General features: G+C 57.7%; 60 protein-coding genes, 1 tRNA gene and 1 other RNA gene (1 of these 62 cut by a window edge). 54 read left to right on the plus strand and 8 right to left on the minus strand.

The genetic code is table 11. From position 1 onward, the window contains the following. Window positions 1–161: 161 nt before the first annotated feature. The 4 genes from EPN96_10385 to EPN96_10400 all read left to right on the plus strand — a co-directional run bounded on the left by EPN96_10385 (window position 162) and on the right by EPN96_10400 (window position 2,575). Window positions 162–350, plus strand: coding sequence for a hypothetical protein (locus tag EPN96_10385; protein ID TAL16018.1), 189 nt, complete (start codon window positions 162–164; stop codon window positions 348–350). Further along, entirely contained in the window at window positions 283–1,860 is a 1,578-nt protein-coding gene (locus EPN96_10390; protein TAL16019.1) for a response regulator, read from the plus strand. Before EPN96_10385 ends, EPN96_10390 begins: the two co-directional genes overlap by 68 nt. Window positions 1,861–1,937: 77 nt before the next feature. Further along, window positions 1,938–2,435, plus strand: coding sequence for a lytic transglycosylase domain-containing protein (locus EPN96_10395; GenBank protein TAL16125.1), 498 nt, complete (start codon window positions 1,938–1,940; stop codon window positions 2,433–2,435). A 65-nt stretch (window positions 2,436–2,500) separates the two neighbouring features. Next, window positions 2,501–2,575 (plus strand) — tRNA-Gly (locus EPN96_10400). Window positions 2,576–2,760: 185 nt separating this feature from the next. Here EPN96_10400 and EPN96_10405 read toward each other — a convergent pair. Continuing rightward, the gene (locus tag EPN96_10405; GenBank protein ID TAL16020.1) at window positions 2,761–3,162 is read right to left on the minus strand and encodes a hypothetical protein; all 402 of its coding nucleotides are present in this window, start codon (window positions 3,160–3,162) and stop codon (window positions 2,761–2,763) included. 2 nt (window positions 3,163–3,164) lie between these two features. Further along, entirely contained in the window at window positions 3,165–4,112 is a 948-nt protein-coding gene (locus tag EPN96_10410; GenBank protein ID TAL16021.1) for a hypothetical protein, read from the minus strand. A gap of 188 nt (window positions 4,113–4,300) precedes the next feature. Here EPN96_10410 and EPN96_10415 point away from each other — a divergent pair, with 188 nt between their 5' ends. From EPN96_10415 to EPN96_10530, 24 genes are all read left to right on the plus strand, one after another. Continuing rightward, window positions 4,301–4,627, plus strand: a complete 327-nt coding sequence (locus EPN96_10415; GenBank protein ID TAL16022.1) for a hypothetical protein — start codon at window positions 4,301–4,303, stop codon at window positions 4,625–4,627. A gap of 209 nt (window positions 4,628–4,836) precedes the next feature. Beyond that, window positions 4,837–5,151 carry a PilZ domain-containing protein gene (locus EPN96_10420; GenBank protein TAL16023.1) on the plus strand — a complete coding sequence of 105 codons (315 nt, stop codon included), beginning with the start codon at window positions 4,837–4,839 and terminating at the stop codon, window positions 5,149–5,151. Between the two features lie 99 nt (window positions 5,152–5,250). Beyond that, window positions 5,251–6,024, plus strand: a complete 774-nt coding sequence (kdsB, locus tag EPN96_10425; GenBank protein TAL16024.1) for a 3-deoxy-manno-octulosonate cytidylyltransferase — start codon at window positions 5,251–5,253, stop codon at window positions 6,022–6,024. A gap of 43 nt (window positions 6,025–6,067) precedes the next feature. Then, window positions 6,068–7,684, plus strand: coding sequence for a CTP synthase (locus EPN96_10430; GenBank protein ID TAL16025.1), 1,617 nt, complete (start codon window positions 6,068–6,070; stop codon window positions 7,682–7,684). A 2-nt stretch (window positions 7,685–7,686) separates the two neighbouring features. After that, a complete protein-coding gene (locus EPN96_10435) occupies window positions 7,687–8,514 on the plus strand; it encodes a 3-deoxy-8-phosphooctulonate synthase (protein ID TAL16026.1) in 828 nt (275 codons plus the stop codon). Beyond that, window positions 8,511–9,470 (plus strand): KpsF/GutQ family sugar-phosphate isomerase, encoded by a 960-nt coding sequence (locus EPN96_10440; protein TAL16027.1) that lies wholly within the window; start codon window positions 8,511–8,513, stop codon window positions 9,468–9,470. The genes EPN96_10435 and EPN96_10440 overlap by 4 nt, the downstream gene beginning before the upstream one ends. Beyond that, on the plus strand, window positions 9,470–10,003 hold the full coding sequence (locus EPN96_10445) for a phenylphosphate carboxylase subunit delta (GenBank protein TAL16028.1): 534 nt from the start codon (window positions 9,470–9,472) through the stop codon (window positions 10,001–10,003). Before EPN96_10440 ends, EPN96_10445 begins: the two co-directional genes overlap by 1 nt. Then, window positions 9,958–10,527, plus strand: a complete 570-nt coding sequence (locus EPN96_10450; protein TAL16029.1) for a hypothetical protein — start codon at window positions 9,958–9,960, stop codon at window positions 10,525–10,527. The genes EPN96_10445 and EPN96_10450 overlap by 46 nt, the downstream gene beginning before the upstream one ends. A 1-nt stretch (window position 10,528) precedes the next feature. Continuing rightward, window positions 10,529–11,020: a lipopolysaccharide transport periplasmic protein LptA gene (lptA, locus tag EPN96_10455; GenBank protein TAL16030.1), complete on the plus strand. Its 492-nt coding sequence runs from the start codon at window positions 10,529–10,531 to the stop codon at window positions 11,018–11,020. Next, window positions 11,017–11,751 (plus strand): LPS export ABC transporter ATP-binding protein, encoded by a 735-nt coding sequence (lptB, locus tag EPN96_10460; protein TAL16031.1) that lies wholly within the window; start codon window positions 11,017–11,019, stop codon window positions 11,749–11,751. The genes lptA and lptB overlap by 4 nt, the downstream gene beginning before the upstream one ends. A 6-nt stretch (window positions 11,752–11,757) precedes the next feature. Further along, on the plus strand, window positions 11,758–13,200 hold the full coding sequence (gene rpoN / locus EPN96_10465; GenBank protein ID TAL16032.1) for an RNA polymerase sigma-54 factor: 1,443 nt from the start codon (window positions 11,758–11,760) through the stop codon (window positions 13,198–13,200). A gap of 103 nt (window positions 13,201–13,303) precedes the next feature. Then, window positions 13,304–13,840, plus strand: coding sequence for a ribosome-associated translation inhibitor RaiA (raiA, locus tag EPN96_10470; GenBank protein TAL16033.1), 537 nt, complete (start codon window positions 13,304–13,306; stop codon window positions 13,838–13,840). A 21-nt stretch (window positions 13,841–13,861) separates the two neighbouring features. Beyond that, entirely contained in the window at window positions 13,862–14,323 is a 462-nt protein-coding gene (locus EPN96_10475; GenBank protein ID TAL16034.1) for a PTS sugar transporter subunit IIA, read from the plus strand. 13 nt (window positions 14,324–14,336) lie between these two features. After that, window positions 14,337–15,278 carry an HPr(Ser) kinase/phosphatase gene (gene hprK / locus EPN96_10480; protein TAL16035.1) on the plus strand — a complete coding sequence of 314 codons (942 nt, stop codon included), beginning with the start codon at window positions 14,337–14,339 and terminating at the stop codon, window positions 15,276–15,278. After that, window positions 15,275–16,147 (plus strand): RNase adapter RapZ, encoded by an 873-nt coding sequence (gene rapZ / locus EPN96_10485; protein TAL16036.1) that lies wholly within the window; start codon window positions 15,275–15,277, stop codon window positions 16,145–16,147. The genes hprK and rapZ overlap by 4 nt, the downstream gene beginning before the upstream one ends. After that, window positions 16,134–16,568 (plus strand): PTS sugar transporter subunit IIA, encoded by a 435-nt coding sequence (locus EPN96_10490; protein ID TAL16037.1) that lies wholly within the window; start codon window positions 16,134–16,136, stop codon window positions 16,566–16,568. The genes rapZ and EPN96_10490 overlap by 14 nt, the downstream gene beginning before the upstream one ends. Window positions 16,569–16,601: 33 nt before the next feature. Continuing rightward, complete coding sequence (locus EPN96_10495; protein TAL16038.1) at window positions 16,602–17,099, plus strand: PTS mannose/fructose/sorbose transporter subunit IIB; 498 nt, start codon at window positions 16,602–16,604, stop codon at window positions 17,097–17,099. Then, window positions 17,087–17,794, plus strand: a complete 708-nt coding sequence (locus EPN96_10500; GenBank protein TAL16039.1) for a hypothetical protein — start codon at window positions 17,087–17,089, stop codon at window positions 17,792–17,794. The genes EPN96_10495 and EPN96_10500 overlap by 13 nt, the downstream gene beginning before the upstream one ends. Continuing rightward, window positions 17,593–18,522 carry a hypothetical protein gene (locus EPN96_10505; GenBank protein ID TAL16040.1) on the plus strand — a complete coding sequence of 310 codons (930 nt, stop codon included), beginning with the start codon at window positions 17,593–17,595 and terminating at the stop codon, window positions 18,520–18,522. The genes EPN96_10500 and EPN96_10505 overlap by 202 nt, the downstream gene beginning before the upstream one ends. An 11-nt stretch (window positions 18,523–18,533) precedes the next feature. Continuing rightward, window positions 18,534–18,803 carry an HPr family phosphocarrier protein gene (locus tag EPN96_10510; GenBank protein ID TAL16126.1) on the plus strand — a complete coding sequence of 90 codons (270 nt, stop codon included), beginning with the start codon at window positions 18,534–18,536 and terminating at the stop codon, window positions 18,801–18,803. Then, entirely contained in the window at window positions 18,796–20,598 is a 1,803-nt protein-coding gene (gene ptsP, locus EPN96_10515; protein ID TAL16041.1) for a phosphoenolpyruvate--protein phosphotransferase, read from the plus strand. Before EPN96_10510 ends, ptsP begins: the two co-directional genes overlap by 8 nt. A gap of 73 nt (window positions 20,599–20,671) precedes the next feature. After that, a complete protein-coding gene (locus tag EPN96_10520; protein ID TAL16042.1) occupies window positions 20,672–21,838 on the plus strand; it encodes a methionine adenosyltransferase in 1,167 nt (388 codons plus the stop codon). Window positions 21,839–21,920: 82 nt separating this feature from the next. Then, window positions 21,921–23,171, plus strand: a complete 1,251-nt coding sequence (icd, locus tag EPN96_10525; GenBank protein TAL16043.1) for an isocitrate dehydrogenase (NADP(+)) — start codon at window positions 21,921–21,923, stop codon at window positions 23,169–23,171. Window positions 23,172–23,316: 145 nt separating this feature from the next. Beyond that, on the plus strand, window positions 23,317–24,588 hold the full coding sequence (locus EPN96_10530) for a TlpA family protein disulfide reductase (protein TAL16044.1): 1,272 nt from the start codon (window positions 23,317–23,319) through the stop codon (window positions 24,586–24,588). A 53-nt stretch (window positions 24,589–24,641) separates the two neighbouring features. Here the strand turns inward: EPN96_10530 and EPN96_10535 are convergent, their stop codons facing one another. The 3 genes from EPN96_10535 to EPN96_10545 are packed head-to-tail and all read right to left on the minus strand — an operon-like array spanning window position 24,642 to window position 27,200. After that, window positions 24,642–25,319, minus strand: a complete 678-nt coding sequence (locus EPN96_10535) for a CPBP family intramembrane metalloprotease (GenBank protein ID TAL16045.1) — start codon at window positions 25,317–25,319, stop codon at window positions 24,642–24,644. A gap of 4 nt (window positions 25,320–25,323) precedes the next feature. Next, on the minus strand, window positions 25,324–26,649 hold the full coding sequence (locus tag EPN96_10540) for a HEAT repeat domain-containing protein (protein ID TAL16046.1): 1,326 nt from the start codon (window positions 26,647–26,649) through the stop codon (window positions 25,324–25,326). Beyond that, window positions 26,646–27,200, minus strand: coding sequence for a flavodoxin family protein (locus tag EPN96_10545; protein ID TAL16047.1), 555 nt, complete (start codon window positions 27,198–27,200; stop codon window positions 26,646–26,648). Before EPN96_10545 ends, EPN96_10540 begins: the two co-directional genes overlap by 4 nt. A 122-nt stretch (window positions 27,201–27,322) precedes the next feature. Here EPN96_10545 and EPN96_10550 point away from each other — a divergent pair, with 122 nt between their 5' ends. The 4 genes from EPN96_10550 to EPN96_10565 all read left to right on the plus strand — a co-directional run bounded on the left by EPN96_10550 (window position 27,323) and on the right by EPN96_10565 (window position 30,649). Next, on the plus strand, window positions 27,323–28,366 hold the full coding sequence (locus EPN96_10550; GenBank protein ID TAL16048.1) for a tRNA pseudouridine(13) synthase TruD: 1,044 nt from the start codon (window positions 27,323–27,325) through the stop codon (window positions 28,364–28,366). 125 nt (window positions 28,367–28,491) lie between these two features. After that, window positions 28,492–28,716: a PspC domain-containing protein gene (locus EPN96_10555; GenBank protein ID TAL16049.1), complete on the plus strand. Its 225-nt coding sequence runs from the start codon at window positions 28,492–28,494 to the stop codon at window positions 28,714–28,716. 89 nt (window positions 28,717–28,805) lie between these two features. Continuing rightward, the gene (locus EPN96_10560; GenBank protein ID TAL16050.1) at window positions 28,806–29,003 is read left to right on the plus strand and encodes a hypothetical protein; all 198 of its coding nucleotides are present in this window, start codon (window positions 28,806–28,808) and stop codon (window positions 29,001–29,003) included. Continuing rightward, complete coding sequence (locus tag EPN96_10565; protein TAL16051.1) at window positions 29,000–30,649, plus strand: SAM-dependent methyltransferase; 1,650 nt, start codon at window positions 29,000–29,002, stop codon at window positions 30,647–30,649. Before EPN96_10560 ends, EPN96_10565 begins: the two co-directional genes overlap by 4 nt. Here the strand turns inward: EPN96_10565 and EPN96_10570 are convergent, their stop codons facing one another. Beyond that, on the minus strand, window positions 30,650–31,822 hold the full coding sequence (locus EPN96_10570) for a hypothetical protein (GenBank protein TAL16052.1): 1,173 nt from the start codon (window positions 31,820–31,822) through the stop codon (window positions 30,650–30,652). It abuts the gene before it with no gap. A 20-nt stretch (window positions 31,823–31,842) separates the two neighbouring features. Then, complete coding sequence (locus EPN96_10575; protein TAL16053.1) at window positions 31,843–33,828, minus strand: ATP-dependent metallopeptidase FtsH/Yme1/Tma family protein; 1,986 nt, start codon at window positions 33,826–33,828, stop codon at window positions 31,843–31,845. A gap of 168 nt (window positions 33,829–33,996) precedes the next feature. On the opposite strand from EPN96_10575, the gene EPN96_10580 reads away from it, so the two are divergent. The 7 genes from EPN96_10580 to EPN96_10610 all read left to right on the plus strand — a co-directional run bounded on the left by EPN96_10580 (window position 33,997) and on the right by EPN96_10610 (window position 39,949). Next, complete coding sequence (locus EPN96_10580; protein TAL16054.1) at window positions 33,997–35,193, plus strand: aminotransferase class I/II-fold pyridoxal phosphate-dependent enzyme; 1,197 nt, start codon at window positions 33,997–33,999, stop codon at window positions 35,191–35,193. A gap of 34 nt (window positions 35,194–35,227) precedes the next feature. After that, window positions 35,228–36,529, plus strand: coding sequence for a homoserine dehydrogenase (locus EPN96_10585; GenBank protein TAL16055.1), 1,302 nt, complete (start codon window positions 35,228–35,230; stop codon window positions 36,527–36,529). Between the two features lie 3 nt (window positions 36,530–36,532). Further along, window positions 36,533–37,744, plus strand: coding sequence for a cofactor-independent phosphoglycerate mutase (locus EPN96_10590; GenBank protein TAL16056.1), 1,212 nt, complete (start codon window positions 36,533–36,535; stop codon window positions 37,742–37,744). A 41-nt stretch (window positions 37,745–37,785) separates the two neighbouring features. After that, on the plus strand, window positions 37,786–38,139 hold the full coding sequence (locus tag EPN96_10595; GenBank protein ID TAL16127.1) for an acyl-CoA thioesterase: 354 nt from the start codon (window positions 37,786–37,788) through the stop codon (window positions 38,137–38,139). Then, the gene (locus tag EPN96_10600) at window positions 38,136–38,534 is read left to right on the plus strand and encodes a hypothetical protein (protein ID TAL16057.1); all 399 of its coding nucleotides are present in this window, start codon (window positions 38,136–38,138) and stop codon (window positions 38,532–38,534) included. Before EPN96_10595 ends, EPN96_10600 begins: the two co-directional genes overlap by 4 nt. Next, window positions 38,531–38,974 carry a DNA-binding protein gene (locus tag EPN96_10605; protein TAL16058.1) on the plus strand — a complete coding sequence of 148 codons (444 nt, stop codon included), beginning with the start codon at window positions 38,531–38,533 and terminating at the stop codon, window positions 38,972–38,974. The genes EPN96_10600 and EPN96_10605 overlap by 4 nt, the downstream gene beginning before the upstream one ends. A 72-nt stretch (window positions 38,975–39,046) precedes the next feature. After that, window positions 39,047–39,949 carry a GGDEF domain-containing response regulator gene (locus tag EPN96_10610; GenBank protein ID TAL16059.1) on the plus strand — a complete coding sequence of 301 codons (903 nt, stop codon included), beginning with the start codon at window positions 39,047–39,049 and terminating at the stop codon, window positions 39,947–39,949. A gap of 272 nt (window positions 39,950–40,221) precedes the next feature. Here EPN96_10610 and EPN96_10615 read toward each other — a convergent pair whose 3' ends face one another. Further along, window positions 40,222–41,472, minus strand: coding sequence for a redoxin domain-containing protein (locus EPN96_10615; protein TAL16060.1), 1,251 nt, complete (start codon window positions 41,470–41,472; stop codon window positions 40,222–40,224). 387 nt (window positions 41,473–41,859) lie between these two features. Between EPN96_10615 and hemG the strand changes: the two genes are divergently transcribed. From hemG to EPN96_10690, 15 genes are all read left to right on the plus strand, one after another. Beyond that, window positions 41,860–43,260, plus strand: coding sequence for a protoporphyrinogen oxidase (gene hemG, locus EPN96_10620; protein TAL16061.1), 1,401 nt, complete (start codon window positions 41,860–41,862; stop codon window positions 43,258–43,260). Window positions 43,261–43,262: 2 nt separating this feature from the next. Beyond that, a complete protein-coding gene (locus EPN96_10625; protein ID TAL16062.1) occupies window positions 43,263–44,633 on the plus strand; it encodes an FAD-binding protein in 1,371 nt (456 codons plus the stop codon). 29 nt (window positions 44,634–44,662) lie between these two features. Beyond that, window positions 44,663–44,959, plus strand: a complete 297-nt coding sequence (locus EPN96_10630) for a 4Fe-4S dicluster domain-containing protein (protein TAL16063.1) — start codon at window positions 44,663–44,665, stop codon at window positions 44,957–44,959. A gap of 169 nt (window positions 44,960–45,128) precedes the next feature. Continuing rightward, entirely contained in the window at window positions 45,129–46,103 is a 975-nt protein-coding gene (hemB, locus tag EPN96_10635) for a porphobilinogen synthase (protein TAL16064.1), read from the plus strand. A gap of 3 nt (window positions 46,104–46,106) precedes the next feature. Next, entirely contained in the window at window positions 46,107–46,316 is a 210-nt protein-coding gene (locus tag EPN96_10640) for a DUF4177 domain-containing protein (protein ID TAL16065.1), read from the plus strand. Beyond that, the gene (locus tag EPN96_10645; protein ID TAL16066.1) at window positions 46,313–46,693 is read left to right on the plus strand and encodes a DUF2914 domain-containing protein; all 381 of its coding nucleotides are present in this window, start codon (window positions 46,313–46,315) and stop codon (window positions 46,691–46,693) included. The genes EPN96_10640 and EPN96_10645 overlap by 4 nt, the downstream gene beginning before the upstream one ends. Window positions 46,694–46,696: 3 nt before the next feature. Next, complete coding sequence (locus EPN96_10650; GenBank protein TAL16067.1) at window positions 46,697–49,174, plus strand: DNA polymerase I; 2,478 nt, start codon at window positions 46,697–46,699, stop codon at window positions 49,172–49,174. Window positions 49,175–49,306: 132 nt separating this feature from the next. Continuing rightward, window positions 49,307–49,555, plus strand: a complete 249-nt coding sequence (locus tag EPN96_10655) for a hypothetical protein (protein ID TAL16068.1) — start codon at window positions 49,307–49,309, stop codon at window positions 49,553–49,555. Further along, complete coding sequence (locus EPN96_10660) at window positions 49,552–49,866, plus strand: cell division protein ZapA (GenBank protein ID TAL16069.1); 315 nt, start codon at window positions 49,552–49,554, stop codon at window positions 49,864–49,866. The genes EPN96_10655 and EPN96_10660 overlap by 4 nt, the downstream gene beginning before the upstream one ends. A 9-nt stretch (window positions 49,867–49,875) precedes the next feature. Continuing rightward, window positions 49,876–50,057, plus strand: a non-coding RNA gene (ssrS, locus tag EPN96_10665) — 6S RNA. Window positions 50,058–50,200: 143 nt separating this feature from the next. Next, window positions 50,201–51,754 (plus strand): ribonuclease Y, encoded by a 1,554-nt coding sequence (rny, locus tag EPN96_10670; protein ID TAL16070.1) that lies wholly within the window; start codon window positions 50,201–50,203, stop codon window positions 51,752–51,754. Continuing rightward, on the plus strand, window positions 51,754–52,530 hold the full coding sequence (locus tag EPN96_10675) for a TIGR00282 family metallophosphoesterase (GenBank protein TAL16071.1): 777 nt from the start codon (window positions 51,754–51,756) through the stop codon (window positions 52,528–52,530). The genes rny and EPN96_10675 overlap by 1 nt, the downstream gene beginning before the upstream one ends. 41 nt (window positions 52,531–52,571) lie before the next feature. After that, the gene (lysS, locus tag EPN96_10680) at window positions 52,572–54,059 is read left to right on the plus strand and encodes a lysine--tRNA ligase (protein TAL16072.1); all 1,488 of its coding nucleotides are present in this window, start codon (window positions 52,572–52,574) and stop codon (window positions 54,057–54,059) included. Next, window positions 54,060–55,295 (plus strand): lipoprotein-releasing ABC transporter permease subunit, encoded by a 1,236-nt coding sequence (locus tag EPN96_10685; protein TAL16073.1) that lies wholly within the window; start codon window positions 54,060–54,062, stop codon window positions 55,293–55,295. Between the two features lie 19 nt (window positions 55,296–55,314). Beyond that, on the plus strand, window positions 55,315–55,804 hold the 5' portion of the coding sequence (locus EPN96_10690) for a cyclic nucleotide-binding domain-containing protein (protein ID TAL16074.1). 188 nt of this gene lie beyond the right edge of the window; the window shows 490 of its 678 coding nt (coding positions 1–490); its start codon is at window positions 55,315–55,317; its stop codon lies off the right edge, out of view.

The following is a 55,804-nucleotide window of genomic DNA, read 5'->3' on the forward strand; positions in this document are numbered from 1 at the left end:
ATTTTGAGAGCGATTTTGTCGCGAAGATTGAGTAAAACCGCAGGCGTAGTTGTTCTACGTCGAGGTTTTGCGATTGATGAGCGGCAAAAGCGGGCCAAAAGCCGGATGCGAGAACGAAGGATTTATTTACGGACAAGCCCTAATATCCCAAGGAGGAACAAATGAGCCAGAAAGACCACTTCAAGCCCGAGGATTCAAGCACTCTCAAGCGCGGGTGCCAGACCACCGACGAAACCATCGATCTTTGCCCGTGCGGTTCCGGCAAGCTCTTCGTGAAGTGTCATGGTCTGCCCTGCGCCTGCGGTTCCGGCAAGCCTGCCTACAAGTGCTGCCGCACCGGCGACTTCTGATCGGAATGAGGCCTTGGAAGAGGCGTTGAAGCGTCCAAGGCCTCTCGTTCTGATTATCGAGGACGCTTCGGAATCGGTCGAAGCTTTTGAAAGGGCCTTGAGAGAGGATGGGTTTGACTGCCTCAAGGCCTTCGACGGAGTGACCGGCAAGGAGTATTACGACCGTTACCTGCCCGACGCGGTGGTAATGGACATAAAGCCCGCCCGCATTCCGGGTCTTACGGTTCTTCGCCATATAAAATCCAAAGATCCCTTCGCCGTGGTCGTCATCCTCGAAACCAGGGGGACCGAGCGCCACGTCCTCGAAGCCTTCCGGCAGGGGATAAGCGACAGCCTCAAAAAGCCGGTCGATCCCGCCCTCCTCTCAAAAACCGTCAGCTCGGCGATAAACAGGGCCAAGACAAGCCGCACCATCGAGACCATTTCAATATTGCCGAACTGGAAGGGCGGCGACGTGGCGAAAAACATTCTCTTCGACGCACCCGTAGCCCTGCTCCACGTTTCCCCCGAAGCGAAGGTGCTCTTCGCGAATCGCAGGGCGTCGGCGGTTCTGGGCGTCAGGCCCGCAACTCTCTCGGGTTACGACATAGGCGATTTCGTTGCCCCCCATATAAGCGAAAACTGGCTCAACGCCGTTTTCGCCGGTTCGCTGACCCCCCTGGGCTACGAGGGGGAGGTGAATCTGAAGAGGGGAGACAACGGGTGGTTTACGGCGAGGGTCAACGCCGTGGACGGGCCGGGGAAAGGGGAGATGATTATCGCGGTGAGAGACCTGACCAGGGAGAAGTTCCTCGAAAGAGAGCTTTTGTCTTCCAAGAGGCTTGCCGGTCTGGGCAGGGTGGTCGAGGGCGTGGCCCACGAAGTCAGAAACCCGCTCATTTCGATAGGCGGCTTCGCGAGGAAGGTCGAAAAGGCAGTCCCTGGAGGCACCGCTGAAAAGGAGTTTATGAGCATTGTCCTTAGCGAGGTGGAACGCCTCGAAAGGATGGTGGAGGATATCGAGGGTTTCGTCGAATTCACCAACGCCGCTCATCCTTGCAACGCCAGCGTAGACATGGGGCAGGTGCTGGGCGCTTCTCTCGAAAAAGTGGCGAAATCCCACACGGCTTCGCAAAAAATCAAGACTGAATTCAAATTGGGCCCGGAAATAATGGTTTTCGGCAGCAAGGAGCTTCTGGAAGAACTTTTTACGCTTATTATTGAAAATGCTTACGATGCTATGGCGGATGAAGGCGGCGAACTCGATCTTAAGCTCGACGAAACGGGCGGATGGGCGAGAGTTGTTGTCAGCGATACCGGAATCGGCATACCGGAATCGGATCTCGACTCTATTTTCGATCCGTTTTTTACTTCAAAAACCAGAGGCGTTGGATTAGGTCTTGCCAAAGCTCATCTAATAGTAGAAGATCACTTCGGTCAGATTAAGTACAAGAGCAAGGTTGACGAGGGTACTGTTTGTACGATTCTCATTCCCGTCGACCGGAGAAAAGTGGTCAGGAAATCTCATTGAAGACAGCCTGCTTGACATTGACCGCCTTGGCCTTTTTCGCGGTATCTCCCGCGTCGGCGGATATCTACATCAAGCGAATGCCTGACGGGCAGGTGATGTTCACCGACACTCCCACCTCGGAAGACTTCACGGTTCTGATTAAGACCGACCCCCAGCCCCAGACTCAGAGCCAGCCCGATCCTTCCCCCGGCGGCAGCTGGATGGAATACACCGATTCGATAGCAAACTATAACGCTCTCGACCCCGATCTGGTCCACGCCGTCATCTCCGTGGAATCCGGCGGCAACCCCGACGCGGTCTCCCCGAAGGGCGCAATGGGGCTCATGCAGCTCATGCCGGGAACCGCCGACGAACTTGGCGTCGTCGACCCGATGGAGCCCACCGACAATATCCGCGGCGGAGTAAAATACCTTGCCGGTCTCATTGACCGTTTCGATGGGAATCTGGAGCACGCTCTGGCCGCTTACAACGCAGGACCCGGGGCCGTACAGAAATACGCCGGAATACCCCCCTACCTCGAAACCCGCCAGTTTGTTAAAAAAGTCCTCGCCAACTACAGAAATCGCCAAAAATGATTTTAGAGGAAAATGCCTCTTGACTTGGTAGGTCAGATTAGGCAAAATCCGCTTCACTTTTTCAGGCGGGAATAACTCAGTGGTAGAGTGCGACCTTGCCAAGGTCGAAGTCGCGGGTTCGAATCCCGTTTCCCGCTCCATAAAGAAATTAACGGCCCGAAGGCCGAAAGATTTAAGCCGGTATATCCGGCGCTATATGAATGGACGGCGATAGCCGTCCTTTTTTTTTATGGAATTGGCGATTAATTCAATAAGATTACCGTTTGAGAAATAAAAAAGACCGTCTTTAAGGCGGTCTTTTTTATTATAACTGCAAAGTCAGGCTTTATTGTTCTTTTGGTTTTGGCAGGGCGGGCCTGGGGGGCTCGCCCGTTGAGATCGTGCAGGAGCCCACCAGGTGGCCTCCCTCGGCTACGCGCACGGAACCGGCCTTTACGTCGCCCTTGACGCCTCCGCCGTTGCCTACCTCGACCGTCTCGCTTGCGGTAACGTCTCCGACCACCTCGCCGTGGATAATCACGTTTACGGCGGTTATCTGCGCCTCGACCTTCACGCCTTTGTTTATCACGACGTTGCCGGAGCTTTTTATGGCACCCTTGAACTCACCGCCGATGAAGATGTCGCCCTTCGAGGTAATCGAACCCTCGGCCGAGGTGCCCGAGCCGAGGATGGTTTCAGGGCCGGAAGAGACAGGTATCCTAAGGTCTTTTTTTGCTTTCTGGAACATGGTTACCTGCTTGCCAGGGGGCTGTCGAAACCGTCCCAGATGTAATCCATCGGGTTAACCGAACGGCCGCTTTTGTAGACGGAGTAGTGGAGGTGGGTTCCCGTGGAGCGCCCGGTGTTGCCCATTAGCCCTATCACGTCGCCCCGCTTGACCTTCTGTCCGACCTTGACCTTGCTCGTGGAGAGGTGGGCGTAGAGGGTCTTTATGGATTCCGCGTGGAGTATCCTTATGCAGTTTCCGTATTCGGCGTCAAAACCGCTCTCGATGACGGTTCCGTCGGCGGGCGCGACGATGGGGGTCTTGAAGGGGCCGCAGATATCGAGGCCGGAGTGGAATTCCTTGGTGTTTCCCGTAATAGGGTCGGTGCGCCAGCCGTATTTGCCGGAGATGTAGAGATCTCTTTTGCTTCCCTTTACCGGCAGCATCGTGGGAACGGCGCTGAGGGTCTTGAGCTGATCCTCCACCTGAGCGACCACGTCGGCAAGGCCGATGGACTCGGGCCGGGCGGTTCCGATCTTTCCGGAAGAGTCCTTTTCGATATCAAGAACGGATGGGGTTTCGACGGGAGCGGACTTGCCGCCCTGGTTCGGGTATTTGCCGAGCTCGCTCGCCTTGATGCCGAAGAAACTGCGAAGGCGGTTTTCGAGGGAGTGCATGCGGTCTATCTGGTCGCGCTTTTCGGAGTTCTCCCGCTCAAGGACGGAGGTCTTCTGGGTCAACTCGTCGATGATTCCGCGCTGCTGCTCGATGGTGGTGGAGAGGGTTGTGCTTTGTTCAAGCTGGGATGAAACCTGGTAGTGGTAGACGGCCATCGTGATGCATAGCAGCACCGAACTCAGGACAAAGAAACCGAAAACGCCCAGTATGGCGTATATCGCACGCATTGAAAGCGTGATCGTCCGGTAGGGCTTGTCGTAGCCGGAGAACCATATAAGTGTAGCTTTACGCAAAGTTACGCCTCTTTACCACTGGTTGCCCAAATTGCAACAAGTTTTTTTCACACTTCCCTATCCATTTATCTCATTTATGTCCCGGTTGACAAGAAGAAACGACCGGAAAAAAATTCATTACATTGCGTTTCTGCCGTTTGGTGCGGTAGATTGGTAATAGTAAAGGAAAAACCATTTAAGGGGGAACGATGAGCTACGAGCATCCCTTCAGGAAATTCCCGAGAGTACCTTCGGAAAACGCCGTTCTGATAAAGAAACTGGGCCAGCGCGAGGTCGAGGGGTTTACAAAAACCAGGACGGTTGGTCTCGGGGGGTGCATGTTCATTTCCGATGAAAGTTTCGGAATCGGCTCGTATTTTGAAATTTTTATCTCGACCGGGCCCCACGTCGTAAAGGCCAAAGGGAAGGTCGTCTACGAAATACCCGACGAATCCGGCGTTTTAAACGTCGGAGCGGAGTTCGTGGATATAAACGACGAGGACAGAAAACTGCTGGAGACGCTCTGGCTCAAGTGATAAATAAGGTATGCGGCTTTTGCCCCCTGAAACCCCGGAAAGGGGTTTTTGTTTTTGCTCCAAGAGACTTGACCCGCTTAAAACTCCTAAGTACCATGTTGTACGGCGACCGGGGCCGGTGTGAAATTTTACGGCAACCGGTTACGGGATGGATATGACCAGCGCGGGTGACACCGCCTCGTGGTTGGCTGAAAGGAAAGCACCGGATAATGGATATCAGGAGACGGTTTCCAAGAATCCCGTCTGAAAACACCATACTTCTGAAAAAGCTCGGACCCGCCGAGATGGAATCCTTCGCCAAGACCCAGGTTGTGGGGCTTGGCGGTTGCATGTTCGTTTCCGATGAAAAGTACGGCATCGGCACCTATTTCGATATTCTGATTTCAGTCAAGAACACCGTCGTAAAAGCCATGGGCAAGGTCGTTTACGAGGTTCCTGACCCGGAAGGAAAGTTCCAGGTCGGCTGCGAATTCATCCATATCTCGGATTCGGACAGGCAAATCCTCGAAGTTCTCTGGAAATAGGAAATTTTCCGATACCGGCAAGGCCTGGAGGGCAGACCCTCAGTCCGCCCTTTCCGGACGGCGGGGTTTGTCCGGTTTCATCGAGCGGGAGACACAAGAGTGCGGGCAGTAGCCATAATTCCGGCCAGATACGCTTCCTCCAGGTTTCCCGGCAAGCCTCTCTACCCCATACTCGGAAAGCCGATGATTTCCTGGGTGGTCCGCGCGGCCCTCAGCGTTAAAAGCCTTTCCGGGGTTTACGTAGCCACCGATTCCGATGAGATTGCGAAGGCGGCCGCCGGGGCCGGAGGGAAGGCAATCATGACTTCCCCCGAATGCAGAACGGGGACCGACAGGGTCGCCGAAGCCGCCCGGAAGATCGACGCCGGCATAATAATAAACCTTCAGGGCGACGAACCGGCTTTTAACCCGGTGAACGTCGAGAGGCTCGTAGGGCTCTTCGGCGGTTCCGGCGGGGTTCGCATGGCGACCCTCGCCCGTCCGGCCGAAAACGCCGGTGAACTTCTCAGCCCCGACGTTGTAAAGGTGGTATGTGACGGGACGGACGATGCGCTATACTTTTCCCGTTCGCCCATACCCTATTACCGCGACGCCTGGAGGGGAGCAAATCCGGGGGCGGCGTTCCCCCCGGGGGGCGTCCTTCCTCTGGTCCATCTGGGCGTCTACGGATTTTTGCGCGAGAGCCTCTTTGCCTTCACCGCCCTCCCGGCTGGAAAACTTGAGAAGGCGGAGGAGCTTGAACAGCTCCGCGCCCTCGAAGCCGGGTGGAAGATACGGGTCGCCCTGGCAAAAGGGCCTTTCGCCAGAGGGGTTGACAGCCCAAAGGACGTTCCCCCGGTCGAAGAGTTTCTGAAAAAAACGGCGGGAAAATGAAGACGCCTTCAATTTTTTACATTTCATCTCCGTAGGAGCGAGCATGCATACCAAATTCGTATTCGTCACCGGAGGCGTTCTCTCCAGCCTTGGCAAGGGTCTGGCTTCCGCCAGCCTCGGGGCGCTGCTGGAGGCGAGGGGGCTCAACATAACCCACCTCAAGATGGACCCGTACATCAACGTAGATCCGGGGACGATGAATCCCTATCAGCACGGAGAGGTTTTCGTAACCGACGACGGCGCCGAGACCGATCTCGACCTGGGCCATTACGAACGCTTTACCCATGCCAAGCTGAGCGTGAACAATAATTTCACCAGCGGGCAGGTTTACGACACAGTCATTTCCAAGGAGAGAAAGGGAGACTATCTGGGCGGCACGGTTCAGGTAATCCCCCACATCACCGACGAAATAAAAAGAAGAATCCACCTCGCGGCCAAGGGAACCGACGTAACCATTGTGGAAGTCGGAGGCACCGTCGGAGACATAGAGAGCCTGCCCTTTCTCGAAGCCATAAGACAGTTTCGCACCGAAGTCGGAAGCAGAAACACTATTTTCATGCACCTGACGCTGGTTCCCTACCTCGCGGCGGCGGGTGAGGTGAAGACAAAGCCCACCCAGCACTCGGTTAACGAACTGCGCCGCATCGGCATCCAGCCCGATATCCTCCTTTGCCGCTGCGAGAAGGCGCTCGCCCCCGACATCAAAAAGAAAATCGCGCTCTTTTGCAGCGTCGACAACGACGCCGTCATCTCCGCGAAGGACGTAAAAAACATCTACGAGGTTCCTCTGAACCTCCATGAGGAGGGGCTCGACCAGAAGGTGGTGGAACTGCTGAACATCTGGACCGGCAAGCCGAAACTGGAGGGGTGGGAAAAGATTCTGGAGATTGTCCGCTACCCCAAGGATACGGTCAAAATCGCCATCGTCGGCAAGTACGTGGAGCTCAAAGAGAGCTACAAGAGCCTCTCAGAGGCCCTTACCCACGGCGGCTTCGGCAACCAGTGCAAGGTGGAGCTTATCTACTTCGATTCCGAGGAATTTGAAAACGGCGAAGATCTCGGCCTCGACAAGCTTGCGGACGGGGTGCTGGTCCCCGGCGGCTTCGGCACGAGGGGGACCGAGGGGAAGATGCGGGCCATTAACTACGCCCGCGAAAAGAAAATACCCTATTTCGGCATCTGCCTCGGGATGCAGCTCGCAGTCGTGGAGTTCGCCCGCAACGTCTGCGGCCTCGATAAAGCCAACTCCTCCGAATTCGACCCCGAGACCCCGTACCCGGTCATCGACATGATGCAAGAGCAGGTGGGCATAGAAAACAAGGGCGGGACGATGAGGCTGGGGGCTTACCCCTGCAGGCTCCTCGAAAACACCCACTCCTTCGCCGCCTACGGAACGAAGGAGATCAACGAGCGCCACCGCCACCGCTACGAGGTCTCTAACGCCTTTAGGGACAAGCTTCAGGAGAAGGGGCTGATACTCTCCGGACTCTCGCCGGACGGTTCTCTGGTGGAGATGGTGGAGCTTCCCGATCATCCGTGGTTCGTGGGCTGCCAGTTTCACCCCGAGTTCAAGTCGCGCCCGATGGACCCCCACCCTCTTTTCAGGGATTTCATCAAGGCCAGCCTTGAAAACAAGAAGAAAAAGGGACCGGCGGAGTGAGTTTGAAAAGGGTAGAGATACGTTCCATCCCGATTGGCTCGGGAGCGCCCCTCGCGCTCATCGCCGGGCCCTGCGTCATCGAGAGCGAAGAGCTCGTTATGCAAACGGCGGAAAATCTCTGCAAGATAACCTCCGGCCTCGGTATCCCGTTTATCTTCAAAAGCTCTTACGACAAGGCCAACCGGACCTCCGTCGATTCCTTTCGGGGCCCCGGCCTTGAAAAGGGCCTCAGGATACTCGAAAAGGTAAGGAAAGAGCTTGGAGTCGCCATCCTCTCCGACGTGCATTCGCCGGAGGAGGCGCTTTCGGCTGGAGAGGTTCTCGACTGTATCCAGATTCCCGCCTTCTTGTGCCGTCAGACCGACCTTCTCGTCGCCGCAGGCAAGACCGGGAAGCCGGTCAACATCAAGAAGGGGCAGTTCCAGGCCCCCGAGGATATGCTGGGCGCGGCGCGCAAGGTGGAATCCGTCGCGGGCTCCGGCGGCGTGACCCTCACCGAGAGGGGGACGACCTTCGGGTACCATTACCTCGTAGTGGATTTTCAGGGGCTTCCGGCGATGGCCGAACTCGGCTATCCGGTGGTCTTCGACGCCACCCACTCGGTGCAGTACCCCGGCGGGGGCTGCGGAGTCTCCGGCGGAGATTCAAGCCGCGTTCCCGCCCTCGTCCGCGCCGCCGTGGCGGTCGGAATCGACGCCCTTTTTATCGAAACGCACCCCGACCCCTCAAAGGCGCGTTGCGACGGCCCCAATTCGGTTCCTCTGGAGAAGGTCGAAGGACTCCTGCGCTCCGCGCTGGCCATCGACGAGGCAAGGAGAAGCTTCCGGTGAGCTTCATCGAGACCGGCAAAAGAGTCCTCGCCATAGAATCCTCGGCGATACTGAGACTGAAAGAGTCGCTCGACGAATCCTTCGACAGGGCGCTCAATATTCTTTACGGCTGCAAGGGGAAGGTAATCCTGACCGGAATGGGCAAGAGCGGGATAATCTGCAAGAAGATTGCCGCCACTTTCAGTTCTACCGGCACCCCCGCCTTCTTCCTCCACCCGGCGGAGGGCGCCCACGGCGACCTCGGGATGCTGTCAAAAAACGACGTGGTCCTCGCCCTCTCTAATTCGGGGGAGACCGCCGAGATTCTAGGGCTTCTGCCGCTGATACGGCGAATGAACCTTCCTCTGGTCTGCATGACCGGCGAGGAGAAGTCCTCGCTGGCGAGGCGCGCCGACGTAACCCTCAAAGTCCCGGTGAAGGAAGACGCCTGCCCTCTCAATCTCGCTCCCATGGCCTCCACTACCGCTTCTCTGGCCCTTGGCGACGCCCTGGCTGCGGCGCTTATGGAAAAGCGCGGTGTTTCCGCCGAGGATTTCGCCCTCGTCCATCCCGCCGGTTCCCTCGGGAGGCGGCTGACCCTGACCCTCGAAGACCTGATGGTACGGGGCGAGGGGATACCCAGGGCCAAGGCGGCGGATAAAATGAGAAAGGTCATCCCCGAGATATCCGGCAAGGGGCTCGGCTTCACCGGGGTTTTCGGCGAAGACGGAGAACTTCTGGGAGTAATAACCGACGGCGACCTTCGCAGGGGCATAGAGGCGAGGGAAAACTTCCTCGACGTTACCGCCGAAGAGCTCATGCACAAAAATCCCAAGACCGTTCCCGCGACCATGCTTGCGGCGGACGCCCTCTGCCTGATGGAGAACTTCTCCATAACCAGCCTCTTCGTCACCGGCGAAGACGGAAGGGTGTGCGGCGTCACCCACATTCACCATCTCGTCCGGGCCGGGCTCTGATGGAACTTCGCGAGCGCTTCGCCTCCGTTTCTATACTCTTTCTGGACGTTGACGGCGTAATGACCGACGGAAGGGTGACCCTTGACGGCAAGGGCGGCGAGACGAAGGATTTCGACGTTACCGACGGGCTGGGCCTTCGGCTGCTGCAGGACAGCGGCGTTACAGTCGCGCTCATAACCGGAAGGGTCAGCGACGTAGTGGCCCAGAGGGCGAAGGAACTGCGGATATCCGAGCTTCATCAGGGGGTCAGGGACAAGGTCCCGGTCTTCAAGAAAATCCTCCTCGACAAGGGGCTTGCGCCCGAGAACGCCGCCTACGCGGGGGACGACCTTCTGGACCTTCCGGTTCTGACGAAAGCGGGTCTCGCGATTACAGTGCCCTCGGCGCCGGAAGAGGTGAAAGCCCGCGTTCACTACGTTACCGCTAAAAGCGGCGGACGCGGCGCGGTGCGGGAGGTCTGTGAGGAGATACTGAAGGCGAAGGGGCTTTGGGACTCCATCGTGAAAGGCTTTCTCGGCCCGGAGGAGTCTTGAGCCAAAAGGTCTCGTTAGCCGTGGCGGTTCTTCTCGCCGTTTCGCTGACAGCGTGCGGCGGCAAAGAACCGCCGAAGCAAAAACCCGCCGAGGAATCCAGACTCACGGCGCAATCCTTCAAGGCTCTCTCGATCGAGGGGGATTCGCTGGTGAAAAACGGCAGGTGGCTTCTGAAGGCGAAGAGCGCCAGCGCCGACGCTATGGGCAAGGTCGGAAAGATGGAGGGAGTAACCGCCGCGCTTACGGACGCTGACGGCGAGATAAGCGTAACCGCCGAGACCTGCAGCTTTGTAAGCGAAAGCGCCATCGACCTCGCCGGAGACGTTGAGGTCGTTTGGAAAGGGTATTCGGCGCGGGGCAGGTCGCTGACCTTCGATTTGAAGGCCGGAATCCTTACCTCCACCGAAGAAATAGAGCTTCGGGGGGATTTTATACGGGTAACCGGCAAGGGCCTCAGGGTCCTGGCGGAAGGAAGAGTAGCTTTTATCGATAAAGACGTTCACGCCGTGCTCGGAAGGATGTGACGTGAGAATATACGCGCTGGTTTTGTTGTTTGCGGTCATCGGGGCGGCCGGTTTTTGCGCCCCTCCGGTCCCGGTAATGATGGGCTCCGACGGCGGCGCTCCCATAAGCGTCGACGCCCAGTCGATGGAGCTTCAGTCCAGGGAGCGCCTCGTCATCTTCACCGGCGAGGTCACCGCAACAAAAGGCGAGATGACCATAAACGCCGACAGGCTGGAGGTGCGCTCCACCGAGGACCAGAGGATAAAGCAGGTTTCCGCGAAGGGAAACGTACGTCTCCGGAAAGGCGAAATCGCAGCCGTGGCGGGGGCGGCGGACTACAACCTCGAAACCGACGTGGCTGTCCTTTCCGGCGAGCCCAAGGTCTGGCGGGGGAGGGACGCCGTCAGCGGGGAGAAGATAAGCATAAACTTCACCGACGAACGCATAAGCGTCGAGAGGGCCAGCGCGGTCCTCTTCCCGCAGGAAACCAAACCCGGAGAAATAAAAAAGTGAATCCTCCCGCGACGCTGTCCGCGACCGGCCTTAAAAAGATCTACGGGAAAAAGGCCGTGGTGGACGGGGTGGACATAAACGTCTCCGAAGGCGAGGTGGTCGGGCTTCTGGGGCCGAACGGGGCGGGGAAGACGACCTCCTTTTACATGATAATAGGTCTGGTGCAGGCCGACGGCGGCGAGGTGTCGCTTTGCGGCGAAGACATAACCTCGCTTCCGATGTACAAGCGCGCCAGAAAGGGGCTCGGGTACCTTCCGCAGGAACCCAGCATCTTTCGCAGGCTCACCGTTCACGACAACATTTACTGCGTACTCGAAGCGCTGGACTATCCTCACGCCCGGGCCGAAGAGAGGACCGAAGAGGTGATGGAACAGCTTGCGATCCGCCACATCGCCGACCGCAAGGCCCTCCATCTCTCCGGCGGCGAGCGCAGAAGACTCGAAATAGCGCGCCTCCTTTCAACCTCGCCGAAGTTCATCCTGCTCGACGAACCCTTTGCCGGAGTGGATCCCATTGCGGTCGCCGAGATTCGGGAACGAATATTGCAATTGAAGTCCATGGGGATCGGGATTATACTTAGCGATCATAACGTTAGAGAGGCTTTGGGCGTTTGCGACCGCGCTTACATCATCAGCCGCGGCGAGGTTCTCGAAGAGGGAACCCCGAAAAAAATCGTAGAGAGTCCCAGTGCCCGTGAAGTGTATCTCGGGGAATCCTTTCGTCTGGACTGATCCTTAATGGCTTTGGAGTTTACTCAAAAAATAACGCAGGACATCCGCCTGACCCAGGAGCTGGTAATGACGCCACAGCTCCAGCAGGCGATAAAGCTCCTGCAGCTCAACCGGATGGAACTCCTCGACAGGGTTCAGGAAGAGCTCGAAGAAAATCCCCTGCTCGAAGAGGTCAAGGATTCAGAATCCGAAGAGCCCGCCGATTCGCCGACCGCTCTGCTGGAACTCACCCCCGAAACCGTAAAAGACGAGGCGCTTCCCAAAGAGATCGAGGAATGGGAACAGTATCTCGCCGCCCACGACCAGCCCCCCGTCGCCGACCACATCCCCGAGCCCGCCGAAGAGCGCACCTCCTTCGAGAATTACATCGCGCCGGAAACCACCCTTCACGATCACCTCCTGTGGCAGCTTCGCATGGGCGACGTAGAGCAAAGGGAATTCGAGATCGGCGAGGTGATAATCGGCAACATCGACGACGACGGCTACCTTCGCTCCACCGTCGAAGAGATAGCCGAAACGTTGAACGAGCCGGTAAGCAGCGTCGAAAGGGTTCTTTCCCTCATACAGGATTTCGACCCCACGGGAGTCGCGTCGAGAAGCCTCGAGGAGTGTCTGATGCGTCAGGCCGAGGACAGGGAAGCCCCGGCCTACGTCAAAAAGATTATCTCCGAGGGGATAAAATACCTTGAGTCGAAAAACTATCCCAAGATGGCCAGGGACCTTGGCATTACCCTCGAAGAAGCCAACCTCGGCGCGAAATTCATCTCGGGGCTGGAGCCCAAGCCCGGAAGGGCCTTCTTCGAGGCGAGGGTCGATTACGTCGTCCCCGACGTGTACGTCACCAAGCGCGGCGACGAGTACGTCGTCCAACTCAACAACGACGGCCTCCCGCACCTTCGCGTGTCCCCCTACTACCGCTCGATTCTGAAGAACGAGAGCGACGAGGGCAAAGCCGCCAAGGGCTACATACAGGAGAGGATTCAGGCCGCCATGTGGCTCATCCGCGCCATAGAGCAGCGCCAGCAGACCCTTCTCAAGGTCGCCAACTCCATCGTCAAATTCCAGAAAAACTTCTTCGACAACGGAGTAACCCAGCTTAGGCCCCTTATCCTCCGGGACGTGGCCGACGACATAGGGATGCACGAATCCACCGTCAGCAGGGTCACCACCGGCAAGTACATGAGCACCCCCCAGGGAACCTTCGAGCTGAAATACTTTTTCTCCAGCGCCATCTCGCGCCACGGCGGCGAGGATTTGGCGAGCCGTAGCGTTAAGGCTAGAATTAAAGAGGTGGTTTCGAGGGAAGACTCGGGCAATCCCCTGAGCGATCAAGAGATAGCAAAAATACTTGAAAAAGAGTTTTCGCTTAAAATCGCGAGGCGGACGGTAAGCAAGTATCGGGAAAGCATGGGGATTTTGCCCTCCGGCTCACGCAGGTCGTACAGTTGAGGGCGAGCAGGGCCGATTGACATTCTAAACGTTCATTTGCTAGAGTCACTTCTTTACGCGAGAGATTCTCGCGCAAGAAGGAAACCTGTCAGGAGATTTCACAATGCAAGTAAACATCACCTTCCGGCACGCGGAGCCGACCGAGGAATACAAAACCTACGTATCCGACAAGCTCAAGAAACTTAAGAAGTATTTCGACGTCGTCGTAGACAGCCACGTAATACTTACCCACGAGAAGTTCCGGTACACGGCTGAAGTGATAATGAACGCCAACGGTCTTCGCATGAACGCCAAGACCGAAGGCCCCGATTTTCACACCGCCATCGACGGAGTCTTCACCAAGCTCGACCGCCAGCTTTCCCGCTACAAGGAAAAGGTCAGGGGCCACAAGAGGATGACCACTCTCGAAGCCAACACCATCCGCGAGAGCGTGTATTCCTACGAATCCTTCGCCCAGGAAACCGAGCCGAAGATCGTCCAGACCGGCCACTACGAGACACACCCGAAGTCGGTCTCCGACGCGGTGATGGAAATAGACCTTACCGACAAGAATTTTCTCGTCTTCACGGGCGACGACGGCAAGGTGAAGGTGGTTTACAGGCGCGAGGACGGCGACTACGGACTTATCGAGCCGGAGTGATGGCGTAAAGGAGCCGCTACGATGCGGGTGGCCGATTTTCTAAGGAAAGAATGGATTATCCCCGACCTCGCTTCCCACAACAAGGAGGGAGCGCTTTCGGAGATGGTCGGCGTTCTGGAGAAGACAAAAGGCGTGCCGGACGCCGGCAAGGCCCTTACCGTTCTCCTTGAGAGAGAACAGCTCGGCTCGACCGGCATAGGCGAGGGTATAGCCATTCCCCACGGCAAGCTCTCCGAGATCGGCGATGTCGTCTCCGTATTCGCGCTCTCCAGAAACGGCGTGGACTTCGACAGCATGGACGGCGCGCCCGTCCACATACTGTTTCTCCTCATCGCTCCTGAAAACTCCGCCAGCCTCCACCTCAAGGCGCTGGCCAGGATTTCGCGGCTCCTGAAATCCCGCCAGTTCAGGGACGAGCTGATCAAGCAAAGCAGCGTCGAAGACCTCTTTGATCTTATTGTCAGCGAAGACGAGAAGTACTGACCCGGCTTCAAAAGTGAATAACGAGATAAAGTGCCGCGCGCTGCTTGAGGACAAAACCCACCGCCTGGGGCTTGAGATCCTCGGGGGCAAAGAGGGGCTCGACAACCTTCTGCGCTCTCCTCGCATCCAGAAACCGGGTCTGGCGCTTGCGGGCTACGTAAAGCAGATACGCCCTCACCGCGTACAGGTTCTCGGCGCTACCGAGCTTCGCTACCTCGAAAGCCTCAAGGCCGAAAAGCGGGAGAGGGCGATAAAAAGGATCTTCGAGCTCGACATAGCCTGCTTTATAGTCACCAAAGGCCAGCAGGTAGACGAGCTTTTCGTCAAGTACTCGGACGAAAAGAAAATCCCCCTCTTCCGGACCGCTCTTACCAGCCGCCTTCTCATCGAGAGGGTGGAAAAATTTCTTGAAGACCGCCTCGCACCCTCCACCCACATGCACGCCGTGCTCGTTGACGTCATCGGCATCGGCGTTCTGCTTCGGGGGCCCAGCGGAGTCGGCAAGAGCGAGTGTGCGATGGACCTCATACTCCGGGGACACCGCCTCGTGGCCGACGACATGGTGGAGATACGCCTCGTCCCTCCCTTCAACCTCATCGGAAGGGGAATGGGCATAATCCGCTACCACATGGAGATACGGGGCCTCGGGGTGCTGAACGTCCGCGACCTCTTCGGCGTCACCTCGATATTGCCTGAAAAAGAGATCGACCTCGTGGTAGATCTGGTGCCGTGGGATTCTTCACAGGATTACGACAGGCTGGGAATCGACGAAAAGACCTTCTCCATACTCACCGTCGAGGTGCCCTATCTCAGCATACCCGTCGCCGCCGGAAGAAACATGGCTTCCGTGATAGAGGTAGCGGCCAGAAATCACCTTTTGAAGAGAATGGGCCAGAACAGCGCGCTGTCCTTCGTCGAAAAGCTCGATGAAAAGATACGGGAGGGCAAAGACTGAACTTCGTCAGATTCGTAGTGGTCACCGGGCTCTCCGGCTCAGGAAAGACAGCCGCGCTGAAAGCCCTCGAAGACCTCGGATTTTTCTGCATAGACAACCTCCCGGTGGCGCTCCTCCCGAAGCTGGCCCAGCTCAGCCTTTTTTCGAGGGAGATGGTCACCAAGGTCGCCATAGGCATGGATTCCCGCGAGAGCGAGTTTCTGGAACGCTACATAGAGGCGTTCGAGGAGCTCGACACCCTGGGCACCAAGGTCGAACTGGTCTTTCTCGAATCCGACGACGAGGTTCTGCTAAAAAGGTTCAGCGAGACGAGGCGCCGCCACCCGCTGGCGAAGGACAGGTCCGTCTTCGAGGGTATCTGTCAGGAGAGAAAGCTCTTCGCCGGGATAAAGGAGCGGGCGGACATTTCAATAGACACCTCCAGCATGAGCGTCCACGACCTCAAGCGCACCCTCTGGGATTATTTCAAGCGCGAAACCGACGAAAAGCAGCTCCAGGTCACCCTCCTGAGCTTCGGCTTCCGGAACGGTCTTCCCCGCGAGGCAAACATAATCTTCGACGTAAGATACCTGCCCAATCCCTATTTCGTCTCCGAACTGAAGGACAAAAACGGTACCAACCCCGACGTTTTCAAGTTCGTTTTCAGCTCGGTGGAAGCCGAGGAATCCTTCCAGAAGTTCAGGGACATTCTCAAGTACCTTCTGCCCCTCTACGAAGCCGAGGGGAAGTCATACCTGACCATCGCAATAGGCTGCACCGGGGGCAAGCACCGCTCGGTGGCCTTTGTCGAGAGACTGGCAGACGCCCTCGGGGACAGCGAGCGTAAAATAAGGGTGCTTCACAGGGATCTGCGAGATGAGCGAAACTGAAGAGGTAGTCGGCCTTGTCGTAGCGGCGCACCGCGATTTCGGCAGGGAGATGGTCTTGGCCGCCGAAGGGATAGTCGGGCCGATGAGCGGGGTGACCTCGGTGTCGATCCACTACAACCACTCCCTCGACGAAGCCACCTCGATGGTTCAAAAAGCCATCGACGACACCGACCGGGGCAAGGGGGTCATAGTATTCACCGACATGTTCGGCGGCACTCCCACCAACGTAGCGCTCTCGATGCTTCGGAAAAAAACCGTCGAGGTCGTCGCCGGGGTCAACCTCCCCATGCTCATAAAGGCCCACGTCGCCAGAAGAACGATGGGGCTTGAGGAACTAGCCGCCTTCATCAAGGATTACGGCGCGAGAAACATCATCGTCGCCGGCGAGATATTCCACTGTTCCCTTAAGGAAACCACTTGAGACCGATTATCGTTGAAAGGCCGGAAGGCGGCCATGTTTAACGTAATCGGCAGGGTGGACAACCGGCTCGTTCACGGCCAGGTTCTCGAAGGATGGGTGCCGAGGCTGAAAATCGACCTCATTCTGGTGTGCGACGAGGGGCTCTGCAAGGACCCTTTCCAGAAATCGATTTTCGAGTCCCTCGGTTTCCGGGGGCCGGACATTATGGTTATAAGTCCCGCAGCCGCCCCGGCTTCGGTCGAAAAAAACAAAAACAAAAAAATACTCATACTCTTTCGCAGCACCAAAGGGGCTCTCGACGCTTTGAAAGCCGGGCTCGACCTCACCTCCCTGAACCTCGGCAACATTCACTCCTCCGACGAGTGCCAGAGGATAACCGAGAGCGTTTATCTGAATCTCGCCACGGTGGTCGAGCTTTCCGAGATAGCCGGCCTGGGAGTCGAAATAGAGGCGAGGGCTCTTCCCGGAGACAAGCCGATAAGAATCACCGGCGAAATGCTGGAGGAATATAAAAAGAATTGCCCCCGCTAATCCTCGCCTACCTTTCCCTGTTCGGGGGGTTGCTCTCTCTGGACCGCACCGCCTTTTTCCAGACGATGGTTTCAAGACCGATCGTCGCGGGTCCGGTTGCAGGGTATCTGCTTGGCGATTTCGAGGCGGGGTGCTGGTGCGCCATACTTCTTGAATTTCTGTGGCTCATGCGCCTCCCTATAGGAGGAGCGGTGCCCCCCGACGACGCTCTCGCCACCCTTGCCGCCGTCGCGGCGGCCGCCACTCTGGCTCCCCACCCCGGAATAGGCATCCCCCAGGCTTCCTCGATCGGAGTCCTCTTCGGGCTGCCGTTCGGCTATCTCGGAAGGTGGGCGGACCTGAAAATCAGAAACCAGAACGGAGTGTCCTACCTCAGAGTGCGAAAAGCTCTCGCCGAAGGCAGGATGATCCGCCTTTTTCGTCCTCATTTCGATTGCGCCGCGAGGTTTTTCTTCGCCGGATCGGCGCTGACTCTGGCGGCCACCCTTACCGGATGGATGTTCGGGCAGTTAACGGCCGATACCTTCGGCGGTCTGCTCGGGGGCTCCAACCGTTACGCGCTGGCGCTCGTAATCCTGACCGCCGGAGGAGGGGCGCTTCTGGCCGGAATCGGCGGCAGGTACGGCAAAGCGGCTTTCGGGCTCTCGGCCATCGTCGGCTTTTTTTGTTCGACCTGGTTTCTGGCTGCGCCGTGAATAAACTGACGAGGGCGCGCATTCTGCTCCGAAGCCTCTGGCTTCAGGCCTCCTGGAGCTTCGAGGGGCTCCAGGCGCTTGGTTTTTGCTGGGCGATGGAGCCCGCCCTGGACGAATTCTACGGAGCCGGGGGACCCGAAAGGGTAGAGGCGGCGAGAAGGTACACCGAAACCTTCAACACCCATCCTTTTTTCGCCCCCGCCCTTCTGGGGTGCGCCCTTAGGCTCGAAGAACGGGGCGAGGGGAGCAGGGTAAAAGACATCTGGCAGGTCGCCATGGGGCCTTTCGGAGGGCTCGGCGACAGCTTTTTCTGGGGGGGGCTGAAACCCTTTCTGGCTGCGGCTGCCGTTCTGGCGCTTTTGCTGGGAATAAAGTGGGCCCCGCTGGCTTTTTTGCTTACCTGGCTGATAATTTCCGTCTATACGAGGGTTTTGTTTTTTCAAATCGGGTATCTTAAAGGCGAGGAGGGGATTACCTCGCTTCTGAAAACGGGATTTCTTCCCGCCTCGGGACGGATGAAGCTCTACGGCTCGGCAATCCTCGGTGCGGTCGCCGGGGTGATGGCCTTTAAGGCCTCTTCGGGAGTCCTGCCGGGATCTCTTCTGGTGCTGGCGGCGACGGGAGCGGGCGCACTCGCCCTTTCCTCTCTGGCAAAAAGGGGAGTCGATCCCGTCAGAGTGCTTTTTCTTGCCACGATCATCTTTGTCTTGCTGGGACTTGTGAAATGACCGACGAAAAGGTGCTGGAGCGAAAATTCGAGATTGTAAACAAGCTCGGACTCCATGCGAGACCCGCCGCGCAACTTGTGAAGACGGCGCAAAAATTCACGGCCGAAGTGGAAGTGGCCAAGGACGGCATCAGCGTCAACGGCAAATCCATAATGGGAATACTGATGCTTGCGGCGGGCAGAGGGACGACAATAACTGTCAGGACGAGCGGGGCCGACGCCCACGAGGCCATGGAGGCTGTCGGAGGGCTCGTCAGAGGCGGATTCGGAGAACATGAGTAATCATTCAGAAAAAAAGGGAAAGGTCGTACTCCAGCGAAGCGAGTGGAGCGGCATTCCCGTAAGCCCCGGAATCGTCATCGGAAGGGCGTATCTGGTCGACCGGAAAAAGGTAAAGCCCCAGGAGCGGCTGATTACCCCGGAGATGGCCGAGCAGGAGATCCAGCGCTTCAAGGAGGCTCTCGAACTCAGCCGCGAGCAGCTCACCGCCGTCAAAAAGCATTACGAGCTGAACAAGCTCGGCGATTACGGCTACCTGGTGGACGTAAACCTCCTCATGCTCCGCGACAACATGCTGGTGAAGGACACCGAGAGGGTGATCAGCGAATCTCTGGTCAACGCGGACTTCGCCTTCTGGCAGGTTATACAAAAGGTAAAATCCGTCTTCGCGGGAATCGACGACGAGTACTTCCGCGACAGGCAAAACGACATAGACCACCTCGGCGAGCGCGTCCTTCGCAACCTCGCGGGAATACAGGTCAAGCGGCTGCAGGACATACGCGCGGACGTGGTAGTGGTGGCGCACGACCTCTCGCCGATGGACACCGCCCAGATGGACGTCCATCAGGTAAAGGCCTTCGTGACCGACCTCGGCGGACGGACCTCGCACACCGCAATTCTCGCCCGCGCCCTCGGCATACCGGCGGCGGTCGGACTCGAAAACGTTACCGACACCGCCAACGGCGGGGATCTCGTAATAGTCGACGGCATTTCCGGCAAGGTCATAGTCAACCCCTCCGAAGAGGACCTTGAAAAATATAAAAAACGCGCCGCGCGTTACAGGGAATTTCTTCTCGAACTGGATTCGCAGGCGGAGCTCCTAGCGGAAACCGCCGACGGCCACAGGGTAATGGTGCGCGGCAACGTCGAGCTTGCGGAGGAGCTTTCCACCCTCGCCAGATACCGGGCGGACGGAATCGGCCTTTACCGCACCGAATTCATGTATCTTAACCGCGATTCCCTCCCCACGGAGGAGGAGCACTACGAGACCTACGTAAAATTCGCCGAGGCCGTTTACCCCGAAGTGCTCACGATTCGGACCCTGGATCTCGGCGGCGACAAGGTCGCCCACTCCCTGCCCCTCACCGAAGAGACCAACCCGGCGCTGGGACTTCGTTCGATACGCCTCTGCATGAGGGAGCCCGAGATCTTCCAGCAGCAGCTTTGCGGCATCCTTCGCGCCTCCGTAAAGGGGAACATAAGGGTGATGTTCCCGATGATCTCCGGGGTGAAGGAACTCGAAGAGACCCTTGGGCTGCTGGAGAAGGCGAAAGCCCGGCTGCGTCAGAGGGGAGTCGCCTATTCGGAGAAGATGCAGGTCGGGGTGATGATCGAGGTCCCCTCCTCGGCGGTAATGGCCGACAAGATCGCCGGGATGGTGGATTTTCTGTCCATCGGCACAAACGACCTCATCCAGTACACCATCGCCATCGACAGGGGCAACGAACACGTGGCCTATCTTTACGAGCCGCTGAACCCGGCCGTGCTAAGACTCATAAAGATGACCGCCGAGGCGGGCAACAGGGAAGGGAAGCTTGTATCGGTCTGCGGCGAAATGGCGGGCGACGAGCTTTATACCCTTATCCTTCTGGGGCTCGGGGTTGACGAACTCTCCATGCAGGCCGCCTCCATTCCGAGGATAAAGCGGATCATCAACCGTTCCACGACCGAAGAAGCCCGCGCCCTCGCCGGCATGGTTGTAAACATGTCCACCGCCGAGGACGTGAGAAATTACCTCGAAAAATATTTCAGCGAAAAACACCCGGGCCTTCTGGACCCGCTAAGTGAAAAGCTGTAGAATGCCGAATCTGTTTTCCTAAGGGCTTGTCCGTCAAGCCCTAAGCCCTAAATTGTGATGAGGACGACAAAAAATGGGAATGACTAACTTCCTCTTTACCTCCGAAAGCGTCACCGAAGGCCACCCCGACAAGGTCGCCGACAGAATCTCCGATTCGATACTGGACGCCATAATCGCCCAGGACAAGACCTCCCGCGTGGCCTGCGAAACCCTCGTCACCACCGGAATGGCGATGATCGCGGGCGAGATAACCACCAGGGCGCAGGTGGATTTCGCCGACGTGGTCAGAAAAACCATAAAAGACATCGGCTACACCGACCCGTCGATGGGGTTTGACTGGGAAGCCTGCGCGGTGCTGGTCTCTCTCGGCAAGCAGTCGCCGGACATCGCCATGGGCGTCAACGAAACCGAAAATCACGAGCAGGGCGCGGGCGACCAGGGGCTCATGTTCGGCTACGCCTCGAACGAGACCCCCGAGCTTATGCCCATGCCCATAAGCTACGCCCACAAGCTGACCGCCCGCCTCGCGGAGGTGAGAAAAGAAGGTCTGGTGGATTTCTTCCGCCCCGACGGAAAAAGTCAGGTGACGGTACGCTACGAAGGCAACAAGCCCGTCGCCGTCGATGCGATAGTCATCTCCACCCAGCACACTCCCGACGCGACCCTGAAGCTGGTAAAGGAAGCGGTGATGGAGCTTGTCATAGCGCCCGTCATCCCCAAGGAGCTTCTCGATCCCAAGGTCCGCTACTACATCAACCCCACGGGGCGGTTCGTTATAGGCGGTCCGATGGGAGACTGCGGCCTCACCGGAAGAAAGATAATAGTCGATACCTACGGCGGCCACGGCAGCCACGGCGGCGGCGCTTTCTCCGGCAAGGATCCCTCAAAGGTTGACAGAAGCGCCTCCTACATGGCGCGCTATGTGGCCAAAAACGTGGTCGCCGCCAGGCTCGCCGACCGCTGCGAGGTGCAGATCGCCTACGCAATCGGCGTGGCCGAACCGGTGTCGCTGATGGTTGACACCTTCGGCACCGGCAAGATCAAGCCCGACAGGATCGCGGCGATAATCAAGGATGTCTTCCCGATGAAGCCCCGGCAGATAATCGAAACCCTCGACCTTCTGCGCCCGATCTACAAGTCCACCTCGGCTTACGGCCACTTCGGCAGGGAACTGACGGAGTTCACCTGGGAGCGCACCGACAGGGTAGACGCCCTCAGGAGCGCCGCCGGCCTCAAATAGAGTTAAGCCTTTTTTAAAGAAGCCGAACGCGCCCCTTAAAAAGGCGCGTTTCGCATATCGGCAAGAGAACAAGGAGTAAACGATGTCCGCCAAGATCAATTACGCCCCGCCGGTATCCGGCACGAAGATTCAGAAGGGCGCCGACGGCAAGCTAATAGTGCCGGACGACCCGATTCTTCCCTTCATCGAGGGAGACGGCACCGGTCCCGACATATGGAACGCTTCCAGAATCGTCTTCGACCACGCGGTGGAGCTGGCTTACGGCGGCAAGAAGAAGGTCTGCTGGTACGAGATCTTCGCCGGTGAAAAGGCCTTTACAAAGTACGGAGAGTGGCTGCCCAAAGCGACCCTCGACGCCATAAAAGAATACAAGGTTGCCATAAAGGGGCCGCTCACCACACCCGTGGGAGGCGGAATCAGGAGCCTCAACGTAACGCTCCGCCAGGAGCTGGATCTCTACGCCTGCGTCCGCCCTGTGCGCTACATCACCGGCGTTCCCTCGCCGGTAAAGGAGCCCGAAAAGGTCAACGTGGTCATCTACCGCGAAAACACCGAGGACGTTTACGCCGGCATAGAAAACCCGGCGGGGTCCAAAGAGGCTCTGGAGATCATCGCCTTCATCAAAGAGAAGTGGGGCAAGACGATACGGACGGACAGCGGCATAGGAATAAAGCCCATGAGCCGCGAAGGGTCCAGAAGGCTTGTGCGTCAGGCCATCCAGTACGCAATCGCCAACAAAATCGACTCGGTCACCCTCGTCCACAAGGGCAACATAATGAAATTCACCGAGGGCGCGTTCAAGGACTGGGGCTACGAGCTCGCCAAAGAGGAGTTCGGCAGCGTCACGATTACCGAAAACGAGCTTTGGGAGAAGTACGACTGCGTGCGTCCCGAAGGGAAGATAGTAATCAAGGACCGCATCGCCGACGCGATGTTCCAGCAGCTTCTCCTTCGTCCGGACGAATACGGCGTCCTCGCCACCCCCAACCTCAACGGCGATTACCTCTCCGACGCCGCGGCGGCGCAGGTGGGGGGGCTCGGCATGGCCCCCGGCGCGAACATCGGCGACGATTACGCCGTTTTTGAGGCTACCCACGGCACCGCGCCCAAATACGCAGGTCTGGACAAGGTCAATCCCGGCTCGGTGATACTCTCCGGCGTCATGATGTTCGACCACCTCGGCTGGTTCGAGGTCGGGAAGCTTATCCTCAAGGGACTTGAGACCGCCGTCGCGAGAAAAGAGGTTACCTACGACCTGGAGCGCCAGATGACGGGGGCCAAAAGCCTTAAATGCAGCGAATTCGCGAAGGCCGTCTGCTCCTACATGAAATAAATTTAATCAAGGGACGGCCAAAGGGGTGCGAAACCTTCAACACTGCTGTATCCTTAAAGCGTAGGAAAAGCCGGTGAGACGGCGGACGGCCTTTACGCAAAAACGTGCAAAAGGGGCTGAAACAGCCTTGAAAAAAGGAGTCGGCATGAGAAGGATAATTCTTCTGGTTATGGCGCTTCTGCTGACCGGGTTCGTTGCGTCGGCGCAGGACGACCTTCCGACGGGAGTACAGATCGACCAGCCCATCCCGGCGATATCGGGTGTGGATCTCGCGGGTAACGCCGTTGACGTAGCCTCGTTTACCGGAAAAAGGACCGTCGTCCTCTCCTTCTGGTCGATCTACTGCACCGATTGCGTCAAGGAGCTTGACGATCTTCGGGTGATAAGCACCGAATTTCCCGAGGACGAGGTCGCCATCATCGCGGTCAACACGGATTCGTCCGTGCCCCTTTCCCGGATAACCAGCTTCATCAGGAGATACGAAGGGGTGAGGGGGTCCACTCTGGACGTCATACACCTTCTCGACAGGGACGGCTCCGTCGTAAACAACCTGGGCGTCCGGTACATACCCCTGATGATAACGGTAGGAAAGGGCGGGGTTGTCACCAGCGTGCTGAGCGGCTACCGCCACGAGCAGGACAAGAGCAGGCTGGTGCAGGCGCTCGAAGACGGCAGAATCGCCACCGGCGCGTGGTCGGAAGGGCTTCGAGGGAGGCTCCGCACCATTTTGCGTTCCTCCGGCCCGAGCGGTCAGGTGGTGGAGTGGGGCGCTTTCAGGGTTGAGGAGGGGATGTCCCTCTTCGGCCTCTACAACAAGGACGGTTGGTCCTGCTCCCTGACGGGCCAGACCAACCGCGACGTAGAAGTGGACAGGGTTGAGTGCGTCGTCCGCGGGAGGCTCAAATTCTCCCTGATGCGGGAGGCTCTCCAGAGTCTTGGTTTCAGGGTGGCCCAGGGGTCGAAAGCTCCCTATCAGGAATACGGAATCGAGATTCCCGAGTGCGCCCTTGATATAGAGCAGGACCGCCTCGCCAAGCTCTACAAGGACCTTGAATTCGATTCGCTTTACGCGGCGAACGAACAGAAGGGGTTGTGGGTTGGGGACCGTTTCTGGAGCGGGCTTGTCGGCGACGTGGACCTTGCCGCCCTTCGCGAAAAAATGAAGGATCTCGGCCTCGCCTCCTCGCCGATGACCATCGAACTTATCACCAACAGCGATTTCGACTTCAAGCCCAGAGCGGTGCTAAAAGAGCTTACCGAGAGGTCGTACCGCGTCTCCTCAATCCGCGACGACCGCATAATCTACTACGGGAACGCGGACAAGCTTGTGGAAGAGATAATGGCCCTTAACATCAAGGGGCTTGAGGTTTTCGCCGAGAAGCTCGAAGACAGCGTGGTGAGGCTCGAATCCTTCTAGCTGTTTTAAACCTGAATCCAACAGCAAAGGGCTTCGTTTTTACGGGGCCCTTTTCATTTCAGGTGAAGATACGAGAGGGAGAAGATGGCGAGGTTCCCGAGGGAGTGGACCAGCAGAGGGGCGGCGAGGCTTCCCGATTTTTCGTAGGCGATGGAAAAGACTATCCCTCCCGCCACCTGAACGAGCGGTACGGCTCCGGCCTTGTAATGAAGAGCGCCGAAGACGAGCGCCGTGGCGAGGGTGGAGAGCATCGCCCCGTAACGGGTCCGGAAAGCCGAGTACAAAAACCCCCGGAGGGCCAGTTCCTCGAAAAGAGGGCCGAGAATCACTCCGGCGAGGACGAGGGCGAAGGGCGAGGCGGGCGGATTTCCGGCTATCAGTCCGAGAAAGCTTTTCGACAGCGTGAGGCGAAAGACAACTTCGAGAAAGAGGGCGAACCCCCCGAGCATCAGGGAAAACCGGACCCCGCTCTTTATCCCCCTCACGGCAAGGGTTCCACGAAGGCCAAGCAGCGAAAAGTTTCCGAATCTAAAGCGCCAGTAAAGCAGGAGAAGGAGAATTTCAAGGCTCCGCACCATTGCGGTGGCGTAGAAACGGAACGCCTCGGAAGGATTTTCCGGCAGGGGCAGGACCTTCGAGGCCAGAAACTCGACTGCGAAGAGAAAGACGATTACAAACGCCGCTTCAGCTATCGCCGGACGCCGCCGGGGCTCCATAAATCCCGTCCCCATCCCTCTAATTCCTCTTAAGCGCCCACCAGGCGCGGTCTTTTACGTACCATTCCCTGGGGCTCTTTAATATTTCCAGAAGCTTTTCCCTCGAACGCGCCGAGCCCGCCCCACCAAGGGCGGTGACGGCGCTGTAGCGCACGTTCAGCACCGGGTCTTCGATGGCAGTGAAAAGGTCCTCCTCAAGCTCCTTCGGATACCTGACCGCTCCGCGGGCTCCGTAGAGCCGCACAGCGGGGTCGGATGAGCCAAGAGCGGTTCTCACCTCCTCTACGGAAGCCGTTTTTTCAAGGCGGACGAACTCGGCCTCTCCTCTGGAAGAGAGAAGAAAGAGAATAATTGCGAGAACGACGAAGGATTCCCGGCGAAGTTTCGCGGACAGCAGTAAAGACAGCTTGTAAAGTCCGGTAGTCACCGCGAGAACGCCCCCGAAAAGAAGCGAGGCGAGCATGGTTTTACGAAGCGGTTTCGCGGCGTCGGTCTTGCCGGAAAATTCCTTGAAGGCGGCGGCCTGACCAGCCTGTGATTTTTCCGGCCAGAGGACGAAAACGCCCTTTCGGGAGAGATACACGGCTCCATCCTTCAAAATGAACTCGAAATCGCCTCCCTTCTCGCTCTTCACCAGCAAAATACCGAGTTTTCCGGCGCTTCTTTCGAGAACCTTGAGGGTTTGCCCCTCTATCTCAGGCGAAACCCGCCCAACCGGCTGGCTGAGGACTTCCAGAGGCTTTATGGATTCGGCGGGGTAGAGGGTCCATTCGTAGTAGAAATCCGAGACCGTCCGGAGAGCGGAATTATTCAGGAGGGCGTTTCTGACCATCGTGAAGCCGCCCGTCTCCGAGAAAAAGACCGGCAGGGCGGAGAGAAGGAGAAGGAGCGTGGCGAGAACAGGCTCCAGAGCCTCTTTGGGCCTTAGCTGTTCGCCCGAAAGCCCGCTCAAACCACAGGGTATGACGATTATAAAAAGCGCCATCGCCAGAGTGACGTCTCCACTCAGAAGGACGAGGAGGGGAGGGATAAGGGCGAAGGGAAAGAAGGCTTTGCGCCTCTGGGGGGCGAAAAACCGAAGCAGCGTCCCGAAGAGGAAGGCGAGGGCGGCGGTGCCAACACCGAGGGCCAGCGCGTAAAAGAAACCCCCGGCAAGAGCCGGTTTCAGCGAGGCCAGCGTTTCGTAGTGGCCTTCGCCGGGGAGGGGAATTAGCCCGGCGTCCCGCAGGGCGAGGTTTTTTTCGTAAAGGTGTTTAGTCGAAAAGTATGTTCTGGAAAAGCCGGTGACGAAGCCGGTGAGAAACCCCCAGAAGAGAGATCCGGCGAAGGGGTGCCTTTTGGTCATTTACTTTTCCTAAGCTCAGCGCCCAGCGCCATGGCTTTTTCAATCAACCCGGAGCTTTTGGCGGCGCTCCCCGCCTTTTCAAGCCCCGGAGCGACCAGGATTTTCGGCGCAAAGCCGTAGCCGGAGAAAATCTTTTCGAGGCTTGAGAGGGTATGAGGGTAGGCTTCAGGGTCGGGGTGCCCCTGCGAGAAGATGAAAAGCAGCGGTCTTCCCTCCGGTATCTTCAGTTTGCGCTCACCGTCGCGGAAACTGTACCAGCGGTCGAGGAAAGCCTTGAAGATTCCCGAGGTGTAGCCGTAATAGTTGGGCGAGGCAAGAAGCACCGCTCTTGCGGTAGCCACGGCGTCAAGGACTTCCGAGAGGTCATCCATGACAATGCATGACCCCGCACCCGATCTGCACGCGCCGCAGCCGGTGCACCCTTTGAAAGCGAGCTTCGACAGGTCGTAGAACGACACCGTTTCGCCGCCGCTCGCAGCCTCCAGCGCCTTCCCGAGGAGAAAGGAGGAGTTTGAGTTTATTCTGCCGCTGGAGGTGATTGCCGCTATCATCGCGAAACCTTTTAAATATTCATGAAGTTGGATTAATATCACGTCAGTTTACATACGCCGTCAAAACTTAACACAAAAAACCAATAATTTCATTTCCATCCGACATCTTTCCGAGGACCGCCATGAACCGCGCCGACCTTACCCTCCGGCCCTATGTAGATTTCGACTATCCGAGACTCCTCGAAACCCCTCTCGCCGGAGAATGGCCCGCCGGAAGCGGTTTTTTCAGGGTCGAGGAGTTGCCCCTTTACCCCTTCTCGGGCGAGGGCGAACACGCGGCGCTGACAGTGGAGAAAAGGGACGTCTCCACGAGGGAACTGGCCCTCTCGGTTGCCAAAGCGCTGGGAGTGCCCGCTTCGGCGGTCGGCTACGCGGGGATGAAGGACAAGGATTCGGTTTCCGTCCAGTGTTTCACGGTAATGAGCGTAGACGACGAGGGCGTAGCGAAGGCCTTTGAAGCACTAGGGGCGAAGGTGCTGGCTAGGTCTCGTCACAAGAACAAGCTTCGCCTCGGCCACCTCGCCGGAAACAAATTCGTCATCGGGCTTCGCGGAGGCGACGAGAAAACGGCGGACGAGGTTTTGCGGAAACTCTCCGAAAAAGGAGTTCCCAATTACTACGGCCCGCAGCGTTTCGGCTCCGGCGGCGACAACGCCGCCGAGGCGCTCCGGCTGATGAAATCAAAGAAGATCGGGAGGCTGGGAAGGTGGAAAAAGGACCTTCTCGTCTCGTCGCTCCAATCCTTCATCTTCAACGAGGTGCTCGCAAGGCGCGTGGAGCGGGGGACGCTCTTCACCGCGCTTTCGGGAGACGTGCTTCAGAAGGAGGACAGCGGCGGAATCTTTATTTGCGAGGATGTGGAGGCCGACCAGAAACGGCTGGACCTCTTCGAGATATCCCCCACGGGGCCCATGCCGGGAAAGAAGATGAAAGCGCCCGTGGGCGAAGTCGCCGAGGCCGAGGCGGAGGTTTTGGCGGAACTCGGAATAGCGCCGGAGCTTTTTTCAGGCGAAACCGGAACGAGGCGGGAGCTTCGGGCTAAAGTAATTTATCACGGAGTCGAAAAAACCCCCGTAGGCGTCGAACTTTCCTTCTCCTGCCCGCCGGGAGTCTTCGCCACCTCCGTTGTCAGGGAAATAGCAAGCTCGGGGGCGAAAAGGGTGTGAACGAATAAACCGCCCGTCACTCCCGAATGCGGAGTCCAGGGTAGGTGGGCTTTAGCCCATCGGGATTGGATCTTTAGATGGGCTAAAGCCCATTCTACGGCTGGAGTTTCTGGAGGAAATTTGAAATGATGGACCGCAGACTGCGCAAAATTAAGGAAAAGAAGTGGATAGGCGGCGTAGCCGCCGGAGTGGCCTACTGGCTGGGTTTTCCCGCCTGGCTGGTGAGGGTGGTGTGGGTTTTCGCCGTCCTTTGCTACGGCGCGGGCCTCCTTCTCTACATACTGCTCTGGATCTTCATGCCGAGCTGGGAATATACACCCGAGGATTACGACCAGGTTTCGGGGGGTTAAAAACAGCCCGTATGTGGCATCGTATGCCCACTCTAAGGCCTTTACAGAACCTATGTTTTTTATGTAATATAACATAGGAGGTAATGACTATGCCAAAAGGAGAATCTGGTCGTCTTGTCATTGAGATCGAGCCACGCCTAAAACGCGAGTTGTATAGCGCTCTGGCTACAGAGGGGTCAACACTGAAGGCATGGTTTATCGAAACGGCCACTAACTACTTGCGTAACCGCAAACAACCTGCGCTTGTTTTTGGTGGTTCAGAGAACAAATCCAGGCAACAGTCATGAACTTTGTTGAAAATGAAACTTCTCAGAAGTTGCGAGGAGGCTACTACACACCTTCCGATCTCGCTGGATTTATTGCCCGTTGGGTTGGGCAGGGGAATCCATCTAGTATTCTTGAACCTAGTTGCGGTGACGGAGCATTTCTGACAGAACTTGCGAAATGTCCAAGTACCGCGAGTGCAAATATTGTAGCATTTGAGTTAGATCGCAAAGAGGCAGGAATTGCTTCTCAGCGTGCCAAGGAACATGGACTCTCGGCATCTGTTCATGCATCAGATTTTCTCGGGTGGGCACTAGACCAGCTTGCCAGTTCCGGCACTCGATTCGATGCTGTAGTTGGCAATCCTCCATTCATTCGTTACCAATACTTGCCTGCTGAATTCCAAGATCGCTCCGAAAGAGTATTCAGCCGCCTCAATTGTAAGTTCACAAAACACACGAATGCTTGGGTACCCTTTATTCTAGCCTCCTTTGCAATGCTAAAGCGTGGCGGTCGTCTTGCTATGGTGGTTCCTTCTGAAATCATACACGTTCTTCATGCTCAATCTCTGCGCTCATACTTAGGTAAAGAGTGTCGTCGGCTTGTCATTATCGACCCCGAGCAACTATGGTTTGAAGACACCCTTCAAGGAACTGTTATCTTGCTAGCTGAGAAACGGCTATGTGATAGCGAAAAACCAGAAGGAGTGGGCATCATTCCAGTCCGAGCGCGCGAGTTTGTCTCGTGCGATCCAGCCGAAATATTCTCTACGCCAAAACCAATCAATGGAAAAACAGTGGCGGGCAAATGGACACGAGCACTTCTAGACAAGGGGTCGCGTGACCTTTTAGACGAACTGATGGAACACCCTGATGTACACTGCTTTGAGGATATAGCTGATGTCGATGTTGGCATCGTTACGGGCGCTAACAATTTCTTTCTTGTCACTGATGAGGTAGTGCAACAGTACAAACTTAAGGATCATGTTCATCCAATGTTTGGTCGTAGTGAGCACTGTCCAGGTGTCATTTACGACACTAAACAGCATCGGACGAATGCCCAAACCGGCAAGCCAACAAATTTTATCTGGTTTAAGAACTCGTCCGTAACTATAAGTAGCTCGGTAAAATCCTATATTGAAATAGGAGAACAACAGAAGTTACATACGAGATACAAATGTCGGGTTCGCTCACCGTGGTATTCAGTGCCCTCTATTTATGCAACCGAAATCGGGATGTTAAAACGATCGCACGATACCCCACGTCTTATATTTAACCGAATTGGTGCTTATACTACAGACACTGCCTACCGTATACGATCAAAAGGGGTCTCCGCCCAGAGGCTCGTAACGAGTTTTGTCAATCCCCTGACGGCACTCAGCGCTGAACTGGAAGGGAGACATTATGGTGGCGGAGTGTTGGAACTTGTTCCATCCGAAATAGAGCATTTGGCTATTCCGCTACCTGCAAAGACAAAACTCGATATCAAAAAACTTGATCATGCAGTGCGGAACGAATCAGCTGTAGATGTTCTGTCCTCACATGGTTTTCGTGTGCTCGAAGGTTTGGGTTTGTCCAAAGCCCGAAGTGACCAGTTGCTTGACAACTGGATTAAACTCCGTAATCGTCGCCATCGGATAACGAGTGGACAAGATTCCACGGCATTTTGACTAATCGATTTCAAGCACGAAGCGTGTTTGATCGTCTTCGTCGCGATACAGGGATAAAGTTCTACCGATGAGATCGCGGTGAGCAACATGCGCTTTTGCGACCCCCCAGCTTAAACGCGACATTGCATTATGCTGTTTGTACGTTTTAGTATTTGTACTGGTGGTGTGCTTTACCCGCAGATCGAACTCACCGTGATTGAGTCCTTTTACGATAAGACTAAACTTTGCAACTGCATCTACTATCGTGGGTTTTTGAGGCTGGTTCCAATTCAGCGCCTGAAAAACCTCGTCTCTAAAATAGTGACGATGATCTACCTCTTCATCTAGAAGCCCTTTGTCTAAATTTATTGAACCTGTGGAGTGAGTATTGGCTCCAGAGGGTATGTTAAGGTCTCGCTCTGTAAGAGGTTTGCTCTGCCAAACTAAAGCAAATTTTACTCCCGTAGGTGTCTGTGATCGAGTTGAAGTTGCGGCTTGTTTTGATTTATCCGGCGGCGGAGCAGAAGTGCGATTAACGGTTCGTCGCAAAATTGGAGGAACTTTCAACTTAATATTTGCTAAACCGTCAGTTTGGCTGGAGCTAGTCGTCGAGACAGCATGTGGAGGGGAGGAGGTTGTCTCATCTAGCAAACGACCCTCTATATGCAATTTTGTCAATTCTTCATGAGTAAAAATGCGTTTAACATGATCAGGGTATTCACTTGTAATACCATCGAATGCAGTTTCTATATCACTAGCTAATTCAGCGTCAGAAGTGTCTGTAAGGTCTAGATCAAGAATAATGCTTGCTTCAATATTGTTGTTGAGGCCACCTAGTGTCATATTGGCGCTACCAACAATGACACGCGCATAATGTTTTCCGCGAGCATAATATATTTTAGGGTGAAAAATTATGCGCATTCCACCCGTATCAACTACATTAACAGCCGCACCAAGATTAAGGAGATGTTCGAGTCCTTGCTTAGAAGTGATGTCGTTCCTGATTCCAGCAAAAACCTCCACTATCTGTGCAATTTGCTCGATGTTAGTTGAGATCAAACCAACGCCGCCATGATTTACAAAAGCCACACTTAAAATAACTCTCTCGATATCAGGGCATAAGAAAAGCCATTCAACTGCTGCAAAATGAGTCTGAGCTGTAAAGCCTTGCAGCAAAAAATCCTTTTTAGCCATTTCAGTACCTATCGCTCCAATTACGTTGTTTTCGGCGCTGCTTCGGGCTCGGTCTCCGTCTCTTTCTCGGGAGCGGGCTCCGGCGCGGGGGCGGGGAGTTGGGGCGGCGCTTTTACCGGCTTGGGGGGAAGTTCCTTGCCCGCGATTACGAGGTTGACCTCTTCGCCGGAGAGTTCTTCGCGTTCGAGCAGGGTTTTGGCGAGGCGCTCCATCGTATCCTTGTGTTCTTCTATGATCGAGAGGGCGTTTTTTTCGGCCTGCCTGACTATCGTTTCCACTTCCTGATCTATTATCCACCCCATCTGCTCCGACCAGGTCTTGTCCTGCGCGAGCTTCTTGCCGAGAAAGACGTGCTCTTCGCCCCTTGAGAAGGTGACGGGGCCCACGCGCTCGCTCATCCCCCACTGGCAGACCATCTTTTCGGCGAGGTCGGTAGAGGCGCGAAGGTCGCTCTGCGCTCCCGTCGAGGTCTCGTTGAAAAAGACCAGTTCGGCCGCCCGCCCGCCCATGTTCACCGCGAGCCTCCCCATCAGGTACTGCTTGGGGTAGTAGTGGCGGTCGTCCAGCGGGACGAGGTGGGTGACGCCGAGGGCCACGCCCCGCGGAAGTATCGTGACCTTGTGTACCGGGTCCATACCCTCGATCATCGTGGCGACGAGGGTGTGGCCGGCTTCGTGGAAAGCGGTTATCTTCCTCTCCGACTCGTTCTTCAGCCCCGGCCTCTCAAGCCCCATCATTATCTTGTCTTTGGCGAGGTCGAAATGCTCCGCGTTTACCGTCTGTGCGCCCGCCCTCGCGGCGAAGAGCGCCGCCTCGTTGCAGAGGTTTTCAAGGTCGGCCCCGCTCATGCCGGGGGTGGAGCGGGCTATGAGGCGAAGGTCTGCATCCGCGTCGAGGGGAATCTTCCGGGTGTGAACCTTTAATATCGCCACGCGGTCCTCCAGCGTGGGAAGGTCGATGACTACCTGCCTGTCGAACCTGCCGGGGCGAAGGAGCGCCGAGTCGAGAACGTCGGGCCGGTTGGTGGCCGCGAGCACGATCACCCTCTCATGGCCCTCGAAGCCGTCCATCTCGCTGAGGAGCTGGTTCAGGGTCTGCTCGCGCTCGTCGTGGCCTCCGCCGAGACCCGCGCCCCTGTGCCTGCCCACGGCATCTATCTCGTCTATGAATATTATCGAGGGCGCTTTGGTGCGGGCCTTGGCGAAGAGGTCCCGCACCCGCGAAGCGCCGACGCCGACGAACATCTCTATGAACTCGGAGCCGGTGGTGGAGAAGAAGGGTACTCCCGCCTCTCCCGCGACGGCCTTGGCCAGCAGCGTCTTGCCCGAGCCGGGGGGGCCCATGAGGAGCACTCCCTTGGGTACCCTGCCGCCGATGCGCTCGTATTTTTCGGGCGACTTTAAAAAGTCGACAATCTCGGTCAGTTCGAGTTTCTGGGTCTCCATCCCGGCCACGTCCTCGAATTTAACGTTGGGGACCTTCTCCTCGCCGACTTTGGTGTCAACCTTCCCGAAATTGCCGAAGGGCCCCATCTGGGCCTTCTGCGCCCTGCGGGACATCCATATCCAGAAGGCTATGATGAGGATGAAGGGGAGCATGTTGAAGAAGATCGCGCCCAGCGCGGAGCCCTCGTCCTTCGGGGTCACGCTGACGCTTACCCCCTGGCTGTTTATCAGGCTCCAGAGTTCCGGGTCCTCTACCGGCGGAAGGGAGGTGGAAAAGCGCATCGCGGTCTTTGGCGCGGCGTCCTTGCCCGCTACGGGAAGTACGTGGGGGGAGATAAAGGTTCCGGTGACCGAAGTCTCGACGAAGGTGAGGTCCTTTACGTTTCCGCCCCTCAGCTCCGTTTTGAACTCGGAGTAGGAGACGGGAACGATGGGCTGGTTTTCGACCAGAAACTTGCTCTGGTCCACCCCCGAGCCCTGTCTCGCCATTTCGCCGAGCACTACGGCAAGGACAAGCGCACCTATTACGACAATAGCTTTTTTCCAGGGAAAACTTTCCATTTCATGCTCCGCTAAGGTTCTCCGAAAGGGTACATAATACCCGGCCTTTGGTCAAATAATCCCGTTTCGGTCCTTATGGTTAAAGTAGTGATTGACCGGCAAAGTTTCATCAATTAGCATCAAAAACTTACGATTTTTTTCAACTTCACCCTTTACGGAGCATTGAAAATGCTTATCGATCCCTCGAAATTCCACAGAATTCAGCGTCTTCCGCCCTACGTTTTCAAGGAAGTAGACGAACTGAAGATGGCCGCCCGCCGCCGCGGGGAAGACATAATAGACATGGGGATGGGCAATCCCGACCTCGGGACTCCCCAGCACATAGTGGACAAGCTCCTTGAGGCAGCCGGAAAGGCCAAGAACCACCGCTACAGTGTCTCTCGCGGCATCATCAAGCTCCGCGTGGCGATGGCCAACTGGTACGAAAGGCGCTACGGCGTCCAGCTCGACCCCGAGACCGAAATCTGCGCGACGATGGGAGCGAAGGAGGGGCTCGCCCACCTCTCGATGGCGGTGCTCGCCCCCGGCGACGTAGTTTTCGTCCCCACGCCCAACTACCCGATACACGCTTACTCCGTCGTCCTCTCCGACGCCGACCTTCGCACCATTCCTCTCGGCGACGGGGGCGACGAGTTCATCGAGCGCCTCGAAAGGGCGGTGAAGACCATCTGGCCGCGCCCCAAGATGCTGGTCCTCAACTTCCCGCACAATCCGACGGCCAAGGTAACCGATCTCGCCTTTTTCGAGAAGGCGGTCGCCTTCTGCCGCGAGAACGGGATAATCCTCGTCCACGACCTCGCCTACGCCGACATCTGCTTCGACGGCTACAAGGCCCCCAGCATCATGCAGATTCCCGGCGCGAAGGATATCGCCGTGGAGTTCTACAGCCTCTCCAAGAGCTACAACATGGCGGGCTGGCGCGTCGGCTTTTGCGTCGGCAACCCCAAGCTCGTAAACGCGCTCATCAGAATCAAGTCCTATCTCGATTACGGCATGTTCCAGCCGATCCAGATAGCCTCGATCATCGCCCTCGACAGCCCCGACTCCGTAACGCAGGAGATAAGCGCCATCTATCAGGCGCGCCGCGACAAGCTGGTTTCCGGACTTGCCAAGGCCGGGTGGAACATCGACACGCCGAAGGGAACGATGTTCGCCTGGGCGAAGATTCCCGAGCCCTTCGACAAGCTCGGTTCCCTTGGGTTCGCCAAGCACCTCCTGAAAGAGGCCAGGGTAGCCGTCAGCCCCGGAACGGGGTTCGGCCACGACGGCGAGGGGTACGTGCGCTTCGCCCTCGTCGAGAACGAACACCGCATAGGGCAGGCCACGGCGGGCATCCGCGAGATGTTCCGCTGCGACGTAAAGTAGGTTTTATTAAATTCTTTAAAGCAGGAAATAAAAAATGCAGACGATTGGAGTGGGCCTCCTTGGCTTCGGAACCATCGGAGCGGGAGTCGCGGAACTTTTACAGGTCAACGCCGACGAGATAAGCCGGAGGCTGGGTGCTAGAATCGAGCTTCTGAAGATCGCGGATCTCGACATAACCACGGACAGGGGGGTCAAGGTAGATAAATCCCTCCTCACCACCGACGCGAACGAGATCTTCAACGACGAGCGGATAAAGATCGTAATCGAGCTCATCGGCGGCTACGGGGTGGCGAAGAGGTTCATAGAGCGCTCCTTCGAGACGAAAAAGAGCGTCGTTACGGCGAACAAGGCGCTGCTGGCGGTTCACGGCGCCGAACTGATGTCTCTGGCGGCGAAGAGCGGCTGCGACATAGCGTTCGAGGCGGCGGTAGGCGGCGGGATACCGATTCTGCGCGCGCTGCGCGAGGGGATGGCGGCCAACAGGATCCACACCATCTACGGGATTCTGAACGGCACCACGAACTACATCCTCACCGCGATGAAGGAAAAAGGGCAGGACTTCGAGGAGGTGCTCCGCGAGGCGCAAAAGCTCGGCTACGCCGAAGCCGACCCGACCTTCGACGTGGAGGGCATCGACGCCGCCCACAAACTCACCCTTCTCTCCACGATGGCCTTCGGACGCAGGGTGGATTTCAAGTCGGTCTATACCGAGGGGATAAGCAACATCACCCCGCAGGATATCTCCTACGCGCAGGAGTTCGGCCTCGAAGTGAAACTCCTTTGCATAGCGAAGTTCGACGGGGAAAAGGTGGAGGCGAGGGTGCATCCGACGATGATTCCCTCCGATCACCTCCTCGCCTCGGTTCGCGGAGTCTACAACGCCATTTACGTGGACGCCGATTTCCTCGGCCCGACCCTCTATTACGGGCAGGGAGCGGGGAGGAGGGCCACCGCGAGCGCGGTTGTCGGCGATCTCATCGAGCTTTCGAGAGACATAATGAACGGCGTCAAGCGCCGCGTTCCGCCGATGGCCTTTCTGGACGAGGAGATGACCGACGCCGTGGTCAAGCCGATGGGCGAAGTGGGGTGCAGGTACTATGTCCGCTTCCTCGCCCTCGACCAGCCCGGAGTGCTCTCGAAAATCTCCGGCGCTCTCGGGGACCACGGCATCTCCATCGAGTCGGTGGTGCAGAAGGGGCGCAGCCAGAACCACGGCGTGCCGCTGGTGCTAAAGACCCACGAGGCGAAAGAGGCGGATTTCATGGGCGCCCTTCTGAAGATAAAGGCCCTCGGAGTCTGCAACGGCGACCCGGTAGTAGTCCGCATCGAAGGGTAATTTATGAAGATAGCGATACTTCTGGGCGACGGCATGGCGGGAAGGCCGCTTCCCGACAGGGGAGGAAAAACCACCCTCGAAATCGCCTCCACTCCCAACATGGACAGGCTGGCGAGGGAGGGGACGCTCGGCCTGGCCTCGACGGTGCCTGAGGGGTATCCGCCCGGAAGCGACGTTGCCAACCTCTCCGTCTTCGGCTTCAACCCGGCGGATTGCTACACCGGCAGGGCTCCGATAGAGGCCGCCGCGATGGGGGTTGCGCTGGGGCCGGAGGATGTCGCCTACCGGCTTAATCTCGTTACGCTCCTCGCCGGTATGCGCGACGTATACATGAACGACTTCACCGCCGGGCACATCACCAGCGGCGAGGCCAGGCGCATCATAGAGGCCCTTAACAGAGACCTCGCCGAAGAGGGGCTGGAATTCTACCCCGGAGTCAGCTACCGGAACCTCTTCGTCTGGCGAAAGGGCGAAGCGGGAGCCAAAACCACGCCCCCTCACGACATAACCGGCAAGCCGATACAGCCCTACCTCCCGACGGGGCCGGGCAGCAAGACCCTCCTCGACCTGATGACCGGCTCGCAGCTTCTTCTGAAAGGAAGCCCGGTAAACGCAGAGAGGAAGGAGAGGGGGGAAAAGGAAGCGAACTCCATCTGGCTCTGGGGTCAGGGAAAGCCTCCTAAGCTGGAAAAGTACGCCGATAAATTCGGCCTTGCGGGTACGGTGATCTCGGCCGTGGACCTGATAAAGGGAATCGGGGCGCTCGCCGGGCTCAAAACCCCGGAGATTCCCGGCGCGACCGGCTTTATCGATACGAATTACGAAGGCAAGGTTAAGGCCGCCCTCGACGCCCTCCGGGAGGGAGATTTCGTCTTTGTCCACGTGGAAGCTCCCGACGAGACGGGCCATCAGGGTGACGCGGAGAAAAAGATAATCGCCATAGAGGATTTCGACAAAAAGGTGGTCGGCCCGGTGTGGAAGGGTCTGGAAGACTCCGGCGAGGAGTACGCCCTTCTTGTGATGCCCGACCATCCGACGCCGATAGAGCTCATGACCCACACCTCCGACCCCGTGCCCTTCGCGCTTTATATGTCAGGGAGGAAGGGCATACACGGCGAGGGCTTTACGGAGGAGCTGGCCAAAAAGACAGGGGTAGCCGTAGAGAAAGCTCACCTCCTCATGGAACACCTCACCGGGAAGGTCAGCCTTTGGTAGATACGCTGACCTATCGCGTCATCTACGCGGACACCGACCAGATGGGGGTCATGTACTACGCCAACTACCTTCGCCTCTTCGAGGCGGGCAGGGGCGAGTACATGAGGAAAAGAGGGCTGACCTACAAGGAGGTTGAGGGCAGGGGGCTCTTCCTCCCCGTCACCCACGCCCAGTGCAAGTACCGCAAGTCCGCCCGCTACGACGACCTTCTCACCCTAAGGACGAAAATACTCTCCGCCAGGGGGGCTCGCGTCGTCTTCAATTTTGAAATCCATAACGAAAAAGGCGAGCTTCTCGCCGAGGGCAGGACCGAGCACGCCTTTGTCGACGGCGAGGGAAGGATACAGAGGCTGGGAAAAGAGCTTGTCGAAGCCCTGGCCCCGGAAGAGGATTGAAGGTGGGGGTCGATATCCGCCTGGTAATCGGAGAAATCTCATTCGAGGGGCGACTTTACGACACCGCCCCCGCAAAAGCTCTCGCCAACCTTCTTCCCGCGACTCTTCACATGACCCGCTGGGGCGGCGAGTATTTCGGACCGATGCTGCCACCCCTCGGGGAATTTCCGGAAGATGATCTGGTCGAAATTCTCGAACCGGGCGCGCTCGCATATTGGGAGCCCGGAGAAGCCTTATGCCTATTTTTCGGACCCACTCCGGCAAGCGAGGGCGGCGAGATACGGGCAGCCTCCCCGGTCCATCCGGTGGGGAGGGTAAATGGCGATCTTGGCGCGCTCTTTGGCCTCGGGAACACCGTCACGGCAAAAATAGCGGCTTTGGAGGACGATTCATGAAATCGGCGGAGTGTTCGCTTGGCAGGGTCTTCCTCCTGCGCCTCGAAGACGGCGACCGCATACCGGACTGCATAGAAAACTTCGCCTCCGAAAACGGCCTCTCCAGAGGGACCGTGTTCTTTCTCGGCGGGATAGGCAAAGGAAAGCTGATCGTCGGGCCGAGTTTTACGGATGAGGGGAAAGTGGTCCCGATGGTTCATTCAATAGAGGGTGTTCACGAGGCTCTGGCGGTGGGAACCCTCTTTCCCGATGAAGGGGGAAAGGTATCTCTCCACATGCACTCCGCGCTGGGGAGGGAAGGAAAAACCTCCACCGGGTGCGTCCGGGCGGGGGTGGAGGTCTGGATGATAGGCGAAGTCGTAATCTATGAGCTTGTTGAAACCGGGGCTAAAAGGAAAAAAGACCCCGAGACCGGATTTGAACTTTTGGCTATCGAATGAAATTGCTTTAACATTTTATGCGTTATGAAGTAATTATATTCCAGTACGGTATTAATTTGATTCGGGGTGGCTATGGATATGGAGTACCACAGGGAATTACAGGCCCTGATAATAGACCCGAGTGAAGAAAATGCATCAAGGACAGCCGCTCTGATCAAAAAGGCCAGATTTTTTTCCTCCACTATAATTATCGTAGATAATTTCGCCAGGGCTATGGAAGTTGTTCAAAGTAAATCCATAGACGTGCTGCTGCTGGATATAGAAACCGAGAAGTCCGGCGGCAGGTCCGCACTATCCAACGGCGCGGTGAGGCTGCTTGACGTTCCCGTAATAGCCATGTCCCGTACCGACGACGAACAACTTGCGCTGGAAGCGGTTTTCGGAGGGGCGCAGGATTATCTTGTAACGGAGAACCTGGAGCCCTCCACCCTCGACAGGGCCATAAGGTACGCGGTCGAACGCCATTACATGCTGCGCGAACTCCGCGAACTGTCCCTGCTCGACTCGCTGACGGGGCTTTACAACCGGAGGGCCTTTTACGCCTTCGCAACCCAGCAGATGAAGCTTGCCGACCGCACCGGTTCCCGTCTCCTGCTCTTTTTCGCCGACCTGGACAATCTGAAATGGGTCAACGACAACCGGGGCCACCTCGCGGGCGACAGGGCGCTCTCCGACGCGGCCGATATTTTCCGGGCGACCTTCCGCGACAGCGATCTGATATCCAGGCTCGGGGGCGACGAATTCGCCATTATGGCGCTTGAGATGAACGACGCCAACGCCGACGTTCTTCTGGAGAGACTGCGGATAAGGATCGAGGCGTACAACCTCAATCCGAAGAATATCGATGGAATTTCGATGAGCGTGGGGGTTTCCCTCTACGACCCGAAAAATCCGAGCACTCTCGAAGAACTTCTTGAGCGCGCCGACAGGCTTATGTACAGGGAGAAGAAGCAGAAACAAAAACGGCAGCAATGAAAAACTGCTGCGAGCCCCGGCTTCCTCTTTCGGCTATGCCTGCCCCCGGAAGCATCTACCGGGGGTCGTTTCTCGGTCGCTCCCGTCGTAGTAACGCTACTGCCTTCGACCCCGCGCCCTGCGGACTCCTTGCCCTTCACCGAAATGGTCGCCGGAAGTTAAAGAAAATCTTTCGTCTCGCTTCTCGCTGCGCGTCTCCTTGAATACGGGTCTCTCGCGACGTTTTTCAACGCCTCCTTGAGTAGCCGCCTATCCTTCCACCATTAAATTCTTTACTTCGCGGGAGCCCCCGCGGCGTCTTCCATCTTTTTCCGGTTAACCTTCGGCCCCTCATGGATCGTCATAAAACCGTCCACAAGTTCAAGAAGTTCCTTTTTCGCTCCCGCGTCGTCCTTGCCGAGTTTGGCCGCGATGGACTCGACGGAGGCGAGAAGCTCTTTTTGGTTCTCCGGTTTGTCCCTTGTGCCCCAGTTGGACTGCGAAAAGGCGACGGTTAGAAGCTCGACTGCCTTTTTAAGGTCACCGGCTTCGGCCAGGAAGTTGGCCTGGCCGATCAGGGCGAGGGGGAGGGTGGGATCAAGGCCGGCCGCCTTGTCGAAAGCTTCCTTCGCCGCCTTTTTCTCCGCCTCTCCGGATTTCTTTTCCGAAAGAAGCAGAACTCCCCTGAGGGCGTGGGCGTCCGCGAATTTATCGTCTTTCTTTATTATCTCGTCAAGTTCCCCGAGGGCCTGCGACACCCTGCCGCGTTCGGCTTTTTTCTCCACCATTCCGTACTGCAGGGTAATGGCTTTATCGGCCGGGCGGTAGCGCTTGTGTTCCGCGCTCGCCGCTCCCTCTTCCTTCGGCGTAAGTCCCAGATCCGTCTTTATCGTCTCCTCGATGGTGTCTCCGTAGGAGGTGGGGGCTCCGGCGAGAGAGGAGAGAACCTTTAAATCCTTATTGAAAACGTAAGTGGTGGGCAGGGCCTTGATCTCCCAGCTCCGGTAGACGGCCAGCCCTTCGTCGATGACGACGGAAAGGGTAATCTTGTTGTCGGCGAGAAATTTTTCCAGAGCGGGCTTGAAACCGGGATCGGTTCTCTCGTTCTCGGCGTTGACGGCCAGAACGGCCACGTTGTTCTTCTCGTATTTGTCGGAAAGTTTCTGGAGCTCGGTCAGGGCCGGAACGGATTTGGGATTCCAGGTCGCGAAGAACACCACAATCGAGAGGGGATAGCTCTTCAGCGCCTCCATTTTGAACTCCGAGCCGTCGAGCCCCTTCAGGGTAAACGGGGGAAGCGTGACCTCATGCGCCGGCACCTGTGCCGGAGCCGCCGCCGTAGCTGGCGCAGGCGCTTGAGCCTTGACCTCTTCGGGCGCTTTGGCGGGCGCGGGCGTCTCGCATTTACCGGCCTGGGCGGTGAAAGCCACCAGAGCCGAAAGGAGGAGGACAAAAAAACCTTTGTGAAAAAATCCGTTGAAAGACATCTTGCGTTGCTCCTGAGAAAGTCTTTTTCCCCACAGGGGCTTACATGCCCCAGTCATAAACGATTATAAGCGCAATCCGCTACGAGTTTCCAGAGCCTTCTTGCCGTTTTAAAACAGAATATTCCACTTTAAAACCGGGAAAAGGCCGCGGGTGAGGCCGGACAACGTTAATTTACCGCCATCGTCGATTTATTAAACCCGTATACATAAAAACTCCCGGTTTGTTTCATCTGTGAAAGCAGGGATTTTGAAAACGGTTTTTTATAAGGGCTTGGGGAACTTTCCGGGGGGAACTGTTAAATTTAAAGTGAAAACAGTCTCAAAAGGGTCGCAAAAACGGACGAAATCTGTTGAAATAAGGAGCTTGGCGCTCTCGCTTCCCTTGACCCTCCGGGGGCGACCGCGTATTGTTTCATTCGGAAAATTCCCTATGGGGAGGATGATATGAAGAAAGTCGTTGTTATCGGAGGCGGTCTTTCGGGCCTCAGCGCCGCAAGGGCGGTAAAGGAAGCCGCCGCCTCGGCGCAGGTTGACGTTTCGGTCACGCTCCTCGAAAAAGAAAGCGCGGTCGGGGGGAAAATACGTTCGGCGCGGGAAGAGGGGTTCGTCTGCGAGTACGGGCCGAACGGCTTTCTCGACAACAAGCCCTCGACGATGGCCCTTACCGGCAGGATGGGCATTAAAGACAGGATTCTTAGGTCCAACGACAGCGCGAGAAAGAGATATATCTTCACCGGCAAAAGAATGCAGCAGCTCCCCGAGGACCCGATGAATTTCCTCATGTCGGAGGTGCTCTCCATCCGCGGGAAGATGCGGCTCGCTGCGGATTTTTTCCTTCCCCAGGGGGAAGTCGGCAAGGACGAGACGGTCGCCGGATTCGTCAGGAGGCGGCTCGGCGAAGAGGCGCTGGACAAACTTATCGATCCGATGAGCGCGGGCATTTACGCTGGCGACCCCTCGGTGATGTCCATCAAGAGCTGCTTTCCCAAGGTGAAAGCCATAGAGGACCAGTTCGGCGGCCTCCTTCGCGGCATGCTGGCGATGAAGCAGATGGCCAAGGCGAGGGGGCAGGAAGGGCCGCAGGGAGCGGGGCCGGGCGGGGTTCTCTGGAGCTTCGCCACCGGAACCGGCGAGCTTTGCGAGCTTCTCGCAAAGGACCTGGGCAACAGCATTTTGACCGGCGTCTCGGCAATCGCCCTCGAACGCTCCGAAAAGGACTGGAAGGTGAGGACCAGCGACGGCGGAACTATCGACGCCGAGGAAGTGGTTCTGGCGGCTCCCGCTTACGACGGCGCGAACCTCCTTCGCCCCCACTCCCTGGAAATCGCCTCGATTATGTCCAACATCCCCTATGTGCCGATGGCCGTTATCTGCCTGGGTTTCGACAAACAGGAGTTCGGAAACCCCCTCGACGGCTTCGGTTTTCTCATCCCCAAAAAAGAGGGGAAAAAGATACTCGGCTCCCTCTGGTCCAGCTCGATTTTCAAAGGGAGGGCTCCCGACGGGAAGGTTCTCATAACCGTCATGATGGGCGGCGCGAGAAACCCCGAAGTCACCCTCCTTGACGACGACGCGCTTTTGAATCTCTGCAAGGGCGAGGTGAAGGCCACGATGGGAGTTGTCTCCGAGCCCTGCTTCGTGAAGATATTCAGATGGAAGAAGGCCATTCCCCAGTACCTCGTGGGACACTCCGAGAGGGTGGAAAAGATCGAGTGCGCCCTGGCCTGTCTGCCGGGTCTCCATCTCGGCGGCAACGCCTATTACGGCATAGGAATAAACGACTGCACTGCCCGCTCCGAAATACTGGGCAAAAAGGTCCTGACCTCCCTTTGTGAGAGAGGTTGAAGATGCACGATTTTGACGCGATTGTAATCGGCGCGGGCCCCGCGGGCATCAGCGCCGCCATAAAGATGGTCAGAAAAGGCCTCACCGTTGCCGTCCTGGAGAGGGGGCCCTACCCCGGCTCGAAAAACCTGATGGGCGGCGTCCTCTACACCAACGTTCTGGCGCAGCTCTATCCTGATTTCATCGAGCGCGGCGCGCCGGTGGAGAGGCACGTTTCAAAAAAGACGATCTCCGTCCTCTCTTCCGAGGCCGAGACGGCCTTTTCCTTCCGCACCGCCAACTGGGACAACCCGCCCCACAACCACTCCTACACCGTCCTTCGCGCCCGCTTCGACAAGTGGTTCGCCGCTCAGGCGGAGTCCGAGGGGGTCGAGCTCTTCTGCGGAGTCGTCGTAGACGAGCTTTTAAAGGACGAGGCCGGAGCCGTCGTGGGTGTCGTTACGAGGATGCCGGAGGGGCAAAACCCCGAAGAGGGGTACCTGCGGGCTCCCGTGGTCATCTGCGCGGAGGGGGCGAACTCCCTCATTGCGGAGAAGGAGGGGATGAGAGAGCCCCTTGGCGGCGGCGACGTGGCGATCTCCGCCAAGGAGCTCATTAGGCTTCCCGAGGAGACGATAAAGGACAGGTTCGGCCTCGAAGGCAATCAGGGAGCGGCTTTCGAGTACATCGGCGAGGCCACCTCCGGCATTCCGGGAGCGGGCTTCATCTACACCAACCGAGACACCGTCTCCGTAGGCGTCATACTCTTTCTGGGGGAGCTGGCCGAAGAGGGGCTTTCCCCGGTGGACATCCTCGACCGCTTCAAGGCCCACCCCGCGGTGAGGCCGCTCATACGGGGAGGGGAGCTTCTCGAATACGGCGCTCACCTCCTGCCCGAAACAGGCTTCAACCGCCTTCCGCTCCTTTACAAGGACGGACTGATGCTCGCGGGCGACTCGGCGGGGCTCATCTCCACCTCTCCGCGCCACGAAGGGACGAATTTCTCGATGGCCTCGGGAATCTTCGCGGGCGAGACCGCCGCCGAAGCCAGGACGCTCGGCGATTATTCCTCGGCCGCCCTCAGCGCCTACAAAAGAAAGCTCGACGAGAGTTTCGTGATGAAGGACATGGAGAGGTTCCGCGACTGGCCCGATTTTCTGCGCGAAAGCCCGCAAATCTTCTCCTCCTGGCCCTCGGCGGTGAGCGCGATGGCCGAAAAGACCCTGGAGATAGGGAATACCACCGCGACCGAAGACGAGTTGATGGACCTTTTCAACCGCAGAATCGGGCTTTTGCCCTTCGCCATGACGGCCATAAAACTCCGTAGCGCCCTCAGAATATTCGGTTACGGAAAATCGGACAAAGTACTGGAATATTTGGCTCGCAACTGGTAAATATCAAAGAGCTTTTCAGGAAGAAAATTATGAGCCCAGAGTCCAAGAAAACAATAGAAGAGAAACTTTACGCCAACGAAACCAGGGTGGACAAAACTCCCCACCTTGAGATAGCCGACCCCTCCGTCTGCCTGGAGTGCGCCGCAAAGCCCTGCACCACTGTCTGCCCGGCGCGAACCTACACCTGGAGCGAAGAGGGGCAGAAAATCAGCGTCTCCTACGAAAACTGCCTTGAATGCGGCGGTTGCAGGGCCGTCTGCCCACGTTCGGTAATCGCTTGGCGCAATCCGATGGGCGGGATGGGAATCTGCTACCGCTATGGTTAGGAGGTCGTCGAAAAACTACTGCGAGCCTCGTTTTCTTCGTCGCGTGCTCGCTCGAAAGCTCGCCTAACAAACGGTTATGTCTCGCTTCTCGCTGCGCGTCTCCTTGAAACCGGGGCTTCTCTTAACGTTTTTCATAGACCTCCCGGAAGGATTTGAAAGGGCTGTATAAATGGAATTTCCAAGAGTAAGAATGCGCCGCATGCGCGCCAACGATACGATACGGCGGATGGTCCGCGAGACTTCGCTTTCCCCCGCCGATTTCATCTATCCCCTTTTCGTCCGCGAGGGCGAGGGGGTTCGCGTGCCCATCAACTCGATGCCGGGGCAGTGCCAGCTTTCCATCGACGAGGCGGTGAAGGAGGCTAAAAACGCCTTCTCCCTCGGCGTTCCGTCGGTGCTGCTTTTCGGGATCCCCGATACGAAAGACGCCATCGGATCCTCGGGTTTCGACCCCAACGGCATAGTCCAGCGGGCGATACGGAAGATAAAGGACGCGGTGCCGGAGATGTGCGTCATCACCGACGTATGCATGTGCGAGTACACCGACCACGGCCACTGCGGCGCGATTAAAAACGGCGACGTGGACAACGACGCTACCCTCGAACTTCTGGTCAGGGAGGCCCTCTCCCACGCCGTCGCCGGGGCGGACATGGTCGCCCCCTCCGACATGATGGACGGCAGGGTCGGCGCGATACGCGACGGCCTCGACTGCGAGGGGTTCGGCCACATTCCGGTGATGGCCTACGCCGCGAAGTACGCCTCGACCTTTTATGGGCCTTTTCGCGACGCCGCCGAGTCGCCGCCGAAGTTCGGAGACAGGCGCAGCTACCAGATGGACCCCGCCAACGCCCTCGAAGCCCTTCGCGAAGTAGAGCTCGACGTGATGGAGGGGGCGGACATAGTGATGGTGAAGCCAGCGCTCCCCTATCTCGACATAATCCGCCTGATAAAGGACCGCTTCGGCATGCCCACCGCCGCCTACAACGTAAGCGGCGAGTATTCGATGGTAAAGGCGATGGACAGGCTGGGCTGGGGCGACGGCACCGGGCTGATGATGGAGATGCTCCTTTCCATAAAGCGTTCCGGCGCGGACATGATCCTCACCTACTTCGCGCCCGAAGCCGCCAAAGTCCTGCAGGATTAGAAATTGCCCTGCTCCTCGAAATGCGTATACAGGGTCGTTGAGACCTCGTCGGTGACCGACGACAGCCTCACCCGGATGCTGAACGCCGAAGCCGCCGAGGGGTGGATTTTCGACGGCTTTCATTTCGCCATGAGGGAGGGCTCCCACAGACCCGCCATGGCCTTCGCCCTCTTCCACAAGGAAGTCAGGGAAGATCCGGAACAGCAAAGATGAAGCGCGCCGCCCTCTTTCTCATCCTGCTGCTTTTCGCGGCCTTCGCCTTCGCGGGTCCCTCGGTGACCCGCCACGCCTTCACCCGCCAGATAGTCGGCAGGGAGCCCATCGGCGACGGTTCGGCCTTCGACTCGAAGGTCGGCAACCTCTACTTCTTCATAAACGTCGTGGGCGCCGAAACTCCGCAGGACATTACCCACACCTGGCTCTACAACGGGCAGACGGTGAACGAAGTCACGCTGCACATCGAGGGGGAAAGCTGGCGCACCTGGTCCAACACCAACATCCCTCCGGAAAACCTCGGCGAATGGACCGTCGTCGTGCGCGATTCCCAAGGTGAAACGATCTACGCGGCCTCCTTTACGGTGACAAAATAAGTCATGGGCCGGGTCTACCTGGTGGACGGATCTAACCTCCTTTACCGCGCCTACCACGCGATACGGGGATTCCAGACCTCCAGGGGGCTTCCGACCCAGGCGGTCTACGGCTTCACCTCGATGGCCCTTAGGCTTGAAAAGGAAGAGAAGCCGGATTTTCTCGCCGTAGTTTTCGACCCTCCCGGCCCCACGCGAAAACACACCCTCTACTCCGAGTACAAGGCCCAGCGGGAACGGCCCCCGGAAGACCTGATAATCCAGATTCCCTACGTTCACAGAGTCCTGGAGGCGATGGGCATTCCCGTGCTCATCGTCCCCGGCATCGAGGCCGACGACCTCATCGGAACCCTTGCGAAAAAAGCGCTCGACCGGGGCGACGAGGTGACCGTAGTCACCGGCGACAAGGATTTTTACCAGCTCGTCGGCCCAAGGCTAAAGCTCCTCGACACCATGCGCGACCTCGTGACGGGTCCGGACGAGGTCTTCGAGCGAATGGGGGTGAAGCCGGAGCAGGTCGTTGACCTGCTGGCGATTACCGGCGACAAGGTGGACAACATCCCCGGCGTGCCGGGAGTCGGGCGGAAACTCGCCGCGCAGCTTCTCGGCGATTACGGCGATCTCGAAGCCCTCATCGCCCACGCCGACGAGCTTGGCGGCAAGAGGGGAGAGGCCTTCCGGGAAAATCTCGCCAGAATACGCGCCAACGTGCCTCTCGTCACCATCGAGACGGATATCGACGTAGGCGATATCGGCGATAATCTCGACAGAAAGCCGGTGGACGCCGCCGGGCTCGCCTCCCTTTTCAGGGAGCTTGAGTTTCACAAGTTCCTGCGGGACCTCGGCCTTCTTGAGGTGCCGGTAGTAAAGCCCGCCGAAAGCGAGACCGCCTCCCGAACCTGGACGGAGGAGGTGATTCCCTCAAGCTGGGTTTCGGCCGTTTTCACGCCCGAAGGCCTTTTCCTTTGCGACGGCGCGGGGCCGATTTCGCCGGAAACCCCCGTAAAGATTCCCCCCGGCTCAAGGGTCGTGGGCCACGGCCTCAAGGCTTACCGGGAAGAGTGGGAGAGAGCCGGGCTGACCTCGGGAATGATAGAGATCGATACCGAGCTTGCGGGTTACATGCTCTTCCCCGGAAGGCGCTCCTATGACCTCGTTTCCCTTGCCGAGGACAGGGAGCTTTCCCTCGACCCAAAGACGGGCGAGGGGCTTTTGGCCCTGGCCGTCCGGATGAAGGGCGAGCTGGAGGAAAAGGGGCTCTGGCCGCTCTACAGGGAGGTCGAGATTCCCCTGATCGGCGTTCTGGCGAGGATGGAGGCGGCGGGAGTCAAGGTGGACCGGGAAAAGCTCTCCGGGCTCAGCCTTGAATTCGAGGGACGGCTGAAAACGCTCGAAAGCGAGATGTTCGGCCTCGCGGGAGGGGAGTTCAATCCCCAGAGCCCCAAACAGCTCGCCGAGATTCTCTTCCAGAAGCTCGGCCTCGCCCCCGTGAGGAAGACCGCAGGCGGCAGCCACTCCACCGACGCCTCGGTGCTTGAGGAGCTTTCCGCCCAGCACAAGCTTCCGGCGGTCATCATCGAGCACAGGGGGCTTTCCAAGCTCAAATCCTCCTTCATCGACGCCCTGCCGAAGCTCGTGGCCCCAGACGGAAGAATCCACACCGTCTTTCAGCAGACGGTCGCCGCCACCGGCAGGCTGAGTTCCTCGAATCCGAACCTCCAGAACATCCCGATACGCGGTGAGGAGGGGAAGAGAATCAGGGAAGCCTTTATCGCCGAGCCGGGCTATCTTCTCCTTTCGGCGGACTATTCGCAGGTAGAGCTTCGCATCCTCGCTCACCTGAGCTGCGACGACGACCTCGTTTCGCTCTTCGCCAGCGGCAGGGACATACACTCGGAGACGGCGGCGAGGCTTTTTGACGTGGGGCCTCTCGGCGTCACAACACAGATGCGAAGGCAGGCCAAGACCGTCAACTTCGGAATCATCTACGGGATAAGCCCCTTCGGCCTCGCGAAACAGCTCGGCGTCAGCCAGTCCGACGCCAAAAAGATGATCGACCGCTACATGAAGCGCTTCCCCGGCGTCTTCCGGATCAGGGAAAAGCTCGTAGCCGAAGCGAAGGAGAAGGGGTACTCGACGACCCTGTTCGGAAGGATACGGCAGATACCCGAGCTCAAGTCGAAAAACCGCGCCGATCGCGAGTTCGGCGAACGCCTTGCCGTGAATTCGCCGATTCAGGGCTCCGCCGCCGACATAATCAAGCGCGCCATGCTGATGGCGGATGACGCGATGCGCTCGGACAAGGTCGATGCGAGGCTCACCTTGCAGGTCCACGACGAACTGGTCCTTGAGGTCGCCGAAAAACAGGTCGAAAAGGCCAGGGAAATACTGGTCGAAGCGATGGAGGGGGCCGCGAAGCTGAAAGTCCGGCTCAAGGTTGAAGCGGGCTGGGGCCCGGACTGGTACCGGGCTCACGGGGGCTGAAACCCTCTTTCACGGCAGATTTTTTTATGGTCGCGGCCGCGCCCCGAAGCGGGGTTTAGAGGCCGTTTGACACTTGACTAAAAACCCGCTCCGGTTTAGGATTTGCAAAGGAGCATGGAGAAGTCTATGCATTTGGAAAAACTGGAACTTCTGGAGAGAGAACTGGGCCGTTTCGCTGATGAATATGAGCGGCTCAGGGAGGAGAACAAGGGTCTCCGGGAGCGTCTGGAGCTTCAGACGCTTCAAATCGGTGGATTGCAGGAAGAGCTTGAGCGGTTGCGCTCCCGTAAGGAAAAGATGCGCGACTGTCTCGCCAGGATCGAAGGGGTTGTCGGTAAACTCAGGGATTTGCAACTCAAAGAAGCCGGAGTTGAAGATTGAAGATATGCGAAGTTGACATTTTCGGCGAAAAATACTCGCTAAGAGCGGAGATGGATGACACCTTCGTTCGCGATCTCGCCCGATACGTCGATTCGCGGATGAGGGAAGTCGCCAACGCTTCTCCCTCGGCGTCGCCGTTGCAAGTAGCCGTTCTCGCCGCTCTTGACATCGCAAGCGAAGTGACCGCTCCGGCCGAGGCCGGAGCGGAAAACAGCCAGAAGGTGCTGGCGCTTGCCGATGACGTTGAGACGCGGGCCCGGCGCATGCTTGAACGCATATCAAGGGCCAGCCCCGAGATTCAAAACGCTTAGTAAGGCCGGTTTTCCCTGCTGTGTTCGTGATCATACGGAAATCTGTTGAGCCAATGAAAACTAATAGGGAGTCCTTTGGAGATTGTGGCCGGCATGCCCTTAAGCTGGGAGCCGATAAGCAGTCGCGGGACGCCCACCTTTCCGGGAATGGTTCAACTGAACCTCATTGACACGGCAACGGCGGGGAGCTTTTCGGGGGACGGCGCATAGCCGCCGTCCCTCTCTGCCCCTTCGGCCTGTTCCTCCACTCCATCCCGCTCTCTCCCTGTAAAAGCAGTTCCCAAACCCGTTTTCAGGGTCGTTTCTACGATCCTTTCATTGAAGGGAGAATCCTTTGGAAATCACCACAATTGCCGTCATCGTTCTGGCGATTATCGCGGCTGTCCTTGTCTGGATTATCATCCAGTCTAAGGGGAAAACTCCTCAGAGTCAGGCCGGGGAGGCCGGCGAGCTTATAACCGAAGCCCGCAAGCAGGCCGAGATTATACGCAAGGAGGCCGATCTAAAGGCCAAGGAAGAACTTCTCGCCCAGAGAACCCGTTTTGAAAAGGAAACGGAGGACAAGAAGACCGAGGTCCTGAATCAGGAAAAAAGGATTCAGCAAAAAGAGGAAAATCTTATCCGCAAGGAAGATAACCTCGACAAGCGCGACGAAAGACTCAACGAGCTTGAAAAGCGCCTGAGCCAGCGTCAGGGCGAGCTGGACAAGAAGCAGAGCAAGATCGGCGAGATGGAAAAAGAGATATTGCAGACCCTGGAGAGGGTTGCAGGGCTTACCGCCGAGGAAGCCAAGGAAGAACTGAAGGCCAACCTCCTGAGCGAGGCGCGCCACGAGGCCGCCAGGTCCATCAGGGAAATAGACGAAGAAGCCAAGAAAATGGCCGACAAGAAGGCCAAGGAATACATCTGTCTCGCGATTCAGCGCTACGCCGGAGAGTACGTCCATGAAAAGACCGTCTCCTCCGTGCAGCTGCCGAACGAAGAGATGAAGGGCAGGATCATCGGCAGAGAGGGCAGAAACATCCGCGCCCTCGAAGCAGCCACCGGCATAGACCTCATAGTGGACGACACCCCCGAGACTGTTCTTCTCTCCGGCTATAACCCCGTCCGCAGGGAGGTGGCCCGCATAGCGCTCGAAAGGCTTATCGCCGACGGCAGAATCCACCCCGCCCGCATCGAGGAGGTTGTCGAAAAGGCGGAGAAGGACATCGAAAAGGAGATTCAGGAGGCCGGTGAGCAGGCGACCTTCGACGTAGGCGTCCACGGAATAGCCTCCGAACTCGTCACCCTCCTCGGAAGGCTCAAATTCCGCAGTTCCTTCGCCCAGAACGTTCTCGAACACTCCATAGAGGTCGCTTTTTTGTGCGGCATCATGGCCGCCGAACTCGGCCTGAACGTAAAGCTCGCCAAGAGGGCGGGGCTGCTTCACGACATCGGCAAGGCGGTAGACCACGAGGTGGAGGGCTCCCACGCCGTCATCGGCGCGGAACTCGCCCGCAAGAACCGCGAGCCCAAGGCCGTCATTACCGCCATCGCCAGCCACCACGACGACACCCCGGCGACCTCGGTCCTCGACGTTCTCGTGCAGGCGGCTGACGCCCTTAGCGCCGCGAGGCCCGGAGCGCGCCGCGAGATGCTCGAAACCTACGTAAGACGCCTTGAAGACCTCGAAAAGATAGCCAACAGCTTCGACGTGGTAGCCAAGTCCTTCGCGATACAGGCCGGGCGCGAGCTTCGCATCATGGTCATGAGCGACAAGGTGGACGACGACGGCGCCTTCCTCCTCGCCAAGGACATAGCGAGAAAGGTCGAGCAGGAACTGAGCTATCCCGGCCAGATAAAGATTACCGTCATACGCGAGACCCGCGCGGTGGACTTCGCGAAATAATGAAAATCCTCTTCGTCGGCGACATCGTCTCCGGGGCGGGGCTCAGGACTCTTAAAGCGGTCCTCCCCGAGCTTAAAAAGCGCCTCAGCCCGGATTTCGTAGTCGCCAACGGAGAGAACGCTTCAAGGGGTTTCGGAATAACCCCCCAGAATGTGAAGGCGATAATCGCCTCCGGGGTGGACGTTATCACCGGCGGAAACCACAGCTTCGACCGCAGGGAGATTGTCGATCTTCTGGAGGATTCGGAGAGGGTCCTTCGGCCCGCCAACCTTTCGCCGGGAGTGCCGGGGAAGGGGTTTTGCCTCCGCGAGGCAGCGGGGGTCAAAGTAGGGGTGATTAACCTCGTCGGGAGAATATTCATGGCTCCCTCCGAGCACCCCTTCGTCGCGGCCGACAAAGCCATCGAGAGCCTCAAAAGCGCCGGAGCGCAGACGATTATCGTGGATTTCCACGCCGAGGCTACCAGCGAGAAGGCCGCGCTGGCTTATTACCTTGACGGAAGGGTTTCGGCGGTGCTGGGAACCCACACCCACGTCCCCACCGCCGACGCGAGGATACTTCCCGGCAAGACAGGCTTCATCTCCGACGCGGGGATGACCGGCGACCGGGAATCGGTCATAGGAATCGAGAGAAACGCCAGCATCAGGCGTTTTCTGACCGGGATGCCGGGCGCTTCCCCGAGCGCCGAGGGGAGAGGGACGCTCATGGGCGTTTTCCTTGAGGTGTCCGAGGGCAAGTGCGTTTCAATCAGAAGGGTCGAAGAGATAGAGCCCTGAAGAGACGGTTTTTTGTGCAACTTTTGAAGGAAGCGAAATAGATGGAAACAAGGTACGACAATCCGCTGATACGCCAGCGCCTGGAGAAATCCCAGGCCATGCGCGAAGCCGGGCAGAACCCCTATCCGAACGACTTTAAGCCCGAACACACCGCCGGGATTGTCAAAAAGGAGTGCGGCAGCCTCACCGGCGAAGAGTTGCAGGCGCTTGAGAAGACCTACTCCCTCGCGGGCAGGATCATGGCGGTGCGCAGCTTCGGCAAGGCGGCTTTCGTCCAGCTCGCGGACAGAACCGGGCAGCAGCAGGTCTTCGTACAGAAGGCGGCGCTCGGCGAAGAGGGGTTCGAGGCCTTTAAAAAGTACGACATCGGCGATTACATCGGCGTGGTCGGTAAACCCTTTATCACCCGCACCGGCGAACTAACGGTCGAGGTTAAAACACTGAAATTCCTCTCCAAGAGCCTTCGCCCCCTTCCCGAGAAATGGCACGGGCTCACCGACAAGGAGACGAGATACCGCCAGCGCTACGTTGATCTCATCGTGACTCCCGAGGTCGGCGAGACCTTCAGGATGCGAAGCAAGATCGTCGCCTTCATCAGGAACTTTTTCCACCAGAAGGACTTTCTCGAAGTGGAAACCCCGATGATGCAGCCTATCCCCGGCGGAGCCACGGCGCGCCCCTTCGTCACCCACCACAACGCGCTAGATATGACCCTCTATCTTCGCATCGCTCCCGAGCTTTACCTGAAACGTCTCATCGTCGGCGGACTTGAGAGGGTTTTCGAGATAAACCGCAATTTCCGGAACGAAGGCCTTTCGCACCAGCACAACCCCGAGTTCACCATGCTGGAGTTCTACCTCGCCTACGCCACCTACGAAGACCTCATGGACCTGACCGAGTGCCTCTTCGTGAACATGGCCAAAGAGCTGAAAGGGAGCCACGAGATAGTCTATCAGGAGAAGGCGATAGACTTTTCGCCCGGCTGGGACAGGCTTTCGATGGCCCAGGCGATTGAGAAATACGGGGAGATGAGCGCCGCGGAGACAGAGGACGAAGCGAAGCTTCGCGCCTACGCCAAGAAACTCCATATCGAGGGAGGCGAAAAGATGGCCTGGGGGAAGCTTTTGGCGGAGGTCTTCGAGGCCGTCGCCGAGCCCCACCTCATTCAGCCGACCTTCATTACCCAGTATCCGGTCGAGGTGAGCCCCCTTTCGCGCAGAAACGAGAAGGATCCGCGCTTCACCGACAGGTTCGAGCTTTACATGGCCGGGCGCGAGATAGCCAACGGCTTTAGCGAGCTGAACGACCCCGTAGACCAGATGGAGCGCTTCATGGCCCAGTCGGGCGAGCGCGACAAGGGCGACGACGAGGCCCACTGGGTGGACGAGGACTACGTCCGGGCGCTGGAGTACGGCATGCCCCCCACGGCGGGCGAGGGGATAGGGATAGACAGGGTCGTCATGCTCTTTACCGATTCGGCCAGCATACGCGACGTAATCTTCTTCCCGCACATGAGGCCGGAGGCGTAAATGTCCCGGCTGATGGGCTTTGAGCTCTGGATTGCCTACCGCTACATGCGGGTGCGGGCAAGAGAGATCTTCATAAAGCTCATTACCTGGCTCAGCGTGGGCGGCGTCGCGATAGGCGTGATGGCGCTCGTGGTTGTTCTGGCGGTGATGACCGGCTTTGAAAAGGACCTTCGCGAGAAGATAATCGGCGCGAATCCCCACGTTAAGATAACCGCCAAAGGCAAAGAGCTTAAAAACTACGAGGAGCTTGCGAAAGCGGCCCTTGAGGTTAAGGGCGTCAAGTCCGCCCGCCCCTACGTGGAGCGCAAGATGATGATCTCGACGAAGAAGAGCGCGAGGGGCGTCCTTCTTCGCGGGGTAAAGGCGGGAGCGGCAAGCGGCCTTCCCGACCTCGACAGGGTGGTCAACTCAACCGATCTTTCGGTCACGGCCGGGAGGGAAATGGGGCCGGGGATACTCCTCGGCGCGGAGCTGGCGAAGAACCTCGGCGTGATGCAGGGCGACAAGGTGCGCGTCTTCAGCCCCGGCGGAGCGGAAACCCCTGCGGGGTTTCTGCCGAGGTTCCGGGTCTTCACCGTGGTTGAGACCTTCGTCACCGGCATGTACGAGTACGATTCGGCCTGGGTGCTTATCGATCTCGACGAGGCGAGGGACTTTCTCCGCATGGAGGAAGGGGTCACGGGCATCGACATAAGGGTCGAGGAACCCGCGAACGCCGCCTCTCTGGCTCGCGCGATAGAGGGAAAGGCCGGAGGGGATTATCTGGTCAGGGACTGGATGGAGATGAACCGCTCCCTCTTCGGGGCGATGAAGCTTGAAAAGCTGACGATGTTTCTCGTGCTGGGGCTCATTATCGTCGTCGCCGCCTTCAACATCGCCTCCACGCTCATCATGGTGGTGATGGACAAGACGCGGGACATTGGAATACTGAAATCGATGGGCGCGTCGAAAAAGGCGATAATGCAGATATTCATGCTCAAGGGAGCCCTTATCGGCGTGACGGGAACCGTCCTTGGGGTTTTTCTGGGCGTATCCCTCGGGCTTTTGCTGAAGTCCACGAACATCCTCGGCCTGCCGCCGGACGTTTTTTACATGAGCGCGGTGCCGGTGGAGATGCAGGCCGGAACCATTGCGGTTATTGCCTTGTCCTCGGTTTTCGTCTGCCTTGCGGCTACCGTCTACCCCGCGTGGCAGGCAGCGAGGCTCGACCCGGTCGAAACCATCCGGTACGAGTGAGCCAGGAAGGAAAGTTACGATGGCCGTATTTAAAAAAGACAAGCCGGAATCAAAACTTACGCGCGAGGCGCCGCACGAGGTGGATTTCGAGGCTCTCGCCGGCATCGATTACAAGACCCTCAAGGCTGTCGCGCAGACCTACGCCGACCCGGCCCTTCTCTACCGCCCGATCTCCCTCGTCCGCCCTCTCTTCCGCATGGAGGAGGGGCAGCTATTCCAGAACACCGAACGCCTCACGCTCGGCGAGGAAAACGGTGTCTGCGGCTCGCTGCCGGAGGGAATGGCTTCCTTTATCGACAGCGCCCTCCCCGTGGACAAGGAAGAGATAGGCAGGAGCTTTTCCCCCGTGTCGCTGCCCGTCGGGTCTCTGGTCTTTTCCGAGGACGATCCCGCGGCGTTTTTCTACTTCGTAACGAGGGGGCATCTGGCCGTCTTCATAAAGGAGCCGGGCGGGGCGGAGCCGATAGAGCTTGAAACCCTCGGTTCGGGCGAGTTTTTCGGGGAAGAGG

The sequence above is a fragment of the bacterium genome, assembly GCA_004322275.1.
Lineage (GTDB): Bacteria > Desulfobacterota > Deferrisomatia > Deferrisomatales > BM512 > SCTA01.

What these genes read in the sequence shown, in the direction of transcription:
- EPN96_10385 (TAL16018.1), top strand. Translation starts at nt 162, where the DNA reads ATGAGCCAGAAAGACCACTTCAAGCCCGAGGATTCAAGCACTCTCAAG.
- EPN96_10390 (TAL16019.1), top strand. Translation starts at nt 283, where the DNA reads ATGGTCTGCCCTGCGCCTGCGGTTCCGGCAAGCCTGCCTACAAGTGCT.
- EPN96_10395 (TAL16125.1), top strand. Translation starts at nt 1,938, where the DNA reads ATGCCTGACGGGCAGGTGATGTTCACCGACACTCCCACCTCGGAAGAC.
- EPN96_10405 (TAL16020.1), bottom strand. Translation starts at nt 3,162, where the DNA reads ATGTTCCAGAAAGCAAAAAAAGACCTTAGGATACCTGTCTCTTCCGGC.
- EPN96_10415 (TAL16022.1), top strand. Translation starts at nt 4,301, where the DNA reads ATGAGCTACGAGCATCCCTTCAGGAAATTCCCGAGAGTACCTTCGGAA.
- EPN96_10420 (TAL16023.1), top strand. Translation starts at nt 4,837, where the DNA reads ATGGATATCAGGAGACGGTTTCCAAGAATCCCGTCTGAAAACACCATA.
- EPN96_10430 (TAL16025.1), top strand. Translation starts at nt 6,068, where the DNA reads ATGCATACCAAATTCGTATTCGTCACCGGAGGCGTTCTCTCCAGCCTT.
- EPN96_10445 (TAL16028.1), top strand. Translation starts at nt 9,470, where the DNA reads ATGGAACTTCGCGAGCGCTTCGCCTCCGTTTCTATACTCTTTCTGGAC.
- rpoN (TAL16032.1), top strand. Translation starts at nt 11,758, where the DNA reads ATGGCTTTGGAGTTTACTCAAAAAATAACGCAGGACATCCGCCTGACC.
- raiA (TAL16033.1), top strand. Translation starts at nt 13,304, where the DNA reads ATGCAAGTAAACATCACCTTCCGGCACGCGGAGCCGACCGAGGAATAC.
- EPN96_10475 (TAL16034.1), top strand. Translation starts at nt 13,862, where the DNA reads ATGCGGGTGGCCGATTTTCTAAGGAAAGAATGGATTATCCCCGACCTC.
- EPN96_10490 (TAL16037.1), top strand. Translation starts at nt 16,134, where the DNA reads ATGAGCGAAACTGAAGAGGTAGTCGGCCTTGTCGTAGCGGCGCACCGC.
- EPN96_10495 (TAL16038.1), top strand. Translation starts at nt 16,602, where the DNA reads ATGTTTAACGTAATCGGCAGGGTGGACAACCGGCTCGTTCACGGCCAG.
- EPN96_10505 (TAL16040.1), top strand. Translation starts at nt 17,593, where the DNA reads ATGGATGTTCGGGCAGTTAACGGCCGATACCTTCGGCGGTCTGCTCGG.
- ptsP (TAL16041.1), top strand. Translation starts at nt 18,796, where the DNA reads ATGAGTAATCATTCAGAAAAAAAGGGAAAGGTCGTACTCCAGCGAAGC.
- EPN96_10520 (TAL16042.1), top strand. Translation starts at nt 20,672, where the DNA reads ATGGGAATGACTAACTTCCTCTTTACCTCCGAAAGCGTCACCGAAGGC.
- icd (TAL16043.1), top strand. Translation starts at nt 21,921, where the DNA reads ATGTCCGCCAAGATCAATTACGCCCCGCCGGTATCCGGCACGAAGATT.
- EPN96_10530 (TAL16044.1), top strand. Translation starts at nt 23,317, where the DNA reads ATGAGAAGGATAATTCTTCTGGTTATGGCGCTTCTGCTGACCGGGTTC.
- EPN96_10535 (TAL16045.1), bottom strand. Translation starts at nt 25,319, where the DNA reads ATGGGGACGGGATTTATGGAGCCCCGGCGGCGTCCGGCGATAGCTGAA.
- EPN96_10540 (TAL16046.1), bottom strand. Translation starts at nt 26,649, where the DNA reads ATGACCAAAAGGCACCCCTTCGCCGGATCTCTCTTCTGGGGGTTTCTC.
- EPN96_10545 (TAL16047.1), bottom strand. Translation starts at nt 27,200, where the DNA reads ATGATAGCGGCAATCACCTCCAGCGGCAGAATAAACTCAAACTCCTCC.
- EPN96_10550 (TAL16048.1), top strand. Translation starts at nt 27,323, where the DNA reads ATGAACCGCGCCGACCTTACCCTCCGGCCCTATGTAGATTTCGACTAT.
- EPN96_10555 (TAL16049.1), top strand. Translation starts at nt 28,492, where the DNA reads ATGATGGACCGCAGACTGCGCAAAATTAAGGAAAAGAAGTGGATAGGC.
- EPN96_10560 (TAL16050.1), top strand. Translation starts at nt 28,806, where the DNA reads ATGCCAAAAGGAGAATCTGGTCGTCTTGTCATTGAGATCGAGCCACGC.
- EPN96_10565 (TAL16051.1), top strand. Translation starts at nt 29,000, where the DNA reads ATGAACTTTGTTGAAAATGAAACTTCTCAGAAGTTGCGAGGAGGCTAC.
- EPN96_10570 (TAL16052.1), bottom strand. Translation starts at nt 31,822, where the DNA reads ATGGCTAAAAAGGATTTTTTGCTGCAAGGCTTTACAGCTCAGACTCAT.
- EPN96_10575 (TAL16053.1), bottom strand. Translation starts at nt 33,828, where the DNA reads ATGGAAAGTTTTCCCTGGAAAAAAGCTATTGTCGTAATAGGTGCGCTT.
- EPN96_10580 (TAL16054.1), top strand. Translation starts at nt 33,997, where the DNA reads ATGCTTATCGATCCCTCGAAATTCCACAGAATTCAGCGTCTTCCGCCC.
- EPN96_10585 (TAL16055.1), top strand. Translation starts at nt 35,228, where the DNA reads ATGCAGACGATTGGAGTGGGCCTCCTTGGCTTCGGAACCATCGGAGCG.
- EPN96_10590 (TAL16056.1), top strand. Translation starts at nt 36,533, where the DNA reads ATGAAGATAGCGATACTTCTGGGCGACGGCATGGCGGGAAGGCCGCTT.
- EPN96_10595 (TAL16127.1), top strand. Translation starts at nt 37,786, where the DNA reads ATGGGGGTCATGTACTACGCCAACTACCTTCGCCTCTTCGAGGCGGGC.
- EPN96_10605 (TAL16058.1), top strand. Translation starts at nt 38,531, where the DNA reads ATGAAATCGGCGGAGTGTTCGCTTGGCAGGGTCTTCCTCCTGCGCCTC.
- EPN96_10610 (TAL16059.1), top strand. Translation starts at nt 39,047, where the DNA reads ATGGATATGGAGTACCACAGGGAATTACAGGCCCTGATAATAGACCCG.
- EPN96_10615 (TAL16060.1), bottom strand. Translation starts at nt 41,472, where the DNA reads ATGACTGGGGCATGTAAGCCCCTGTGGGGAAAAAGACTTTCTCAGGAG.
- hemG (TAL16061.1), top strand. Translation starts at nt 41,860, where the DNA reads ATGAAGAAAGTCGTTGTTATCGGAGGCGGTCTTTCGGGCCTCAGCGCC.
- EPN96_10625 (TAL16062.1), top strand. Translation starts at nt 43,263, where the DNA reads ATGCACGATTTTGACGCGATTGTAATCGGCGCGGGCCCCGCGGGCATC.
- EPN96_10630 (TAL16063.1), top strand. Translation starts at nt 44,663, where the DNA reads ATGAGCCCAGAGTCCAAGAAAACAATAGAAGAGAAACTTTACGCCAAC.
- hemB (TAL16064.1), top strand. Translation starts at nt 45,129, where the DNA reads ATGGAATTTCCAAGAGTAAGAATGCGCCGCATGCGCGCCAACGATACG.
- EPN96_10645 (TAL16066.1), top strand. Translation starts at nt 46,313, where the DNA reads ATGAAGCGCGCCGCCCTCTTTCTCATCCTGCTGCTTTTCGCGGCCTTC.
- EPN96_10650 (TAL16067.1), top strand. Translation starts at nt 46,697, where the DNA reads ATGGGCCGGGTCTACCTGGTGGACGGATCTAACCTCCTTTACCGCGCC.
- EPN96_10675 (TAL16071.1), top strand. Translation starts at nt 51,754, where the DNA reads ATGAAAATCCTCTTCGTCGGCGACATCGTCTCCGGGGCGGGGCTCAGG.
- lysS (TAL16072.1), top strand. Translation starts at nt 52,572, where the DNA reads ATGGAAACAAGGTACGACAATCCGCTGATACGCCAGCGCCTGGAGAAA.
- EPN96_10685 (TAL16073.1), top strand. Translation starts at nt 54,060, where the DNA reads ATGTCCCGGCTGATGGGCTTTGAGCTCTGGATTGCCTACCGCTACATG.